Raw genomic sequence first — 57,671 nt, forward strand, 5'->3', positions numbered from 1 at the left:
ACTGGTATTGAGCAAACGTCGTACCGACAACACGCCGGTCTCTAACGAAGCTACACCAATAAACTGTTGGGCAGGACCATACAACTTAACAGCACCAGCAGATTCCATACCTAAATCCGCCAACTCAGACTCGCTTAACAACACCGTCTGACCATGCACTAAACGTTTTTGCTGTTCTTCCGTAAGCTTCAGCTCTGGCAAGCCTGTTAAGGCTAAATCCATCGGCAACAATAAAGCGTCTAAGCCAGCCCAGTCTTGCTTGTCGTTAAACGGCACCAGCTGTTCCTGCGTCAGCATTTGCGCAGCATCAAAAGGCCCCACATGAATACGACGTAAAGCGCTGACATAAGCACCAGAACCTAAAGCCTCACCTAAGTCATCGATTAAGGTGCGAATGTAAGTGCCTTTGCTGCAATGCACCAGGAAGCTGGCATATTCGCCGTCAAAGTGCTGCAATTCAAAACGGAAGATAGTGATAGGCCGCGCTTCACGTGGTACTTCAATACCCTGACGAGCATATTTGTACAGCGGCTGCCCCTGATACTTTAAGGCCGAAAACATAGTCGGAACTTGCATCTGGGGGCCACGGAACTGCTGCATCATCTGCTCAAGCAGGGCCTGATCAAAAGTCACTGGCTTACGGCTGATGATTTCACCTGCCGCATCGCTGGTGTCAGTACGTAAACCAAAATGCGCAGTCACCAAATAAGTTTTGTCGGTGTCTAATAAGAACTGACAAAACTTAGTGGCTTCACCAAAACAAATCGGCAATAAACCACTGGCCAGTGGATCTAAAGCGCCGGTATGACCGGCTTTTTCTGCCTGATACAACCAACGCACCCGCTGCAAAATACCATTGCTGGAAATTTCTAACGGCTTATCAAGTAACAGAATGCCGTGGACAGCACGACGCGCCATTACTCTTCCTCGTCCTTGTCGACCTTAGGTTTACGATCAGGTTCCTGACCTGCATCAATACGACGCTTGTCATCTTCACGGCGTACCTGTTCAACCAGGTTGGCCATATGAATACCCTGATCCAAAGACTGGTCAAAGTAAAAACGAATCGTTGGCACAATACGGGCCTGAATACGCTTGGCGATCAGACTGCGGACATAACCACAGGCGTCGTTTAAAATATCCAGGTTTGCTTTTACCTTTTCAGCTTCTAAGCCTAAAAAAGTAACAAAAATTTTGGCGTGTGATAAGTCACGCGACACGTCTACATCAGACACAGTAATCATGTTGTGTAAGCGTGGATCTTTGATTTCACGTTGTAAAATCACTGCGATTTCCTGCTGCATTTGCTGCGACAGACGGTCTACCCGGGTAAATTCTTTAGCCATAACTCTTTCCAACACATTTGAGCAGAAAGAAACAGGGGCCTAAGCCCCTGCCGATCTCTGTATCTTATAACCTACCAATGAGGTGCTTATAAAGTACGTTCTACTTGAACGACTTCGAACACTTCAATCTGGTCGCCTTCACGCACGTCGTTGTAGTTCTTCACGCCGATACCACACTCGAAGCCGTTGCGTACTTCGGATACGTCGTCTTTAACGCGACGCAAGGACTCCAGTTCACCTTCGTAAATAACTACGTTGTCACGCAGTACACGAATTGGTGCGTTACGTTTAATGATACCTTCGGTCACCATACAACCTGCGATAGCACCAAACTTCGGTGAGCGGAACACGGCACGAACCTGAGCCAGACCAATGATCTGTTGTTTAAACTCAGGAGCTAACATACCAGTCATCGCTGCACGTACTTCATCTAACAGTTCATAAATGATGCTGTAGTAACGTAAGTCCAGATTCTCGTCTTCGATGATCTTACGGGCAGTACCTTCGGCACGCACGTTGAAACCGATAACGATAGCCGATGATGCAGCTGCAAGCGTCGCGTCAGTTTCAGTAATACCACCCACGCCACTACCGATGATTTTGATTTTCACTTCATCAGTCGACAGTCGGCTCAGTGATTCACTGATCGCTTCCACAGAACCTTGTACGTCTGCTTTCAGAACTATGTTCAGTTCTGACACATCGCCTTCGGACAGGTTCGCAAACATGTTCTCCAGCTTAGATTTCTGCTGACGGGCCAATTTGACGTCACGGAATTTACCCTGACGATACAAAGCAACTTCACGGGCTTTACGCTCGTCTTTCACTACAGTCACTTCATCACCAGCCTGAGGCACACCGGACAGACCTAAGATCTCAACCGGAATGGATGGGCCAGCAACTTTGATTTCTTTACCGTTTTCATCGCGCATTGCACGAACACGGCCGTATTCGAAACCACAAAGCACGATTTCGCCTTGTTGCAGTGTACCTTCCTGTACCAGGATGGAAGCAACAGGACCACGACCTTTATCCAGGCGTGATTCAATCACCACACCACGGGCCAGACCTTTTCTCACTGCTTTTAATTCAAGCAGTTCAGCCTGGTTCAGGATGGCTTCCAGCAGGTCGTCAATACCCATACCGGTTTTTGCAGAGATAGGCACGAACTGAGTATCACCGCCCCACTCTTCAGAAATAACACCAAACTGAGATAATTCGTTACGAACACGATCCGGATCAGCATCCGGTTTATCCATCTTGTTGACAGCGACAACCAGAGGCACACCAGCAGCTTTCGCATGCTGAATAGCTTCTTTGGTTTGTGGCATCACGCCATCGTCTGCTGCAACCACCAGAATAACGATATCTGTGGCTTTAGCACCACGGGCACGCATTGAAGTAAAAGCAGCGTGACCTGGAGTATCAAGGAAAGTCACCATACCGCGTTCTGTTTCTACATGGTAAGCACCGATATGCTGAGTAATACCACCGGCTTCGCCAGCTGCTACTTTTGCTTTACGGATATAATCCAGTGTAGAGGTTTTACCATGGTCAACGTGACCCATAACGGTAACAACCGGAGCACGAGGCTCTAACTCGCCTTCACCCTGACGGTCAGACATTACAGCTTCTTCCAGCTCGTTTTCTTTGGTCAGAGTGAACTTGTGGCCCATCTCTTCACAAACGATAGCTGCTGTTTCCTGATCAATCACCTGGTTAATGGTTGCCATAGCACCCATTTTCATCATGACCTTGATCACTTCAGAAGCTTTAACGGCCATCTTCGAAGCTAATTCAGCCACTGTGATGGTTTCGCCAATTTTTACTTCACGTTCTACCGGCTGAGCTGGTTTGTTAAAACCATGCTGCATGCTGACAGGCGTTTTCTTTTTCTTGTGACGATTAGCGCGGTTAAACGCATCTTTATCATCAGCATCATCTTTTTTCTTGGCTTTGCCAGCAGGAGCTTTTTTCGTCGTACGACGGCCACCACGTTCTTCACGGGCGTCCACTTCGTCTTCAGCTTGCTTCGCATACACGTTGCTGGTTAAGTGATAATCAGCGTCTTCAGCTGCTGGTTTTGTTTCTTCTTTAGCCCAACGTTCCGCATTCTCTTCAGCTAAACGACGTGCAGCTTCAGCTTGTTGTAAAGCTTCGGCTTCCAGCTTACGTAACTGCTCAGCTTCCTGTTGTGCTTTGATGCGCTCAGCTTCAGCCTTAGCTTCTTCTTTCGCTGCACGACGAGCCGCTTCTTCCGGATCATCTTTCATTAACTGAGCGTGTTTTGCTTCGTCACGTTTTTTCTGTTCAGCAGCTTTGCGGTCAGCTTCTTCTTTCGCTTTACGGTTGGCTTCTTCTTTTACTTTTTGCTCAGCAGCTAAACGCTCATGTTCACGTTTTGCAGCTTCTGCTGCTTGTTCTGCGGCAATACGTTCTTCTTCAGCCAGCTTTGCAGCTTCTTCGCCAGAAGGACGTTTAACGAAAGTCTTTTGCTTGCGCACTTCAACCTGAATCTCACGGTTGCGACCAGCGCCACCGGCCACACTCAGGGTGGTTTTTTCTTTACGAACTAACGTCAGTTTGGACGGTTCAGCGGACTGACCGCCGTGGGCACGGCTTAAGTGATCCAGAAGAGTTTTTTTCTCTTCTTCATTGACCATTTGGCCGACTTGTTTTGTTATGCCTGCATCCGCAAACTGTTGGATTATACGATCAACAGTCGTATTGACGTCACTGGCCAGTTTTTCTATGGTTACATCTGCCATGTCAGTTTTTACCTCCGTTGACCCACTTATTTGTCTTCACTGAACCAAACAATATTACGGGCAGCCATAATCAGCTCTGCCGCTTTTTCTTCAGTCATTTTTTCGATTTCAATCAAATCATCTACCCCAAGCTCTGCCAGATCATCAAGAGTGATGATGCCTTTGCTGGCCAACACATAAGCTGTGTGGGTACCAACACCTGGCAGATTAACTAATGCTTCACTAGGCGCTGAGCCTTCCAGTGATTCTTCGCTGGCCAGAGCACGTGTGGTTAACACGGCTTTAGCACGTTTACGTAACTCTTCTACTGTATCTTCGTCTAAACCATCAACAGACAACAGTTCGCTGACCGGCACATAGGCGATTTCTTCTAAGGTAGAGAAACCTTCGTCTACTAACACACCAGCAAAATCTTCATCGATTTCCAGTGCAGTCATAAACAATTCCAACACCTTGGCATTTTCTTCCTGGTGTTTGGTTTTCATGGCAGAAACCGTCATCACGTTTAATTCCCAGCCAGTTAACTGGCTAGCTAAACGCACGTTCTGACCAGCGCGACCAATGGCCATGGCCAGGTTGCTGTCTTCTACTGCTATGTCCATAGAGTGCTTGTCTTCATCAACGATGATAGAAGCAACTTCTGCTGGTGACATAGCGTTAATCACAAATTGAGCCGGGTTGTCATCATATAAAACGATATCAACACGTTCGCCCGTTAATTCGCTGGATACGGCTTGTACACGTGAACCACGCATACCTACGCAAGCACCCACAGGGTCAATACGGCGGTCGTTGGTTTTCACTGCAATCTTAGCGCGTGAACCCGGATCGCGCGCAGCGCCACGGATTTCAATCATCTCTTCGCCGATTTCCGGCACTTCGATACGGAATAATTCGATCAGCATTTCAGGACGGGTACGGCTTAAAAACAGCTGAGCACCACGGGCTTCTGGTTTTACTTCAAACAACAAAGTACGGATACGATCGCCTGGACGGAAAGTCTCACGTGGCAACATTTCTTCTTTAGCTAACATGGCTTCTGCATTGTTACCTAAGTCGACAATGATGCTGTCGCGGTTTACTTTTTTCACCACGCCAGTGACTAACTCACCGACCTGATCCACATAAGCTTCAACCACTTGTGAACGTTCTGCTTCACGTACTTTTTGTACTATGACCTGCTTCGCCATTTGGGTGGTGATACGGTCAAAAGTAATAGAGTCGATTTGCTCTTCAACATAATCGCCCACTTGTAAGTGAGGTTCGTCGTATTGAGCCGCAGACAAGGTGATTTCGCGGTACGGATGTTCTTGTACCTGATCGTCTGGAATAACCATCCAGCGACGGAAAGTTTCATAAGAACCAGTTTTACGATCTATGGTCACACGGACTTCGATGTCGCCTTCGTTTTTCTTTTTAGTGGCGGCCGCTAACGCGTACTCTAACGCCTGGAAAATTTTCTCGCGCGGAACTGACTTTTCGTTCGAGACCGCGTCTACTACTAATAAAATTTCTTTAGCCATATTATTTTGCCTCGCTTCGACCCGTGTATCAGAACACAGGCACTACGTTCGCTTTATCTACGTTATCCATCAGCAAACGGTAGAGTTTGCCATCCACTTCCACTACTAACATATCGTCTTCGATTTGCGTCAGCAGGCCTTTAAATTTGCGGCGTCCATCCTGAGGAATAGCCAATTTTACTTCAATGATCTGGCCAACAACTTTGGCGAAATGAGCAGGAGTAAAAAGTGGGCGGTCTAAACCAGGAGAGGACACTTCAAGGTAATATTCATTCGGGATAGGGTCTTCAACATCAAGTAACGCACTCACTTCACGGCTTACAGTGGCGCAGTGGTCCACAGTAATACCATCCTGATGGTCAATATAAACCCGCAGAATAGAGTGACGTCCAGCACGAACTAACTCTATGCCGACCAGTTCAAAGCCTGCGGCTTCTACTGTTGGCGTTAACAGCTCAGTTAACTGCTGTTCTTGTTTAGTCAAAGAGACCTCCAGAAATAAAAAAAGGGCATAGAGCCCAGAATAGTAGTAAAACCTTGTCGCCAGATATAAAAACGCCCCGAAATTTCGGGGCGACTTTAGAGCTGACTGGACTCTGATATCGCCAATCAAAGTCCTGAATTCTGTAGGCTTCACAGTGAACTGCTTGACCTGGGCATAGCTTCTGCTTAACAAAAGCATCTTACGGTTACAATTTTGCTGTTTAATGAAACTTGAGAAGTTTTATTGATCAGTAAAAAATTGGTTGCGGGAGCCGGATTTGAACCGACGACCTTCGGGTTATGAGCCCGACGAGCTACCAGGCTGCTCCATCCCGCGTCCGTAAGCGACGCACATTATATAGTCCTGGTCTGACTATCGCAAGCATTGCTTGCTGTGCTTTTGTATATTGGTGCCGAGAGCGGGACTTGAACCCGCACGCCCGAAGGCACTACCACCTCAAGGTAGCGTGTATACCAATTTCACCATCTCGGCTAAAAAATCAGAGGTGCAATCAGTTTCCTACAGGAATATCTGATGCTGGCTTTTTCTCTTCTACTGCGTCAGCTGCTTTCGTTTCGACTGGCACAGATAAATCCTGCCATTCGTCTACAGCTTTCACACGGTCTGTACTCAGGTTACCCAGTAACAGACTCAAAGCGAAAAACAAAGTTGCCAGTACTGTCGTAGTACGAGTTAAGAAGTTACCTGTACCTGATGAGCCAAAAATAGTGGCTGAACCGCCAGCACCAAAAGAAGCGCCCATGTCAGCACCTTTACCATGCTGGATTAATACCAGAACGATCAGGGCTAATGCGACTAACAGATACAATACAATAAACAATTCGTACATTATGAATCCTTTGCCATTGTGCAAATCGCAGAAAAATCTGCCACTTTCAAACTGGCGCCACCAATAAGGGCACCGTCTATGTCAGCCTCTGCAAACAGGGCTTCACAATTAGCAGCAGTGACACTGCCACCATAAATAATTCTTAACACATCTGCTGCCTGCGCATCATATTGCGCCAAATGTTGGCGTATAAACTGATGCACTTGCTGAGCTTGCTGCGGTGTTGCTGTCTGACCTGTGCCTATGGCCCAAATCGGCTCGTAACTTACCACAGAATGCGCCAGTAAATGAGGCTGCGCAGCATACACCGCATCTAATTGCCGTGCAAGAACCTGCAAAGTTTTTTCTTCTTCTCTTTGCTGCAAAGTTTCACCGACACAAAGTATTGGAGTTAAACCAGCATCAACAGCCACTTTAACTTTCTGACTGATCACAGCATCCAGCTCACCGTACAAGGCACGACGTTCTGAATGGCCAAGAATGACATAAGCAGCACCAGCGGCCCGTAGCATATCCGCAGAGATTTCGCCGGTAAAGGCCCCCACCAGCTGTTCGCTCATATTCTGAGCACCCAATTTATAATTGGCATGTTTTGGAAAGTGGGATAGAAAAATTACCGGAGGGCAGATCAAAATATCAGGCAGAGGTTGGTTTAACACAGACAAGGCTTCTGACATCTGCTGAACCAGATCAGAGTTGCCATTCATTTTCCAGTTAGCGACCACTAACGGCTTACGTTGTCTCATGTTATTGCCTCTGAATTAAAACGGGCGAGATAGTAACTAACCTCACCCGTCCAGACAAGACTTGATGGCTAAATTAGCAGTTTTTAGCTGGCGATCTTCACCGCATCGGCTATTTTTTGTGCATATTGTTGTACTTCGTCTTGTATCCTTCCTTCTACCATTACACGAATTAATGGTTCAGTACCAGATTTTCGGATCAAAACACGACCCTGGCCGTTCAAATCCTGTTCAACCTGCTGTATGACTTTCTTGACGTGCAAGTTTTCTAAAGGTGCAGTACCTTTTTCAAATTTTACGTTCACCAGCACTTGTGGCATTTTCGTCATGCCCTGCGCCAAATCAGCCAGCGACAATTTTGCTTCCAGCATGGCAGTTAATACCTGAATTGAGGCAATAATGCCGTCACCTGTACCCGCATGATCCAGGTTCAGTACGTGACCAGAGTTTTCACCGCCAATACGCCAGTTTTTCTGTGCCAGCATTTCAACCACATAACGGTCACCGACGTTAGAGCGGGCAAAAGGAATATCTAACTCGGCCAAGGCCAACTCTAAACCCATATTGCTCATCAGAGTACCCACGACTCCGCCCTGCAGCTTATTCAGTTTTTGAGCATTACGGGCAATGATATAAACAATTTCATCGCCATCAATGACGCGGCCGGTATGATCCACCATCATCACACGGTCACCATCGCCGTCATAGGCAATACCTAAGTCCGCACCAGTTTCAACTACAGTTTTCTGTAACAGGTCAGTATGAGTGGCGCCACAATGGTCGTTAATATTTAAACCATTAGGACTAACACCTATAGCCTGAACCTCTGCACCTAATTCACGGAATACATTAGGAGCTATGTGGTAGGTGGCTCCGTGAGCACAATCCAGCACCACTTTTAAACCACTTAAGGATAAGTGGTTTGGCATATGGCTTTTACAGAATTCGATATAGCGGCCAGCAGCGTCATCAATACGCATAGCTTTACCTAATCGCTCTGACGATTCACAAACCATAGGCTGTTCCATCGCTTCTTCGATAGCCAGTTCTACATCATCCGGTAACTTAGTGCCGTCGGCTGAGAAAAACTTAATACCGTTATCATAATAAGGATTGTGCGATGCGCTGATGACAATACCGGCTTCAGCACGGAAAGTACGGGTCAGGTAAGACACAGCGGGAGTTGGCATTGGTCCTAATAAACGCACATCCACACCAGCGGCCACTAAACCAGCTTCCAATGCAGTTTCTAATAAATAACCCGAAATACGGGTGTCTTTGCCAATCAATACTTTTTTGGTACCACGCTGTGATAACACCCGACCAGCGGCCCAACCTAACTTCATCGCAAATTCAGGCGTAATTGGAAACTCGCCCACTTTGCCACGTACACCATCAGTGCCAAAATACTTCCTAGACATGCTCTACTCCAAATAAGGTGGCACAAGTTATAGCCACGGCTTGTACAGTTTCTTTAACATCATGCACGCGAATAATACGGGCACCTTTCATAACAGCTATTGTGGCACAGGCCAAACTACCTGCCAAACGTTCCTCAGGCGGAAGCTGTAATAACTGACCAATCATAGATTTACGCGACATTCCGACAAGCAAAGGGTAATTTAACCCCAGCAAGTCTGAAAGCTGACTTAACAGCTGATAGTTATGTTGCAAACTTTTACCAAAACCAAAGCCAGGGTCGAGAATAATCTGGCTTTTTGGGATACCTGCGGCGATACAAACTTCTGCTCTTTGCTGCAAAAAGTCATAGACCTCTTTAGCCACATCCTGATACAGAGGCGAGTGCTGCATGGTTCTGGGTTGCCCTTGCATATGCATTAAACACACAGGCACTTGCGCAGCTGCAGCCACTTCAACCGCACCAGGGTCTAACAAGGCTTTAATATCGTTAATGATATCAGCACCAGCAGACACAGCCTCTTTCATCACTTGTGCTTTGCAGGTATCGATAGAAATAATGCAGTCCAGCTCAGAGCGGATAGCTTCAATCACTGGCAAGACTCTATCAAGCTCTTGTTGTATTGAGACTTCTTCTGCACCTGGTCGGGTCGATTCGCCACCAATATCCAAAATAGCAGCGCCAGCAGCAAGCATAGCCCTAGCTTCGGCCAAAGCAGCGTCTTTGCCAATAAAGCGGCCACCATCAGAAAACGAATCCGGCGTGATATTTAAAATACCCATCACTTTAGGACGGGATAAATCCAACTGCCGATTACGGGGTAATTGCAATAACATAAAAAGACTCCTTCATCCTGCACATAGCAAAACCCCGGGGAATTCCCGGGGTTTGATTAGTCAGAACTAAAGTTTTACAGAGGATTTTCTGTGGATGGCTCTGACGGACTAACAGCATCAACAGGCTTGGTATCATCACTGTTGGAGCCTTTGTTTTTGTCCTTTGGTTCCCAGTTTTCCGGCTGACGCACAGTACGACGATTCATCAGATCATCAATTTGTCTGGAATCGATAGTTTCATACAACATCAGCGCTTCTTTCATCGCATGCAAAATATCCATGTTTTCTTCAATCAGGGTTTTTGCTCTGTTGTAGTTACGGTCGATAATGGCTTTGATCTCAGAATCGATAATACTGGCCGTTTCATCAGACATATTCTTCGCTTTGCCCATACTACGGCCCAGGAATACTTCGCCTTCTTCTTCGGCGTACAACAACGGACCTAATTTGTCCGAGAAGCCCCATTGAGTCACCATGTTACGCGCAATAGAAGTGGCGTATTTGATGTCCTGTGAAGCACCTGTTGATACGGAGTCAGTACCGTAGATCAATTCTTCAGCCAAACGGCCACCGTAAGCCACTGAAATTTTACTTTCCAGTTTACGACGGCTGATGCTGATCGCATCGGCTTCTGGTAAGAAGAAAGTGACACCTAAAGCACGGCCACGAGGAATAATAGTCACTTTGTGCACAGGGTCATGCTCTGGCACCAGACAACCAACAATAGCGTGTCCTGCTTCGTGATACGCAGTCATCTCTTTTTCAGCTTCCGACATCACCATAGAACGGCGCTCTGCACCCATCATGATTTTATCTTTCGCTTTTTCAAACTCTTCCATGCCAACCACACGGTTGTTACCACGGGCAGCAAACAATGCAGCTTCGTTTACCAGGTTTGCTAAATCGGCACCAGAGAATCCCGGAGTACCACGAGCGATCACACTGGCTTTGACATCGTCACCTAACGGCACTTTGCGCATATGCACTTTAAGAATCTGTTCACGACCGCGTACATCAGGTAAACCTACCACCACCTGACGGTCGAAACGGCCTGGTCTTAATAAAGCAGCATCTAATACGTCTGGTCTGTTGGTTGCGGCGATGATGATGATACCTTCGTTACCATCAAAACCATCCATTTCCACCAGCATCTGGTTTAAGGTTTGTTCACGTTCATCATGACCACCACCTAAACCTGCACCACGCTGACGGCCTACGGCGTCAATTTCGTCGATAAAGATGATACAAGGAGCAGCTTTTTTCGCTTGCTCAAACATGTCACGCACACGGCTGGCACCGACACCAACAAACATTTCAACAAAGTCAGAACCAGATATGGCAAAAAACGGTACTTTAGCTTCACCGGCAATCGCCTTGGCTAACAGGGTTTTACCTGTACCTGGTGGGCCGACCATTAAAATACCTTTTGGAATTTTACCGCCAAGCTTCTGGAAACGTGATGGATCTTTTAGATAATCCACCAGCTCCGTCACTTCTTCTTTTGCTTCGTCACAACCTGCAACGTCAGCAAAAGTAGTTTTGATTTGATCTTCACCCATTAAACGGGCACGGCTCTTACCAAAGGACATAGCGCCTTTGCCACCGCCGCCTTGCATCTGACGCATGAAGAAAATCCAGACACCGATGAGCAACAGCATTGGGAACCAGGAGATAAAAATCTGACCCAACATGCTTGGACTCTCAGGTGCAGTACCAGAGAAGGTGATGTCATTTTTGTACATGTCATCAATCAGCTTTGGATCGTAGCCAGTTGGGATCACAGTTTCAAAACGGTCGCCTGAACGTTTTACACCAGTAATGACGCCACTCTGTTCCTTCACCTCGCGGATCTGGCCCTGATTGGCTTCTTTCAGGAACTGGGTATAACTCATTTGCTTCTCTGTTTTGTCAGCAGGACCAAAACTATTAAATACCGACATCAATACAACGGCGATAACCAGCCATACGATGAGATTTTTTGCCATGTCACTCAAGGTGAGAACCTCTCAGTTACGAAAATAATTACGAAAACAAGGTTACGATAAAATGAACCTACCGCTACTTTACTAGACTTTAAAGCCTGTCGCTACGATATATGTCTCACTGGATCGCGCCCGGGACGAATCTGGTTTACGGATCCGTACTGTAGTGAATACACTGCGAACCTGCTGTACAAAGGGTTCGAAGCCTTCACCATGAAATACTTTGACAACAAAACTGCCATTTTTCTTCAATACGTTGTTACACATTTCCAGCGCCAGTTCGACCAGATACATACTTCTGGACTGATCCACTGTGCTGTTGCCACTCATATTAGGCGCCATGTCGGACAATACTACATCGACATTACGGCCCCCGATACGCTCTAACAAAGCGTTTAATACTGCTTCTTCGCGAAAGTCACCTTGTAAAAAGGCCACACCTGCTAAAGGGTCCATCGGCAGAATATCACAAGCCACCACACAACCTGCCTGACCTACTAATTCAGCAGCACGTGCCGACCAGCTGCCTGGTGCTGACCCTAGATCTACGACCGTCATGCCGGTTTTGATCAGTTTATCTTTGTCCTGAATTTCATCCAGCTTAAACGCGGCCCGGGATCTTAGCCCTAATTTTTGCGCTTTTTGCACAAAAGGGTCGCTTACGTGTTCCTGTAACCAGCGAGACGAGCTGCCGGAACGTTTTTTCTTTGTCATCTGAGTACTCTTAAATAGTCTTCATAGCAAGATGGCGGTACAATAGTGTAATTTCAAGCTTTCCAACACGGAAAATCTACACATATGAACCTTAGTAATAAACAAAAACAGTTTTTAAAAGCCAAAGCACACGAGTTAAAGCCAACCATTCTGTTGGGTGGCAACGGATTAACTGAAGGTGTGATGGCCGAAATTGATTTGGCGTTAGAGCACCATGAACTGATCAAAGTTAAAGTTCCAAGCATCGATCGCGAAGAAAAAGTCGCTATCATGGACGCTATAGTGCGCGAAGCCAAAGCACAAAAAGTGCAAGTGATTGGCCATATTCTGGTGATCTACCGCGCTGCCAAAGAGAAAAAGTTACATATTCCAAAAGGTTAATCAGCGCCTTTTAAGTAACCTGCGGCCTGCAAAAACAAGCGGGCCGACTCTTCATCCTCTGCAACATGTCTGGTCAAATAAGCTGGTTTATCCACTTCAGTCGCTTTTAAATACTGCCAGGTCAGCATTTCATCCGCTGGTAACAACAATTCCACGTGATGCAAATTGTGCGCAAAAGCCCAAACCGAGTTCTGCTTTAGCAAATCCAACGACTGCGCCGGACTGGCTTGCCACTGCCTGATATCCAAGACCACAGCCCAAGGCTCCGCCACTATTGGAGTCACCAAAGCCCGGAAATCTCTGACGTACTCTTCAGTACCCAGTAAGCTAGACACACCAAAAACCTGAACCCAAAGCACCTGGTCCATCAGTTGAAGCTGATAAGCTTTTGTCTGACCTCTTTGCATATCTGTGCTCTGCTACCTGCGTGCCCTGAGTGATTTAGAGTAAAAAGGCGGCCTAAGCCGCCTTTTTAGTACTGATCCAGCTTATAAATACTGCACCTGAGTGATCTCAAACTCAACCATACCAGATGGAGTATTGATGGTGACCACATCTTCTTCTGCTTTACCAATTAAACCCCGGGCTATAGGTGAATTCACCGAAATCCTGAAGTTTTTAATGTCCGCTTCATCATCACCGACAATACGGTAGGTTACTTCTTCTTCCGTATCCAGGTTCAGAATAGTCACAGTAGAACCAAAAATCACTTTGCCGTTATTTGGCAATTTAGTGATATCGATGATCTGCGCATTGGATAACTTGGCTTCGATATCCTGAATGCGGCCTTCACAAAAGCCCTGTTGTTCACGGGCTGCGTGGTATTCCGCATTCTCTTTTAAATCACCATGAGCTCGCGCTTCAGCAATAGCTATAACGATAGCCGGACGTTTTACGGTTTTCAGCTCTTGCAGTTCATCACGCAAGCGCTGAGCCCCTTCAACCGTCATAGGGATCTGACTCATCCGTATACTCTCTTATGTAGTTCCTGCACTGATGCAACTGTAGCGAAAGCGTTTGCTGCGTTAGCTTTACAGGTTGCAAAGGCTGCATTTAACGTTGTGGTGTAGTTGGCTTTATGTTGCAGCGCGCCACGTCGTAACACTTTAGAGTCTTCAATCGCCTGACGACCTTCAGTAGTGTTGACAATATAGCTGTATTCACCGTTTTTGATCCGGTCCAGAATATGCGGGCGGCCTTCAAATACTTTGCTGACAGTACGGCATTCAATGCCCGCTGCTTCTAAAGCTTTGGCAGTACCACCAGTAGCATCCAGCTCGAAACCCAGCTCAACCATAGTTCTGGCTAGTTCAACAACGCGCACTTTATCGCTGTCACGCACTGAAAGTAAAGCACGACCACCTGTTGGGATCACAGTGCCTGCACCTAACTCTGCTTTGGCAAAAGCTTCAGCGAAGGTATCACCCACACCCATCACTTCGCCTGTTGAGCGCATTTCAGGGCCGAGGATTGGATCCACACCAGGGAATTTGTTAAACGGGATCACCACTTCTTTCACTGAGAAATAAGGTGGAATAATTTCTTTAGTAATACCCTGGGATGCTAAAGACTGGCCAGCCATACAACGGGCGCCCACTTTAGCCACTGCCATACCTGTAGCTTTTGACACAAAAGGCACAGTACGGGCAGCGCGAGGGTTCACTTCAATCAGATAAATTTCATTATCTTTCACAGCAAACTGAGTGTTCATTAAACCGACCACACCCAGCTCCAGCGCCAGCTTTTTCACCTGCTCGCGCATTCTGTTCTGTACATCAACAGATAAGCTGTGTGGTGGTAAAGAACAGGCTGAGTCGCCTGAGTGCACACCGGCTTGTTCAATGTGTTCCATAATGCCGCCGATGATGACTTCTTTGCCGTCACAAATAGCGTCGATATCCACTTCGATGGCGTCATCAAGGAAACGGTCCAGCAGTACCGGAGAATCGTTCGACACGCTGACCGCTTCGGTCATATAACGACGTAAGTCGATATCGTCATACACGATTTCCATAGCACGGCCACCTAATACATAAGACGGACGCACCACCATTGGGTAACCAATGGCCGGAGCTTTAGCAATGGCTTCTTCCAGACTGGTGACTGTGGCGTTTTGTGGTTGTTTTAAACCTAAACGTTCTACCGCCTGCTGGAAACGTTCACGGTCTTCAGCGCGGTCAATAGCATCTGGTGAAGTACCAATAATTGGTACTCCGTTCGCTTCTAATGCACGGGCTAATTTTAATGGGGTCTGGCCACCGTACTGAACAATAACGCCTTTAGGCTGTTCTTTAAGCACGATTTCCAGTACGTCTTCCAGCGTAATAGATTCAAAGTACAGACGATCTGAAGTGTCGTAGTCAGTCGATACGGTTTCAGGGTTACAGTTGACCATAATAGTCTCGTAACCGTCTTCACGTAAGGCCAGAGCAGCGTGCACACAGCAGTAGTCAAACTCAATACCCTGACCGATGCGGTTTGGACCACCACCAATAATCATGATCTTGTCACGATTAGTTGGTGCTGCTTCACATTCTTCATCGTAGGTGCTGTACATGTAAGCCGTGTCTGATAAAAACTCAGCAGCACAGGTATCCACACGTTTATACACTGGGTGCAGGCCAAAGCTGTGACGCTTTTTACGCACTTCGCTTTCAGCTACACCTAATAAGTCAGCCAAACGTTGGTCGGCAAAACCTTTACGTTTTAATACTTTTAAGCGGCTTTCATCTAAACCGGCAAAACCAGCAGCTTGCACTGCAGTTTCTTCTTTCAGTAAATCTTCAATCTGAACCAGGAACCAGTGATCGATTTTGGTCAGCGCATAGATTTCATCCATGCTCATGCCCATACGGAAGGCATCTGCTATGTACCAAATGCGGTGTGAACCAGGTTCACGCAGTTCACGGATGATTTTTTCTTTGGCTTCAGGAGCGTGGATATCAATGATTGGGTCTAAACCACAAACACCAATTTCCAGACCACGTAAGGCTTTTTGCAGCGACTCTTGCTGGTTACGGCCAATCGCCATCACTTCACCGACAGACTTCATCTGAGTAGTTAAGCGGTCATTGGCACCAGCAAATTTTTCAAAGTTAAAACGTGGCACTTTGGTCACAACATAGTCGATGCTTGGCTCAAACGACGCCGGTGTTTTACCGCCGGTAATATCGTTTGCCAGTTCATCCAGCGTATAACCACAAGCCAGCTTGGCCGCCACTTTAGCAATAGGGAAACCCGTTGCTTTGGACGCTAAAGCTGAAGAACGTGATACACGTGGGTTCATCTCGATGATGACCATACGACCATCTTCAGGATTGATACCAAACTGGACGTTTGAACCACCGGTTTCCACACCAATTTCACGCAGTACAGCCAAAGAGGCGTTACGCATGATTTGATATTCTTTATCCGTTAAGGTCTGAGCCGGGGCTACAGTGATTGAGTCACCTGTGTGCACACCCATAGGGTCGAAGTTTTCGATAGAACAAACGATGATGCAGTTATCGTTTTTATCACGAACCACTTCCATCTCATATTCTTTCCAGCCGATCAGCGACTCATCAATCAGCAACTCTTTAGTTGGCGATAAATCCAGACCACGGGTACAGATTTCTTCAAATTCTTCGCGGTTGTAAGCAATACCGCCACCTGAACCACCCATAGTGAAAGATGGACGGATGATGCAAGGGAAACCAATAGTTTCCAATACGCCGTACGCTTCTTCCATAGAGTGCGCAAAACCAGCACGTGGGCAAGACAGACCGATAGAGCGCATGGCTTTATCGAAACGACCACGGTCTTCTGCTTTGTCGATGGCATCCGCTGTAGCGCCAATCATTTCGACATTGTATTTTGCCAGCACACCATGACGCTCTAAATCCAGCGCACAGTTTAACGCGGTCTGACCGCCCATGGTCGGTAACACCGCACATGGACGTTCTTTTTCAATGATTTTCTCAACCACTTGCCAGTGAATAGGTTCGATGTAGGTCGCATCGGCCATTTCCGGGTCTGTCATGATAGTGGCAGGGTTAGAGTTCACCAGAATGACGCGGTAACCCTCTTCTTTTAATGCTTTACAGGCTTGAGCACCTGAATAATCGAACTCACAAGCCTGACCAATCACAATAGGACCGGCGCCGAGGATAAGAATACTTTTAAGATCGGTACGTTTTGGCATAGCTATTCTCTGTCTCTCTGATTCTTACCAATTAAGCCTGACGCTGTTGCATCAATTCGATAAAGTGGTCAAACAATTCACTGGCTTCGTGTGGACCAGGGCTAGCTTCAGGGTGGCCCTGGAAGCTGAACGCTGGTTTATCGGTGCGGTGAATGCCCTGCAAAGTACCATCAAACAACGACTTGTGAGTCGCACGTAAATTGGCAGGTAATGTGGCTTCTTCCACAGCAAAACCGTGGTTCTGTGCTGTGATTAACACCTTGTTTGTATCCAGATTTTTCACCGGATGGTTACCACCATGGTGACCCACTGTCATTTTGATCGTTTTAGCACCGCTGGCTAACGCCAGTAATTGGTGACCTAAACAAATACCAAACACAGGAATATCAGTGGTCAGGAAAGTTTCGATGGCTTTAATGGCGTAATCGCAAGGAGCCGGATCACCAGGACCATTGGATAAGAAAATACCGTCAGGGTTCAGTGCTAATACTTCTTCAGCAGAAGTTTGAGCCGGAACTACAGTTAAACGACAACCGCGGTCGGCCAACATGCGTAAAATATTACGTTTCACACCAAAATCGTAGGCAACTACATGAAAGGCTGAATTATCTGGTTTGGCAAAGCCCTGACCTAAAGTCCAGCTGCCTTCTGTCCATTGATAAGACTCTTTCACTGAAACTTCTTTGGCTAAGTCCATACCGGACAAACCAGGGAAAGCACGCGCCAGTTCTAAAGCTTTGCTTTCGTCTAAGTTATCACCGGCCATCAAGCAGCCGTTTTGTGCGCCTTTTTCACGCAAAATACGGGTCAGCTTACGGGTATCTATGTCGGCGATACCTAAAATATTACGGGAGCTAAGATAGTGACTAAGAGAGGCTTGATTACGGAAATTGCTGGCTAACAAAGGAAGGTCACGGATAATCAGGCCCTTGGCCCAGATTTTATCAGATTCCTCATCTTCATCGTTTGTGCCGGTATTTCCAATATGAGGATATGTCAGAGTGACGATTTGTTCAGCATAGGAAGGATCCGTGAGGATTTCCTGATACCCGGTCATCGAGGTATTAAACACCACCTCTCCAACAGAAATACCTTCAGCGCCAATGGCTGTACCGCGAAATACGGTGCCGTCTTCCAGTACGAGCAGGGCGGACTTAGTCAAAATAACCTCCAAACAGCAGAAAACGGGGGAAAAACATTGTTGTTCACCACCCGTTTTGACCCAGAATTTTTGTATCCAAGTTTGCTTAGGCAAACCTGACTATTCTAGGCGATTTGAGCTATTTGGTCTAACTCTTTTTTGATATTTTATAAAAATGACGCTTTGATCGCATTTTTATAACATATTGCTCAAAAAGTTAAGCTAAGTCGGCCAAACCCAGCACTTGTTGCATAGAATAAAGTCCTGGCTGTTTATTTTGCAACCAAAGCGCTGCACGCCACGCGCCTTGAGCAAAAGTACTGCGACTGGAAGCTTTATGGGTAATTTCCAAGCGCTCTCCGAGGTCAGCAAAGAGTGCGGTATGGTCACCAATAATGTCACCGCCTCTGACCGTCGCAAAACCAATGGTCTTTTGATCACGCTCGCCAGTCATGCCTTCACGGCCATAAACAGCCACATCAGAGAGATTACGATCCAAAGCTTTGGCGATTTGATGGCCTATAGCCATAGCAGTGCCAGAAGGTGAATCTTTTTTAAATCTGTGGTGCGCTTCAATAATTTCAATGTCAGCTGTCTGCCCCATTACCTTTGCTGCAGTTTCTACCAAATGCAGTAATAAGTTAACTCCTACACTCATATTCGGCGCCCAGACGATGGGAATATGTTTAGCGGCCTGTTGCACTGCTGCATACTGGCTATCTGTTAGGCCAGTCACACCAATCACCAATGCTTTTTTGGCCTGCACCGACAATTCCAGATGCTGTAGCATGGCTTCTGGCATGGTGAAATCAATCCAGATGTCGGCACAAGCTAAAGCAGCTACAGAGGTTTCAATAAAAGGCAGATTCAATTTGCCACAACCTGCCAGTTCACCAGCGTCCATACCTGTTAAAGCAGACCCTGCACGTACAGTAGCAGCGCTCATCGGCAATTGATGCTCTTTAGCCACACTGACTAAAGCTCTGCCCATACGGCCGTTGGCACCTAAAATACCTACTGTACTCATCTGTTGTTCCTGTGTTTGGCTGCGTTGATACGGGCGCTATTAAACGGCAGTCCGGATGGATATGCAACCCCAAACTGCCACCCTCTATTAAACTGCAGCAGTAAAAATGGCACGGCTGGCGCTGTAGTTGATATCGCCATGCTCACCCAGCTTATCCATGCTCTGGCTCATCACTTTGGCCATTAACTCGTCTACAGAAGAAGCAGGTAAACCATACGCAGTTAAACGGGTAGGAACACCCATTTGTTCAAAGAAGGCACGGGTATGACTGATAGCCTCATCAATCTGACGATCTGGGTCTTGCTGCTGTAAACCCCAGACTCTGCTGGCGTATTGCAATAACTTGTCGCGTTTGGTCGCTCGTTGTTGTTGCATTAAAGCTGGCAGCACAATGGCCAAAGTTTGAGCATGGTCTAAGCCATACAAGGCGGTGAGCTGATGACCTAAACCGTGCGTGGCCCAATCCTGAGGTACACCAACACCAATCAAACCATTCAGTGCCATAGTAGCAGCCCACATCACATTGGCTCTGATATCGTAGTTTTCGGGTTCATTTAAAGCTTTTGGTCCTTCTTCAATCAACACCTGTAACAAGGATTCAGCAAATCTGTCTTGCACTGCAGCGTTGACCGGATAGGTCAGGTATTGTTCCATCACATGCACAAAAGCATCCACTACACCGTTGGAAATTTGTTTAGCTGGTAAGCTGTAAGTGACTTTTGGATCAAGAACGGCAAACTGTGGATAAACCGAAGGGTGCGAAAAGGCCAGCTTTTGCTGCGTACTTTGACGGGTAATAACAGCGTTCGCATTACTTTCAGTACCTGTAGCAGGTAAAGTCAGCACACAACCTAAAGGTAATGCCGCTTTAATACGTACCTTATTCTCTAAAATTGCCCAGCCGTCTTGCTCCATTAACGCAGCTGCTGCTATGTATTTGCTGCCATCAACAACAGAGCCGCCACCAACAGCCAGAATAAAATCGATTTTTTCTGCTTTTACCAGGGCCACAGCTTTACTTAGGGTTTCATAGCTTGGGTTGGGTTCGATACCAGAAAACTCCAGCACCTGATGGCCTTTTAATGCATCAATCACCTGCTGATACACACCATTTTGTTTAATAGAACCACCGCCATAGGTCAGCAATACTTTGCTTTCCTTAGGGACCAACTTGCTCAACTGACTGATTTGGCCATCACCAAACACAATACGGGTTGGATTATGGTAAGAAAAATTAAACATAGTAGCTCCGGTGTGTAAAACAAAAATTCAGTGGTTTATATGGGCCTGAACCGCTTTAAGTTCAAGCTGCTTTTGGTTTTTTCTTCTGTCATAGGCAAAATCACGGAATTCAGTTAGGCTGGTTTTAAGCGAATCAGGCGCACAGTTTGCTATAGCTTAGTCAGCTTTAATATTTGACAGGCCTTCTGGACGTCTCTATATTCCGAAAAATTTTAAAACCTTTCAGGTTTAGAGGAAAACTCATGACGTTATCGCAAAAACAGCAAGCCCGTTTGTCCTTGCTGCCGTTGTTGCTGTTTGTCGCTCTGTTTTTAGGCACAGGCTTGTATCTGCAATCCCAGGGCGTTGATTATGCTTTTTATCAGTTGCCGGGGCCTGTGGCTATTATCCCGGCTTTGGTGTTGGCGATTTGGCTTTATAGAGCGCCACTGACTGAATCTATTGAGGTGTTGGTGAAAGGCGCTGGTAATAGCAATATTATTACCATGTGTATTATTTATCTGTTAGCAGGAGCTTTTGCCACAGTCGCTCAGGCAACTGGCGGTGTAGATGCTGTGGTCAACGCAGGTTTGTCGATAGTTCCAGCGCAGTTTTTGTTGCCCGGCTTATTTGTGATCTCCGCCATAGTAGCTACGGCTATGGGCACCTCGATGGGGACTATTGGTGCTTTAGCGCCTATTGCCGTGGGTTTGAGTACACAGGCACAATTAGAGCCAGCTTTAGTGGCAGGTGTGCTGTTAAGCGGAGCGATTTTTGGCGATAACCTGTCAATTATTTCTGATACCACCATAGCGTCTACCCGTACTCAGGGGGCGGAGATGAAAGATAAATTCAGAGAGAACCTGAAAATTGCTCTGCCAGCTGCGCTGGTGACTTTAGCTTTGTTTGCTTTTTTAGCCCAAAGCCAGACCGACGTGGCTGTGAAAGATTTTAGCTGGACTGGTGTTTTGCCTTATGCAGCTATCCTGATCCTGGCTGTGGCAGGTATGAATGTATTTGCTGTTTTGCTGTTGGGTATAGTGTTAGCCGCATTACAGGGTGCTGTATTTGCCGATTATCAGTTGGCGAACCTGGGTAAAGATATTTACAAAGGTTTTGGCTCTATGCAGGAAATTTTCCTGTTATCGATGCTGGTTGGTGCTTTGGGTGAGTTTGTAAAGCAGCAAGGGGGCTTACAGTATTTATCCAGCCATGTCACAGCTTTGGCTTTAAAGTTAAAACTGGCAGGCAATAAAGCTCAGCAACTGGCGATTGCAGCTCTGGCTTTTGTCAGCAATCTTTGTATTGCTAATAACACTGTGGCCATAGTCGTCACAGGCGATGTCAGTAAAGATATTGCTCAGCACCACCAAATCACGCCTAAACGTAGCGCCAGCTTATTGGATGTGTTTGCCTGTATTGCACAAGGCTTAGTCCCTTATGGTGCCCAGGCTTTGTTATTAGGTGCCAGCTTCGGTTTATCGCCGTGGGATGTAGTGACTAACAGTTACTACTGTTTAATTCTCGCGGTTTTTGCTGTAGCTCGTATTCTTCTGGAAAAATCGTCTGGAGCGATTTTTAACGTCGAAGCGCAGCAACCATAGCCTGGACAGGCATTTGCAGGACCGCAAAATGTAAAAAATCGTCTGAAGCGATTTTTAACGTCGAAGCTCAGCGACGATGGCCTGGACAGGCATTTTACAGGACAGCAAAATGTAAAAGCGGGCCAGCATTAAGCTGGCCTTGTTATTTGAATTTTAAGCTTTATTACAATTCGGCAAAGCGCCCTGACTGCGGCGCTGCTGATAATAACTTTCTGCCACCGCCATATGTTTATTCAACTCTTTAATTCTATTGTCCGGCACTGGGTGACTGGATAACAGCTGAGGCGTTGAGCCACTACCTTTAGCCGCCATGTTCTGCCATAACTTCACAGATTCAGTCGGCACAAAACCAGATTTAGCCATCAGCTCAAGTCCCATAATATCTGCTTCAGTTTCGTGCGCTCGGCTAAACGGCAAAGCGATACCGACCTGAGCCCCCAAACCAAAGGCCGTTTTCATTTGCTCCTGATAAGGCGAACCTGCGACGGTCAAGGCACTGTCGGCGACGGTAAGGGCTGTAGATATAAACTGATCGCTGGATAAACGCTCGTTGCTATGTCCAGCCATTACGTGGGCAATTTCATGACCTATGACAGCCGCCAGTTGTGACTGGTTATCCGCCACTAACAGAAGTCCGGTATACACGCCCATTTTGCCACCTGGTAAAGCAAAAGCATTCACCTGATCATCTTCAAATACCACTATTTCCCAGGGAGTTTGTTGCCATTTGGCGTCGGTGTGTTTGAGCAGGTTATTCGCCACACACTGCACATACTGATTCACTTTTTTGTTTTTACTGATCGGGGTTTCTGCCTTCATCCCCTCAAAAGTCTGAATACCCATAGCACTGAGTTTTTTATCATCAAATAACATCAGCTGGCGACGGCCAGTAGGAGAATGAGTGCAGCTTGCAAGCAGCACTGTGGCGATTAACAATGGAAGCACTAACTTAGTACGCATTAAATGATCCTTCTTTTCTTTTCGTACTTGAAACGGCAGCTAATAGAACTATCAAAGCTCAAATAAGTTCAGTTATTGTGCGGTATCTGAAAAAAGAAAACCACCCGCAGGTGGTTTTCATTCTGATGGTTTAGAAAACTGGCTTAGCCAGTTAAATCATCGAAAAACTTCTTCACACCATCAAAGAAGCCTTTAGACTTAGGTCTGTGTTTGGCTTCACTGTCACCACCCCAGCTTTCATCAAGTTGGCGTAACAAGTCTTTTTGCTTGTCGCTTAAGTTAACAGGCGTTTCAACTACCACTTTACAGACCAAATCACCTACACCGCCACCACGGACAGACTGCACGCCTTTACCACGCAGACGGAACATTTTTTCGGTCTGGGTTTCAGCCGGGATCTTCAGCTTAACGCGACCATCTAAGGTCGGCACATCAATTTCACCACCTAAAGCGGCAGTGCTGAAGCTGATAGGCACATCGCAATAGAGGTTGTTGCCATCACGCACAAAGATAGGGTGATCTTTCACATGCACCTGCACATACAAGTCACCAGCCGGCGCACCAAACTGCCCTGCTTCGCCTTCACCTGCTAAACGGATACGGTCACCAGTATCCACACCAGCCGGGATCTTCACCGACAGCGTTTTGGTTTTTTCTACGCGGCCATCGCCATGACATTTAGTACATGGGTCTGGGATAATTTTGCCACGGCCACTACAGGTAGGACAGGTTTGCTGTACAGCAAAAAAGCCCTGCCGCATAGTCACCTGGCCAGCACCATGACAGGTTGGACAGGATTTGGCTTGAGTGCCTTTTTTCGCGCCTGAACCATCACAGACATCACAGGACACCCAGGTTGGTACTTTAATTTCTACCGACTTACCACGTACAGCGTCCTCGAGATTTAACTCCAGGTTGTAGCGTAAGTCTGAGCCACGTTGAGCACGGGATTGACCACCACGACGGCCACCACCAAAGATGTCACCAAAAACGTCACCGAAGATGTCGTTAAAGTCGGCACCACCGCCACCGCCGCCACGGTTTGGATCCACACCAGCGTGACCATAGTTATCATACGCAGCGCGCTTCTGGTCATCCGACAGGATCTCATAGGCTTCTTGCACTTCTTTAAACTTCTCTTCCATAGCTTTATCACCCTGAGTTCGATCCGGGTGATATTTCATGGCGAGCCGTTTATAGGCCTTTTTGATTTCTTTATCGTCAGCGCCTTTTTCGACGCCAAGCACTTCGTAATAATCACGCTTCGACATAACAACTCATCTTGATAGAGGAGCGACCGCACAAGGCGGCCGCTCACATTTACTCAGGTATGGGGCGCATCTTAAAGAGGCGACCCCACAGACACAATGATTATTTGTTGTCTTTAACTTCTTCGAACTCAGCGTCGACGACGTCATCACCAGCAGCATTGCGTGCTTGAGGTTCAGCGCCACCTTGTTGCGCTTTCGCCTGAGCCACTTCAGACAGTTTCTGAGATGCCTGGATCAGAGCCTGAGTTTTGGCTTCGATCTCAGCTTTATCGTTTGCTTTGATGGCAGTTTCCAGCGCAGCAACAGCAGCTTCAATCTCTTGTTTGTCGTTGGTCGCTAAGTCGTTACCAGCTTCTTCAATTTGCTTGCGGGTTGCATGCACTAAAGCGTCAGCCTGGTTACGGGTTTGCACCAATTCTTCAAACTTTTTATCTTCTTCAGCATTTAACTCAGCGTCACGTACCATACGTTCCACTTCTTCATCTGTTAAGCCTGAAGAAGCTTTGATAGTGATCTTCTGCTCTTTACCTGTGTCTTTGTCTTTAGCAGACACATGCAGAATACCGTCGGCGTCTAAGTCGAAGGTGACTTCGATTTGTGGTTCACCACGACGGCCCGGACGAATACCTTCTAAGTTAAACTGACCCAGTGACTTGTTGGCAGAAGCTTGCTTACGCTCACCTTGCAGCACATGGATAGTTACCGCAGCCTGGTTATCATCTGCAGTAGAGAAGGTTTGTGACTTCTTGGTTGGGATAGTGGTGTTCTTCTCAATCAAGGCAGTCATAACGCTACCCATAGTCTCAATACCTAAAGACAATGGAGTTACGTCTAATAACAAGACGTCCGTCACGTCACCAGACAATACAGCGCCCTGAATCGCAGCACCAACAGCTACAGCTTCGTCAGGGTTCACGTCTTTACGTGGCTCTTTACCGAAGAATGCTGTAACAGCTTCCTGAACTTTAGGCATACGAGTCTGACCACCCACCAGGATGATATCGTTGATATCACCTACAGACAGGTCAGCATCTTTTAATGCCTGTTTCAGCGGCTCGATAGTGCGCTGAATTAAATCGTCTACCAAAGATTCCAGCTTAGCGCGGGTGACTTTGATATTTAAGTGCTTAGGACCAGTAGCATCTGCTGTGATATATGGCAGATTCACTTCAGTCTGAGAAGCAGAAGACAATTCGATCTTGGCTTTTTCGCCCGCTTCTTTTAAGCGCTGCATCGCCAGTGGATCGTTACGCAGGTCAATGCCCTGCTCTTTTTTGAACTCGTCTACTAAGTAGTTGATCACACGAGAGTCAAAGTCTTCACCACCTAAGTGAGTGTCACCGTTGGTTGCTAATACTTCGAAGGTCTGTTCGCCATCTACATCGTCGATTTCAATGATAGAGATATCGAAAGTACCACCACCTAAGTCATAAACTGCAACTTTGGTGTCGCCTTTTTTCTTATCCATACCATAAGCCAGAGCTGCTGCTGTTGGCTCGTTGATGATACGTCTTACTTCTAAACCTGCGATACGGCCGGCATCTTTAGTAGCCTGACGTTGTGCATCGTTGAAGTAAGCAGGAACTGTGATAACAGCTTCAGTCACTGGCTCGCCCAGATAATCTTCAGCAGTTTTCTTCATTTTTTTCAGCACTTCAGCAGAAATCTGTGGTGCAGCTAATTTTTTGCCTTTAACTTCAACCCAGGCGTCACCATTATCAGCCTTAACAATCTGGTAAGGCATGATTTTGATGTCACGCTGAACTTCAGCGTCTTCAAAACGACGACCAATCAAACGCTTAATTGCGAACAAAGTATTTTTAGGGTTAGTCACAGCCTGACGTTTGGCTGGCTGGCCAACTAATACTTCGCCGTCTTCGGCATAAGCGATGATGGAAGGAGTGGTTCTGGTACCTTCAGCGTTTTCAAGAACGCGTGGCTGGTCGCCATCTAAAATAGCCACACAGCTGTTTGTTGTACCTAAGTCAATACCAATAATTCTACCCATAACTACTCTCCGCTTATTAATCTGTACAATTAAAATTGTGTTGACCAGTTAATGGGGTTTACCCCTATTCGATTCAAGGTTATTTTTTTAAAAAAATTTATCGTTTGTGCGATAAATGAGCAAAAATGCGGGTTCAGCCACTTGTTAGCGCCGAAACTAAGGCTATAGAACAGAAAAGCATTTAACCCAAAAAGCAATTGCGGCGTATAATCCTGCTTAATTACCGGACTATGAGCCTGAACAGAGAGAAAGATCATGCCTTTATTAGACAGCTTTACCGTTGACCACACCATTATGAAAGCGCCTGCTGTACGTGTGGCTAAAAAAATGAATACGCCAAAAGGTGATGACATCACTGTATTTGATTTACGTTTTTGCGTGCCTAACGAAGAAATCCTGTCAGAAAAAGGCATTCATACACTGGAGCATTTATTTGCTGGTTTTATGCGTGATCACTTGAATGGCGATGGCGTAGAAATCATCGACATTTCCCCTATGGGCTGTCGCACAGGTTTTTATATGAGCCTGATTGGTACACCGGACGAGCAGCGTGTTGCAGCAGCATGGAAAGCAGCGATGGCCGATGTGCTGACAGTACAAAACCAGTCTGAAATTCCTGAGCTGAATATTTATCAATGTGGCACAGCCCAAATGCATTCTTTAGCTGAAGCCAAAGAAATTGCTCAGAACATCATCAGCCGTGGCGTGGGTGTGAATTTAAATGACGAGTTAAAACTTTCTGCTGAATTTTTAAAGTAATAAGTTATTCATTATAAGAAGAAAAAGGCCACAGCTGCTCAACGCTGTGGCCTTTTTTGTTCTAGTGCTGTGTTAGTGCAGTTTAAATTGCCCCGTAATAGTTTTCAGTTGCTGGGCTGCCTGGTTCAGCACATTAGACTCCGTATTCAGCTCAGTGGTATGAGACGCCGTACTGTCCATTAACTGCGTGATACGATGAATATTCAAATTAATATCCTCTGCCACTACGCCTTGTTGCTGCGTTGCAACTGCAATAGCTGTACTTTGTTGCTGCACCACTTCAATGGCCTGCCCTATAGCATCCAATGCGCTTTGCATCGATGTGGCGCGCTCTGAGCTTAACTGAGTTTGCTCACGCCCTTGTTGCATCTTCGTCTCAGCCTCTTTGGCGATAGCCTGCAGCTTTTCAACCATAGTACGGATATGGCCGGTGCTTTCACTGGTTCTGCCCGCCAGAGATCGAACTTCATCAGCAACCACAGCAAAACCACGACCTTGCTCACCGGCTCTCGCCGCTTCAATAGCGGCATTAAGCGCCAGTAAATTAGTTTGATCCGCTATCGCCTTAATTACATCTACTACGGCACCGATATTTTCAGATTCTTTCGCTAATCCAATCACCACATCCACGGCTTCAGTCATGGTACCAGCCAACAGGCCCATATCCTTCACTGCAGCCTGTGATAGCACTGCACCCTCTATCCCACGTTGCTGAGCTCGCGACGCGGCAGAACTGGTTTGCTGCGCGTTATGACTGATTTCCTGCACTGTGGCTGACATTTCAGTCACTGCGGCAGAAACTGCGTCAATTTGCAGCTTGTTACTCTGAATTTCAGAGTCAGTCTGACCGGCCACTTTATTTAATTTTTGACTGGATTGATGCACCAAAGCGGACTGCTCTGAGGTACGTTGTAAGGAGTGCCTTAACTTACTGATAAAGGTATTAAAATGTTGAGCTAAAACCCCTACTTCATCAGAACTTTGAATAGCCAGAGTACGGGTTAAATAGCCTTCACCGCTGGCGATATCTTTCATTGCCTCGGTTAAATCTGATAGAGGGCGAATAATACGTTGTGTGGTAAGTATAACAACCAAGGTAATCACAGCCAACATCAACAAGGTGGCAAATAAAGCCCAACCAGTGGCCTTTTGCACGGGAGCTTCAATCAGCTCTGCAGGAATTAATAAGCCGACCAACCAGTTCATTTTCGGAAACTCCAGACTGACAGGCTGATACGACACATAATAACTTTTGCCTGACAAACTGACTTTAGTAAAACCGGATTTTTGCTCTTTGGCTGCTTGTGCCAATGCGCTGAAACCTGCTGTATTAGCGATATTTTTATCCAACAGGTCCAGCGGATCATTGGCTTTAATTTCAAGTCCTGCAGCTTTAGAGAAATGCACGACCTGCCCCAGGCTATCAAGCAAAAACGGCAAGCCTTCGCCTTGATAACGGATGCGTTCTACTTGTTCGCCAAGCTTGTCCAAATGCAGATCCAGGCCGCCTACCCCCAATAAAGTGCCATCGGGTAAATACACAGGCCCCTCTACCACTGCGGACACAATACCAGTGGTGAAATCGGCAGAAGGTGAGCCAACAAAAAACTTATTGTGCTCAAGGCTTAACTTGTACCAGGGACGTTGGGTTGCAAAATAACCTTTGCTAATATCCCCGGCATCCGGCCCTTCTTTGTCCACACCTGTTCTGGAACTTTCCCTGAAGTATTCAGCACTACGATCCAGTGCAAAAAAAGCCGACAGTATATTGGGATCCCGTTCACTGATCTTAATAAAACTGTTGTTGATGTCCTGATAACCAGGCACTGAGTTCAGTTCAGCATTGCGGCCTGGGTAAGCCTGGAACCAGGCCTGAAACTGCGGAGCCTCCAGAAAAGTGCGGGCAACCTGGGCGTACTCAGCAAAAAATTTGCCTATATTCACCGACTCCGTGGTGACTAATGAGTCAACTTCCGCCTGCACTTGCTGGCGTGTCAGCTGGCTTAAATGGTTTACCGTAAAAAGTGCAGAGAGCACTAAAAGTACAGCTACCGAGCCGCCTACCGCTATTAATAGTTTTTGTTTTATGGATAGATTTTTGATGTAAGACATAACAGCCCCCAAATGGATACAGCATTATAAAAACATAAAGCAGCTGGTTTTACCACTGAATTTACTTTGATAAATAAGTGAATTTAATCAATGATTTAGATGTATCAGATTGGTGCATATTAATGAGTTGTTTTGGTGCGATTGGGTAATTTTGGGGCGGGGTTAGTTTTTGTAGGGGCGTCCCTTGTGGGCGGCCGTGTTTGATAGTTAAGCAGATGTTGGTGGTGGTTTGAGCGGATCTGTTCTGAATTCGGGTGCGGTGAACTACATTATTCCGGGCATCCTGCCCTGCACCCTTCGGGCCGGCTGCGCCGTTCCAGTTCGTTCCAGTTCGTTCCAGACGAACTGGTCGCATGGGGAATGCCGTGCTCGAATGGTCCACCACTAAATTCGCATAAAGCAAAAAGGCCCAGTCTTTCGACTGGGCCTTCTGGCTTAATTGGGAGCCTGGCGGTGAACTACTCTCGCATGGCATCTGCCACACTACCATCGTCGCGGCTGCGTTTCACTTCTGAGTTCGGAATGGAGTCAGGTGGTTCCACAGCGCTATTGCCACCAGGCAAAAACTGTTTTTAGGTCTTTAACAAGCAAGCTAGATAGAATTCTTTTCACACCACACACAAACACCTTGGGCGTTGTATGGTTAAGCCTCTCGGGCAATTAGTATGAGTTAGCTTAACGTGTCACCACGCTTCCACACCTCACCTATCAACGTTGTGGTCTCCAACGACCCTTATGTGTACTCAAGGTACAAGGGATGACTCATCTCTTGGCCGGCTTCCCGCTTAGATGCTTTCAGCGGTTATCCGTTCCGAACGTAGCTACCGGGCAGTGCCATTGGCATGACAACCCGAACACCAGCGGTTCGTTCATTCCGGTCCTCTCGTACTAGGAACAACTCCAATCAATCATCCAACGCCCACGGCAGATAGGGACCGAACTGTCTCACGACGTTCTAAACCCAGCTCGCGTACCACTTTAAATGGCGAACAGCCATACCCTTGGGACCGACTTCAGCCCCAGGATGTGATGAGCCGACATCGAGGTGCCAAACACCGCCGTCGATATGAACTCTTGGGCGGTATCAGCCTGTTATCCCCGGAGTACCTTTTATCCGTTGAGCGATGGCCCTTCCATACAGAACCACCGGATCACTAAGACCTACTTTCGTACCTGCTCGACGTGTCTGTCTCGCAGTTAAGCTGGCTTCTGCCTTTGCACTAACCGTACGATGTCCGACCGTACTTAGCCAACCTTCGTGCTCCTCCGTTACTCTTTAGGAGGAGACCGCCCCAGTCAAACTACCCACCAGACACTGTCCGCAACCCCGATTAGGGGCCTACGTTAGAACATCAAACATACAAGGGTGGTATTTCAAGGACGACTCCATCACGACTGGCGTCGCAACTTCAATGTCTCCCACCTATCCTACACATGTAGGGTCAATGTTCAGTGCCAAGCTATAGTAAAGGTTCACGGGGTCTTTCCGTCTAGCCGCGGGTATACGGCATCTTCACCGCAATTTCAATTTCACTGAGTCTCTGGTGGAGACAGCCTGGCCATCATTACACCATTCGTGCAGGTCGGAACTTACCCGACAAGGAATTTCGCTACCTTAGGACCGTTATAGTTACGGCCGCCGTTTACCGGGGCTTCGATCAAGAGCTTCGCTTGCGCTAACCCCATCAATTAACCTTCCGGCACCGGGCAGGTGTCACACCCTATACGTCCTCTTACGAGTTTGCAGAGTGCTGTGTTTTTAATAAACAGTTGCAGCCAGCTGGTCACTGCGACTCTCACGTGCTTACGGAGCAAGTCCTTCACACACAAGAGCGTACCTTCTCCCGAAGTTACGGTACTATTTTGCCTAGTTCCTTCACCAGAGTTCTCTCAAGCGCCTTGGTATGCTCTACCTGACCACCTGTGTCGGTTTCGAGTACGGTCGACAATACCTGAAGCTTAGAGGCTTTTCCTGGAAGCGTAGCGTCAACAGCTTCACCACCGTAGTGGCTCGTCTCGTGTCTCAGAATATAGGGAACCGGATTTGCCTAATCCCCCTTCCTACGCACTTTCACATGGACTACCAACGCCATGCCTGCCTAGCTTTCTCCGTCCCCCCATCGCAGTATTGTCGGTACGGGAATATTAACCCGTTTCCCATCGACTACGCATTTCTGCCTCGCCTTAGGGGCCGACTTACCCTACCCTGATTAGCATGGGATAGGAACCCTTGGTCTTCCGGCGGGGAAGTTTTTCACTCCCCTTATCGTTACTTATGTCAGCATTCGCACTTCTGATACCTCCAGCACCCCTCACGAGATACCTTCAACGGCTTACAGAACGCTCCTCTACCACTTGCACATAGTGCAAGTCCACAGCTTCGGTGCATGGTTTAGCCCCGTTACATCTTCCGCGCAGACCGACTCGACTAGTGAGCTATTACGCTTTCTTTAAAGGGTGGCTGCTTCTAAGCCAACCTCCTAGCTGTCTATGCCTTTCCACATCGTTTTCCACTTAACCATGACTTTGGGACCTTAGCTGGTGGTCTGGGTTGTTTCCCTTTTCACGGCGGACGTTAGCACCCGTCGTGTGTCTCCCGAGTAGTACTCATTGGTATTCGGAGTTTGCAAAGGGTTGGTAAGTCGGGATGACCCCCTAGCCTTAACAGTGCTCTACCCCCAATGGTATTCGCTCGAGGCGCTACCTAAATAGCTTTCGAGGAGAACCAGATATCTCCGAGCTTGATTAGCCTTTCACTCCGATCCACAAGTCATCCCCAAATTTTTCAACATTTGTGGGTTCGGTCCTCCAGTTAGTGTTACCCAACCTTCAACCTGCTCATGGATAGATCGCCCGGTTTCGGGTCTACACCCTGCAACTATTCGCCCAGTTAAGACTCGGTTTCCCTACGGCTCCCCTATTCGGTTAACCTCGCTACAGAATGTAAGTCGCTGACCCATTATACAAAAGGTACGCAGTCACCCCACGAAGGGGCTCCCACTGCTTGTACGTACACGGTTTCAGGTTCTATTTCACTCCCCTAACAGGGGTTCTTTTCGCCTTTCCCTCACGGTACTGGTTCACTATCGGTCAGTCAGGAGTATTTAGCCTTGGAGGATGGTCCCCCCATGTTCAAACAGGATACCACGTGTCCCGTCCTACTCGTTTTCATTGATAAAGCCTTTTCGTGTACGGGGCTATCACCCTGTATCGCCGCACTTTCCAGAGCGTTCCACTAACTCTTTATCAACTTAAGGGCTAGCCCCCGTTCGCTCGCCGCTACTAAGGGGATCTCGGTTGATTTCTTTTCCTCGGGGTACTTAGATGTTTCAGTTCTCCCGGTTCGCCTCGTATGACTATGTATTCATCATACGATACCTGATAAATCAGGTGGGTTTCCCCATTCGGACATCTGTGAGTCTAACGTCTCTTACCGACTTCTCACAGCTTTTCGCAGGTTAGCACGTCCTTCATCGCCTCTGACTGCCAAGGCATCCACCGTGTACGCTTAGTCACTTAACCATACAACCCCAAAATGTCTGGAATTGAAGGTGTGATAAGGTTCACAAATAAATATTGTTACCTTGTTTTCTTTCTATCAGCTTGCCAATTTGTTAAAGAGCACTTCGAGCATAAAGCTCAAAGAGAAATACTTCATACCGAAGAACTTGTCTTTGAGTTTTCAAACAGTAATTTTACTTTCAGAATATTCTTAAGTAATGGTGGAGTTAAGCGGGATCGAACCGCTGACCTCCTGCGTGCAAGGCAGGCGCTCTCCCAGCTGAGCTATAACCCCATTTGGGATATTCGGTCATTCGTTTTACATTCGCCGTAACGAAGCATAAAGCGAATTGGTTGGTCTGAGTAGACTCGAACTACCGACCTCACCCTTATCAGGGGTGCGCTCTAACCACCTGAGCTACAGACCAGCCGTAACCGCAATGGTTCTTACTGTTTGCTCTACGTATCAATCAATCATCTGTGTGGACACTACACGAACTAAATCTGCTTTAGGTAAGGAGGTGATCCAACCCCAGGTTCCCCTAGGGTTACCTTGTTACGACTTCACCCCAGTCATGAATCACAAAGTGGTAAGCGCCCTCCCGAAGGTTAAGCTACCTACTTCTTTTGCAACCCACTCCCATGGTGTGACGGGCGGTGTGTACAAGGCCCGGGAACGTATTCACCGCAACATTCTGATTTGCGATTACTAGCGATTCCGACTTCACGCAGTCGAGTTGCAGACTGCGATCCGGACTACGATACGCTTTAAGAGATCCGCTCACTGTCGCCAGCTTGCCTCCCTCTGTACGTACCATTGTAGCACGTGTGTAGCCCTACTCGTAAGGGCCATGATGACTTGACGTCGTCCCCACCTTCCTCCGGTTTATCACCGGCAGTCTCCCTAGAGTTCCCGACTTAACTCGCTGGCAACTAAGGATAGGGGTTGCGCTCGTTGCGGGACTTAACCCAACATTTCACAACACGAGCTGACGACAGCCATGCAGCACCTGTCTTACGGTTCCCGAAGGCACAACCGCATCTCTGCAGTCTTCCGTAGATGTCAAGAGTAGGTAAGGTTCTTCGCGTTGCGTCGAATTAAACCACATGCTCCACCGCTTGTGCGGGCCCCCGTCAATTCATTTGAGTTTTAATCTTGCGACCGTACTCCCCAGGCGGTCTACTTAGTGCGTTAGCTGCGCTACTCACAGTACAAGACCACGAACAGCTAGTAGACATCGTTTACGGCGTGGACTACCAGGGTATCTAATCCTGTTTGCTCCCCACGCTTTCGCACCTCAGCGTCAGTATTGTGCCAGGGGGCCGCCTTCGCCACTGGTATTCCTCCAAATCTCTACGCATTTCACCGCTACACTTGGAATTCTACCCCCCTCTCACATACTCTAGTTAGCCAGTTTTGAATGCAATTCCCAGGTTGAGCCCGGGGCTTTCACATCCAACTTAACTAACCGCCTACGTGCGCTTTACGCCCAGTAATTCCGATTAACGCTTGCACCCTCTGTATTACCGCGGCTGCTGGCACAGAGTTAGCCGGTGCTTCTTCTGCGAGTAACGTCAAAAATTGCAGCTATTAACTACAATCCCTTCCTCCTCGCTGAAAGTGCTTTACAACCCGAAGGCCTTCTTCACACACGCGGCATGGCTGGATCAGGCTTGCGCCCATTGTCCAATATTCCCCACTGCTGCCTCCCGTAGGAGTCTGGACCGTGTCTCAGTTCCAGTGTGGCTGATCATCCTCTCAAACCAGCTAGAGATCGTCGCCTTGGTGAGCCATTACCTCACCAACTAGCTAATCCCACGTAGGCGCATCCGATAGCATGTGGCCCGAAGGTCCCACACTTTGGTCCGTAGACATTATGCGGTATTAACAGTCGTTTCCAACTGGTATCCCCCTCTATCGGGCAGCTTCCTACGCATTACTCACCCGTCCGCCGCTAGGTCCGAAAACCCCGCTCGACTTGCATGTGTTAGGCCTGCCGCCAGCGTTCAATCTGAGCCATGATCAAACTCTTCAATTAAAGTTTAATTTGCCACCGAAGTAGCATGCTCAGTATCACTGACTTAAAACATCCATCCTTTCGGACAGAGTATCTGTAAGTCACTTCACTGATATATATTCTTTGTGCGATTGCTCGCTGCAGAATCTAAACCGTGAGTGCCCACACAGATGATTGATTGCTTATTGTTAAAGAGCAGTGCTGAACCGGTTAAGACCTTGCTCAGCGGGAGGCGTATCTTACACTTCCCAGAATTTGTGTCAAGCCAGCGATTTGAAATTATTTATCAAACCCACCTACTTAACTCACTTTGCTTCACTTTTGAGCCTTTCGACTCCACCGCGTTGCGAGGCGGCCATTTTAGTGATTTTCATCGTCGTGTCAAGCGATGTTTTCCATCATTTTTCACTTCATTTCAAAACCACCCCAGAGCTGCTTTCGCATCACCCCGTTGGCATGGCGCGCATTATAGGGAGTTTTTAATCCTGCACAACCCCTAAAATGACAATTTGATGATATCTGTGATCGTTCGCTCAGAAAAAAAGCAAAACGGGCAAAAAAGAGACTTTTTTGCCCGTTTTATTAACAGAAATAAGGCTTACCAAAGAAAAAGCTGTTATTGCACCTTAAATTGCTTCACCAGATCTTTTAAATCCTGGCTTAGTTGAGTTAAACGCTGAGTAGACTGATCGCTGCCTTTAATAGCTCCGGCAGTCTGATGCACCAACTGACTAATGGTATGCACGTTCTGATCGACTTCACCTGCCACAGCACTTTGTTGCTCTGCTGCAGTAGCGATGTGAGCATTCATATCGGAGATTTGTGCTATTGAATTGGCGATGTCCGTAAACGCTTGCTGAACCTGAGCCGCCAGATTGATATTTAGTTCTGCTGCAGTTTTACTTTCCTGCACAGCAGCAGTCATTTGCTGAGTGCCTTGTTGCAACTCAGCAATAATACCGGAGATTTCCTGAGTCGATTTTTGTGTTTGATGCGCCAGGGTGCGAACCTCATCTGCAACTACTGAGAAACCCCGGCCATGTTCACCAGCCCGGGCAGCTTCTATAGCGGCATTCAGTGCAAGTAAGTTAGTTTGATCAGCTAGCTTATTAATGATGTTCAGTACATGACTGATATTTTGCGACGAGCTATATAAAGAGGAAGCGACTACCGAACTTTGTTCTATGGTTTGACTTTGGGTATGAATACTCTCTACTGAGGCTTTCATCAGCTTCATGCCCTGTTGAACCAAAGTTTCAACCTGACCAGTTTCATGATTGGCTTGTTCAGCGCTTTGCGCCACTTCAGCTATAGCAGAACTCATCTGTGTAATAGCAGTAGCGACCATATCGGTTTCTTGTTGTTGCTGTACACTCTCTTTAGAAATTTGCTGAGAAATACGAGCTACATCCAACGCGCTTTCGCTAACCTCCACAGAAGTGACACCTACAGAAGTAATTAACTGACGGATTTTGCCAACAAAAAGATTAAAGGCTGTCGCCAGTGCTGCTAATTCATCTTTGCCGTCATAACTCAGTTTGACCGTCAGATCGCCATCGCCCGAAGCGATATCCTGCATAGCAGCTACAACATCTGTCATAGGTTTTACGACGGAACGTGTCACATACCAGCTTAACGCCAACATCAAGCCGACAACCAGAAAGACTAAAATAGCGAGTTGCATCACTACCTCATAAAAAGAGGCTTCGACATCATCTATATAGATACCAGTCCCAACTATCCAACCCCAGGGTTTGAATAATTCAACATGGGTGATTTTAGGCACTTCTTCGGTAGCACCAGGTTTGGGCCAGTTGTAGAACACCGAATGTGAACCGTCATCGGCTACACCATCGGCCATATTCTGGAACAAAGGTTCGCCTTGTTTGTCTTTGAAACTGGCGACATCTTTTCCGTCCAGGTCAGGCCTGAACGGATGCATCAGCATAGTGACCTGCTGATCGATAACAAAGTAATAGTCGTTCTCTTTGTAGCGAAGGGATTTCAGTTCGGCTAACGCCAGTTGTTTAGCTTTGGCTTCGTCTAGCTCCCCAGAGCCGACTTTACTGTGATAGCTATTGACTAAAGCAACAGCAACCTGGGACAGATAAAGAGTGGAGAGGCGTTTTTCTTCCAGAATACTTTGCTTTAAACCAGAAAGGACTAACCAGCACACCAGAATTTGACCAAGAACGGCAACGCCAACTATGGCAAAAAGACGGGTTTTAATACTCAAATTCTTTAACATGGCCCAACCTGTACAAGACGTATCTGTTTGTTTTGTAAAGAATAGGCTTAAGATGGGAAATAGCAAGCAGGGTGAAAACTAACAATAATATTTAGTTAGCAGCTTAACAATAAAGAGAATGTAATTTGTCGGAATAATATGGAGGTAAAACAGAAGAACAAGATGAAGAAAGAGAGTTGGTGCCGGGGGGGGACTCGAACCCCCACGCCGTGAAGCGCTAACACCTGAAGCTAGTGTGTCTACCAATTCCACCACCGCGGCAACTCAATTTGTCTCTGTCAACGAAGTTTTGGTGCCGGGGGGGGACTCGAACCCCCACGCCGTGAAGCGCTAACACCTGAAGCTAGTGTGTCTACCAATTCCACCACCGCGGCGCAAAGCGTCGTTGACGGCGTGCATGTTATGCGTCAAGTCGACAATCGTCAACTGTCTGATGCAAATTTTCAGTTGTTTTTACCAACACTGCTGAAATATTCGACAAACTGTTGGCTTTTGCATCAAAGACCTGACTTCTGTCTAACAAAAAAACAAAAGGCGAACCTAAGTTCGCCTTTTGTCAGGAAGTAAGCCGCGCGCTATCAGTACTTGGCTTTTTTAATTAAACCAATTTCTTCCAAGCGTTGCATCAGGTAGTCGTTTGAATTGATTGGTTCAGGGTAACGGTTTGGCTGCTCGGCGTTGATACAACTATCCAGAGTTTTAATCACATAATCCGGATTCGGATGCATAAAAAACGGAATAGAATAACGCGGCTGGCCTGCGGCTGCTCCGGCCGGATTCACCACACGGTGAGTGGTCGACGGCAACAAGTGATTCGTCAGGCGTTGCAACATATCACCGATATTGACCACTATAGTGCCTTCAATGGTAGTTACCGGTAACCAGCTACCATCACGACGCAGAATTTCCAGACCTGACTCGTGTGAGCCAACCAACAAAGTGATCAGGTTGATATCTTCATGCTGACCAGCACGAATAGACTGAGTCGACGTATCCTTAATAGGTGGATAATGAATTGGGCGTAAAATCGAATTGCCGTAATCCACTTTGTCCGCAAAATACGCCTGATCCTGTTTTAAGAATAAAGCCAAAGCTTCCAGTACCGTATTACCTAAGTTTTCCAGCGCAGAGTACAAACCGTAAGTTGCGTCCTTAAATTCCGCGACTTCAGACGGCCACAAGTTTGGATACAAACTTGGGTGTGGCGCAGGGCCTGATAATTCACGTCCAACGTGGAAAAATTCTTTTAAATCCGGATGATTACTGTCTTTGGCTTTTTCAACACCAAATCCCGTATAACCACGTGCGCCGCCCTGACCAGGCACATGGTACTTTTGTTTTACTTCAGTCGGTAAAGCAAAAAACTGCTTAATTGCTTTGTAGGTATTGTCTACAACTTCATCCGGGATACCGTGGCCGCTAATGCCACAGAATCCAAACTCAGTGTAGGCTTTGCCAATTTCGGCAACAAAGGTGTCTTTGTCGGTGGCAAACCGTCTGATGTCCAACGTAGGGACTTGTTGTTGAGTCATAGTTGTAACCTATTTAACTTAACGAAAAGAAAAAGCCTGCTATTGCCGCACTCATCAGGTTAGCCAGAGTGGCAGCTAATAGAGCTTTTAAACCCAGCTCTGCAATATCTGACCGACGATTCGGAGCCATCACTCCTAAGCCACCTAACAGAATGGCAATCGATGAGAAGTTTGCAAAACCACATAAAGCGATAGTGACGATAATCTGTGTGTGCTCACTCAGCTGTCCGGCTTTGACATACTGAATAAAGTCCAGGTAAGCCACAAACTCGTTGATAACTAATTTCTGGCCGATGAAGCTACCCGCCAAACGAGCTTCTTCCCACGACACACCTAAGATGAATGCCAGTGGTTGGAAAATATAGCCAAAGATCAGTTGCAGAGTTAAACCTTCAAAACCTACTAAAGTCCCCACCCAGCCGATTAAACCGTTTACTAATGCAATTAAACCGACAAAAGCCAACAACATAGCACCGACGTTTAATGCCAGTTGTAAACCGCTGGCAGCACCTGAAGCTGCAGCATCAATCACGTTGGTATTTTTCTCAACCATACCAATATCAGCTAAGTCATTTTTTGGTGTTTCAGTTTCCGGCAGTAACAGTTTTGCCATCAACAAGCCACCTGGAGCGGCCATAAAGCTGGCTGCGATCAGGTATTTCAGTTCAATCCCCATACCGGCATAACCTGCCAACACAGAACCAGCCACTGAAGACAAGCCCCCTACCATTACCGCAAATAATTCTGAGCGGGTCATAGTTGGAATAAAAGGCCGAACAACCAGTGGAGCTTCTGTCTGTCCCACAAAGATATTAGCCGCAGCACTCATAGACTCAGGGCGACTGGTGCCAAGCAGCTTTTGCAAACCACCACCTAACACAGTGATGATGATGCGCATCACACCAATGTGGTACAGCACGGCTATCAAAGAGGAGAAGAAGATAATGACCGTCAGCACATGAATGGCAAAGACGAAGCCATATTTCTGTGCGCCCGCATCACCAAATAAGAAGATGATACCAGCCTGGGCGTAAGAGATAATATTGCCGACAAAGGCAGAAATGCTTAATAGCACGTCTTTACCAAAAGGCACATAAAGCACAAAAGCGCCTATTGCCAACTGAATCGCAAAAGCACCTACAACGGTGCGCCATTTAATGCGACTTCTGTTAGCAGAAGCTAAATACGCAGTTACTAAGATGGCAAGAATGCCAACCAAACTCATCATAGTTATTCCTTGGATATAGGGTCTGGCCATGCAAGGCGCAGATTTTTGTTCTTGTGATGCCAAATCCTAGAATAGCATCAAAAGATCAAGTAGTTACAGTTTCCGAGCGGGAGTGTTAACCACCGTAGCCGGCTTCAAACACTTGTAGTTGCTGTTCAGGGGTTGTCTAAACTTGACGTTTTGCCGCGCGATTATAACAGAATTGAAAAGCTTGCAAAGCAAATGTTGCATGAAGGATCCTGAAGAATAAGGAGGAAAGCGACAACCAAAAGCGCAGTTTGGTTGTCGTTAAAGCTTTTAATAAGGAAGACTATTCCTGTAACAATTGACGAATTTTGGTTTTGATAATATCGATGGCAATTTCGTTTTTACCACCACGAGTCACCACCAAATCAGCGTACTGCTTGGACGGATTAATAAACTCAAAAAAAGCGGGGCGCACGTAGTTTTCGTATTGTTCTGTAATAGAACCTAAACTACGACCTCTGTCTTCCATATCACGTTTAATACGACGTAATAAACAGACATCCAAAGGCGTATCCATAAAAACGGTAATATTAAACTGCTGGCGTAACTTATCGTCGGTCAGTAATAAAATCCCTTCTACCAGCACCACTTTGGCCGGATGCACAGTAATGGTTTCAGCTTTACGGGTATGAGTTTTATAACAGTACTGCGGCATAGACACAGCTTTACCATCTTTTAACTGCTGTAAATGCGACGCCAATAACTCGTGCTCAAAAGCGGCAGGATGATCATAATTAGTCAGAGTACGCTGATCAAAAGACAAATGCGCCTGATCGCGATAGTACGCGTCTTCAGCCAACACAGCGATACGCTCACCACCTAATTCCGCTACCAGCTCCTGGTAAACAGTGGATGCAAACAAACTTTTGCCAGAGGCCGAGGCGCCGGCAATAGCAATAATGGTACTTTTAGCCACAGGATCACTTCTAGTTCAAAACTTAACTTAGCGCATTATCGCGGATTTTAGCTTTTGGATAAATAAAAAATGCCGGTATTACACCGGCATTTTATTTATCTTACGTCAGCTTAGATTAGAAGCTGTATTTAACGCCGATTTTCAAGCGCCATGCAGATTGTTCATCTTCCCATGTATCCCAGTTCTTTTTATCGTATGGAGTACGTGGGCTTTCATAAATGTAACGGCCTTCGCTATCTAAACCACCAAAATCAACGATGGTTTTATTTGTGAAGTTCTGGCGTAACACTTGTCCCTGACTGCTATCAATAAGGTTCAGCAGGTTCTCTATGTTGAAATACACAGTGCCCTTATGCTCAGCATAGAAACCAGGTATTTCTTGCTGATACTGGAAGTCCATGGTGTTGACCCAAGGTGAGTTACCAGCACCTTTAGGAGCGAAACCACCAGCGTAACCTTCAAGACCTGCGTGGCGGATATTCTCCATCAGGTCATCATAGCTGATGGTGCTTTCCGGACTGTAGTTTGGATCATCAGCGCCAGTTGGGATATATGGTAAATAAGCACTACCGCTACTGAACGTAGACTGGTCACCAAAATCAGTATCACGGGACATACCCATTACATAGCTGAAGTGACTAGATGAACGACGTTGGAAAAACAGGTTAAACTTAGAGGCATAACCAGCGAAAAACTCATGAGAATAGCCTAAAGCAATCTTAAAGCTATGTTCAATTTCGTAGTCAGCAGTACCCATTTCAGCCATATTTCTATCACGTACAATATTGTACTGATAGTTTGAAGTGGCCGTTGTTGACGTACCTGGGTTACCTTCTTCAATATCCTGATGAGTATAGCTAGTCTGCATGCTAATACCGTTATCCCAGGCTTTGTCCAAGGCTAAGGTGTAGATCCAGGCTTTACCGTCTACATCTTCATTGGTCAACATGATGTCATAGTGACCAGAAGGAGCTGTCGGATCACATGGCTCATACACATTGATGCCTGCAGCTGTTTGGCCTGAAACACAACGGGAGATGTCTATCCATTGGCTGTTGTCAGTCATCCATTTACGCATAACCTCTGCACTTAAGAAGAAGTTTTCGCCAAGCACCGGGACATCAAAACTGTAATCAACACCTACGCGTGCAATCCAATCTGAAGCGATCTTGTAATTTGGATCGATAGAGTTGGTGTTACCGTCGCCCGGGAACATTGCACCCAATACTGCGTCAGGTACATTTTTCACGTCTACGTTTTCAAGGTATTGCTCTTCAGTCAGAGAACGACTGTCGAATTGAACAAGTGTGTAACCATCGTTTGAGAAGGAGTTAGAAATCCATACGTTTGGCTTACCACCAGAGAAACGGCCAAGGCCAGCACGAAGACTTACATCTTCAGTCGCAGTCCATTTGATGTCAACACGAGGTAACAAAATGTCTAAACCGTCCAGGTTTTCCTGATTGGAATAACCATAACGATCAACAAAGTTTTCGTTTAATGTTGGTTCATCGCTCACAATGTAGCGTTCATAACGCAAACCGTAGGCAAGTTCGACAGTATCACTGATATACCAGTTGTCCTGAATATAAAGATTTGCCATACCCAAGCTGAAATCTGCTGCTGCATCGTTTGGTACGTTGGTATAGGCATTTTCATAGAAGAATTGAGTAGCAACCTGATTCTCAAAATCTTCGATGTTTTCAAATTTCCAAGTACCCAATGAGTTACGCACAAAGATGTTAAACACATCTAATTTGTCGTATTCACCACCAAACTTAATTTGGTGATCATCCAGCAGGTAGTTAAACTTTGCGCCGATCTTTAAGTCTGTATTGCTCAGTTGATTGGCATGACGGTTTGAGTCAGGACCAAAGTTCAGAGTACCAGTAGCGGTTTTAACATCGATGTCGCCGTACTCTTTAGTCAACAAACCTGAAATACTGTCTACAGTTTTGCGGCTAACATAAATTTCGCTGGATAAATCATCATTCCAGTCAGAAAACAGCGAAAAGCGATACAGATCCATATTTTGCTGATAGTCATACCAGTTAGTATCTAACTGCAGCGTAGCTGTACCATTACTCTGGTTACTGATTGAGTTACCTTCAGTTTTGTTGTAGGTAACAGCAACACGTTGAGTATCATTAATGTTCCAATCCAGCTTAATCAGGATATTTTCATCTTCGATATCAGGAGATGAACTCCAGCCGCCGATATCAATACCATAAACGTCCTGAGCTATCGCAGCAATTTGATTGTATTCTTCTAAAGTGACGTTGCTGTTATTCGCAGCACCTGCACCAGCAGGACCCCATTTAGCCTGAGTCGGCTCTTTAGAGCTTTCATAAGATGCGAAAAAGAACAGCTCGTCCTGAATAATTGCGCCACCTAAAGTGCCGGCGATAGTATCGCGTTCAAAATCCAGTTTTGTTTTTTCACCGTTGTATGGGCTTTTTGGTTTACCAGCCCATGAGTCGCTCATTTTTTCATAAGCCAGGGTGCCGTGTAATTCATTGGTACCAGACTTAGTTACTGTATTAATGCGACCACCAGAGAATCCACCCTGACTGGCATCAAAAGGAGCAACATCAACAGAAATTTGTTCTATGGCGTCAATCGAAATAGGTGAACGCTGAGTTGGGTAGCCACTACCATTCAAACCGAAATCATCGTTTACACCAACACCATCGATTGAAACGCTGTTAAATTTTGGGTTAGCACCAGCGATACTTAATGGAGCAGCAGTACCAGGTAACATTGTCGCGTATGGATTCATACGCGCAATTTCTTTAATATCGCGGTTAAAAGTTGGAGAGTTAGCAATATCTTCAGCACTGAAGTAGCTGCTGCTACCTGTGTTGCCACCACCTGCGATGACCGCACCAGTTACAGCTATACGTTCAACTTGTTCAGCTTCCAGCTTTGCACTCAGACGGTAAGCATCACCTAAAGACAGAAAAATACCATCATAGGTTTTAGAGCCTTCGCTGCTGGTAATAGTGATCTTATATGGACCACCAACACGCAAACCTGAGCTGGCAAAAGCACCTGAGTCATTAGTTGTTGTTGTGGAGGTTGTACCGCTTGGTACGTGCAGAATTTCAACTTTCGCATTAGGTATTTGTTGACCTGAGGCACTAGTGAGACTGCCGCGAATAGCTGAAGAGGTATCGTTCGCAAAAGCTGCATTGCTGACGCCTAAGGCCAGGGTAACAGCAATAGCTAGATGTTTTAGTTTCATATGGTTTTTCACCTGGTAGTTGTAAATTTTTATGTTTCAGCCAAGCTGAAAACTTCCTGCTTCCAATTTGGGCGACAACTATATCGAACTTTTATTACGTTTTTCTTACATCAGACCAGATTACCGTTGAACTAAGATCAACTTTGGTTGTCAGGTCCGATTTGTCACGCAAGTGTAACATATGAACTGTAAAAATCGTACATTTGCTGTGCTTAATCAACATCATTTTCAATTCAATACCGAACAACTTGTCTTTAAGTAAAATCACCGCTGAAACTGGGTTTTAACAAGGTTTCAGGATATGCTTACCACACTATTTAACTGGCTTAGCACTTATGAATTACATTTTTTCATCTATTTTAGTGACTTCTTTTTTTCTTTCAGCGGGATTGTTATGGCTAAAGAGCAAACTCTGACTGTTGCCACTTTTAACGTCAGCATGGAATCTGAAAACTATCTGGCAAAAGGTGTTGCCGGAGGCCCGCAGGTTTTGGGTACCCTGCTCGCTCAGGGAAATCATCCGCAAATTAAAAATATCGCCGCTATAGTGCAACAAACCCAACCCGACATTCTGTTGCTGAACGAATTTGATTACATCGAAGACCCGGCAGCAGGAGTGCAGCTGTTTATCAGAAATTACTTAAACAAAGCACAAAATGCTGATGGTAAAACCATCGATTACCCCTACTTTTATTTCAGCACGGTCAACACAGGCCAACCCAGCGGTTTTGATTTAGACAACGACGGCCAACTAACCAATAAAGGTTCAGATGCCTGGGGCTTTGGTCAGTATCCGGGTCAATACGGCATGATGTTGTTATCGAAGTACCCAATTAATACCAGCAAGGTCAGAACCTTCCAGCATTTTAAATGGAAAGATATGCCAGGCGCTTTGCAAACGACTAAAGCCGATGGTTCGCCCTGGTACAGTCCAGACGCCTGGCAGCTAATGCCCTTATCATCAAAAGCACATTGGGATGTGCCTGTACTGGTCAACAAAAAGCCTGTGCACATATTGATCAGCCACCCTACGCCACCAGTATTTGATGGAGAGGAAGACAGAAACGGTAAACGTAACCATGATGAAGTTCGATTCTGGACTGATTACTTAAACCCGGAAAAAGCCAGTTATATCTATGATGACAGGGGCCAAAAAGGCGGTCTGGCAGAAGATAAAACCTTTGTGATCCTTGGTGATTTAAATTCATCGCCAGTGGAAGGTAATGCCTACAAAGAAGGTATAGGTAATTTATTAATGCACCCAAGGGTGGATAGCAGCTTTACACCACAAAGTGCTGGTGGCAAAGCTCATAGTCCAGACAGCCCTTACGCAGCAACTCATACAGCAGGCTGGCGGATGAGAGCAGATTATGTTCTGCCATCTAAATCTGGTTTTAAAGTACTGTCCAGTGGTGTGTTCTGGCCAGCAGCAGGTCAGCCTTTTTATGAACTGGTGGCTGATCGTGCAGCAAGCTCCGATCACCGTCTGGTCTGGGTAAAACTGAAACTGACAGCTCAATAGGCGGTCAATAAAAAAACGGAGCTAATCAGCTCCGTTTTTTACTCTTAAGAGCAAGATTATTACTTTTGCTCTACCAAAGGCGCACTGTAAGCCAGTTCCATATCCCATGGCAGCTGGATCCAGGTGTCCTGCTCTATGTCAGTCACATAATGATCCACCAGCGGTTTACCCTGAGGCTTAGCATAGACTGTGACAAAACAAGCAGTAGGAAAATGCTCACGCAGCGCTTTGGCTGTTTCACCTGTGTCCACCAAATCGTCCACTATCAATAAACGTGGACTATCCGCTAAGGCGGCATCTTTCAGCACTTTTAATTCACGTTGCTGATCATGGTCGTAGCTGGAGACACAAATGCTGTCCACCACACGAATATCCAGCTCACGCGCCAGAATAGCAGCAGGCACTAAACCACCACGGCTGACCGCAACTATGCTGTCAAAATCGCGGTTCAATAAACCCTTAGCTAACTCTTTAGTTGCTCTGTGAAAGGCTTCCCATGACACATAAAACATTTTGTTGGTGGTCAGTGACATAACAGTTCCTTAAACCAGAGCTAAAGCGATTTCGACCATCTCGTTAAAGGAGGTCTGACGTAATTCCGCGCTTAAGGCTTCGCCGGTACGGATATGGTCGCTGACAGTCATAATAGCCAGCGCTTTAATGCCAAACTCTGCAGCTACACCATATAAACCAGCGGCTTCCATTTCAACACCCAAAACACCGTATTTTTCCAGACGGTCAAACAGAGTTGGATCCGGGTTGTAGAATAAATCAGAGGTAAATAAGTTACCTACTTTGACATCAATGTTTTTGGCGCGCGCTGCAGCTACTGCACGTTCCAGCAGACCATAATCCGCTAAAGCAGCAAAATCAAGATTGCCACCCAAGCGATTACGGTTCACATTTGAATCCGTGCTTGCGCCCATGGCGATCACCACATCACGTACTTTCACATCCAGTGGTAAACCGCCACAGGAGCCAATACGGATAATGTTTTTTACACCATAAAACTTCACCAGTTCAGTGGCATAAATCGACATGGACGGAATCCCCATGCCTGAGCCTAATACGCTGACTTTTTTACCCTGATAGGTACCGGTATAACCAAACATATTACGTACTGTGTTGACGCACTCAACATCCTGTAAAAAGGTGTCGGCAATATGTTTAGCGCGCAGCGGGTCGCCTGGCATTAATACGGTTTCTGCAAAAGCGCCTTCTGGCGCATTAATATGAGGAGTTGCCATGAGTTACTCTGAATTAAGAAGCTAAAAAGGATTGGCCATAAGGCATGGCCGCTAAATCAAAATAGTCGGCCAGAGTCTGGCCCATATCAGCGAAACTTGCTCTTTCGCCTAAATCTTTGGCAGCGCGGTTTTTACCATAAAACAGCACTGGTACATATTCACGGGTGTGTTCAGTTCCTACCCAGGTAGGGTCACAACCATGGTCCGCTGTTAACAGCAGCACGGCATCTCCATCCAGCGCAGCCATAATCTCCGGTAATCGGGTATCGAAATACTCCAGCGCTTCACCATAACCAATAGGGTCACGGCGATGGCCATAGTTCTGATCAAAGTCGACCAGATTGGTAAATACCAAACTACGTTCTGGCGCTATCGCCATTTCCGCCAGAGTTTTATCCACCAAAGCAGCTAAACCATTGGCTTTGACTTCTTTGCTGATACCCTGATGTGCATAAATATCAGCAATTTTACCAATGCTGATGACAGTGCCACCCGACTGGGTCAAGTTATCCAGCACTGTCGGCGCAGGAGGTAATACCGAATAATCTTTTCTGTTTCCAGTACGCGCATAGTTGCTTGCGTCAGTGCCAAGGAAAGGACGGGCAATAACACGGCCAATATTATAACTGTCTAACAGCTCACGGGCGATTTCACAAAACTGTAAAAGCTTTTCTAAACCAAAATGTTCTTCATGAGCTGCCACCTGAAACACGCTGTCAGCAGAGGTGTAGCAAATTGGTTTGCCGGTTTTGATGTGTTCATCACCCAGCTTTACCAGAATATCAGTGCCTGAGGCGTGGCAATTACCCAAAATACCCGGCACACCGGTGCGGCGTACTAATTCGTCAATCAGTTCAGCAGGAAAGCTGTTTTGTTTGTCGTGAAAATAGCCCCAGTCAAACAATACAGGCACACCGGCAATTTCCCAATGGCCACTTGGCGTATCTTTACCACTGGATAATTCACGGGCATGACCATAACTCCCAAGCAGTGTTGTACTGTCTTCGACTAATGCCATTTCACCACTGGCAGCAAAACCTGCTTTGACTAAACCTAAACTGGCCAGGTTAGGCAACTGCAATTGGCGGCCTTTGGCCTGAAAAAATGCTTTGCTGATGCTGGCAAAGGTATTGGCACCTACGTCACCGAACTTATCTGCATCGGGCGCACTGCCAATCCCAAAGCTATCCATTACTAAAATTACTGCCTTTGACATACTTACCTACCTATTACATCAACTCTCAGGATCTATAAAATGATCATGAGGTTCGGTAAAGCCAGCCACAAGTGGCAAAAATTAAAAAGGGCACGCAGCTTATGCAAAAACGTACCCTTTGGCAATCCCAACTTTTTACATTCTGCTAACTGATTTTGAATTTCCCTACTAAGCCAAACAAAGTATCAGACAACAAGCGGATTTCATTCGACAGACGATCATTATCTTTAGCTATGTCTCCGGCTGCACTGGCCTGATCATGCAGCGCATACAGATTTTTGGTTATTTCCTCAGACACCACAGCCTGCTCTTCGGTCGCAGCCGCAGTTTGTGTCGCCATATCATTCACTTTTATTGAAGATTGCTGCAATTCACGGAACACTTGTTCGGCTTGGGAAAAGCTACTGACGGTTAAATCCGCATTAGTTTTGCCGCTGCTGATGGCGGTTGCTGCTTCATTTACTCTGCTTTGCAGAGCCTGGATCATTTCCTGAATATGGTTAGTGCTTTGCTGGGTTCTGGAAGCTAAAGTACGAACTTCATCTGCTACTACGGCAAAACCACGGCCTTGTTCACCTGCTCTGGCAGCTTCAATAGCTGCATTTAATGCCAATAAATTAGTTTGTTCAGCTATGCCACGTATAACATCCAGCACTGAGGCGATGTTTTCGGAGCTGTTTTCCAACTCGCCGGAGCAGGCCAAAGCTTTATCTACATCTTTGGTTAAACTTGCCATACTTTGAGTCACACTGGTCACCACCACTAAACCACGCTCTGCACTCATTTTGGCTTCATCCGCCTCATGCGCCGAATCTGTCGCCACCTGCGCCATTTCTTTATTCGCTAAAGTCATTTCATGCACAGCACTGACAATAGAATCGGAAGCCACATTCAGTGAACGGGTAATGTCATTGGTTTTAATAGCAGATTCAGACAACACCTGAGTCAGCTTACTGAGCTGCGCAGCCTGCTGCAGCACGGATGCAATCAGTTGGCATAAGTTGGCAACAAAACCATTAAACTGCCCGGCTAAAGCCGCAAACTCGTCCTGTGAATTGGTATCCAGCCGTGCAGTTAAATCACCATCGCCTGAGGCAATCTCAGATAAGCGAGCTGTCAGCGCATTAATTTGAGTGGTCAGTGACTTAGGCACGCTGTAGCTAAACCAGCCTGCGATCAGCAGAATAATAGCTGTGATGCTGTAGGTGGTATTCTGGAAAAAACTGATTTCAGAAGTCAGCACTTGTTGCTCACTAACCGATTTATTCAGCGCCGCTTCACCGGCTTTATCCAATACATCACGAAGCGCCGCGAACTGAGTCTGCTCTTCGGCTATAACATCAGCCCCTGCAGTGCCGGCTTTACTGGCTTCAAGTAGTGTCTTCACACTTTGATACCACAACTGATAATCCTGCTCAAACCCGGAAAACTGCTGTTGCACATCAGGATAACTTTTTAAAAATTTCAGATAATCAGCAAAACGCTGTTTTACCTGCTGAGCATTGTCTTCGACTTCAGCTTCAAGCGCAGCGCTGTCACCTTGTTTACTCAGGTGCATGGTAGAAGCTAACTTCGCCTGATATAAATCACGGTCAGCATTTAAAACAACGGAGATAGCTTGCAGAAAATTGTCCGCCTGCACCGCCAAAGCGCTTTTTTGTAAGCCAGATAAATAGCTGAACATGGAGACAACAATCAATAAGGTGAAAGCCAGAATAAGCATAGGCAAACTGCTTTTAACTCTGATACTGTGCAAATTCATAATGAGTCCTTGGAAGGGTGTAATACTTTCCTAAGTATTGATAACAGAATGACTTTCCGCCAAATTTTAGAGAAAAATAGTTCAGAGTTACTGTAAAACTGCGACATGGTCCGGCGACTGAACTAAAACGACTACACAGCGTATATGCCAGCAGATAAATTGATGGAGTTTGGCAATGAAAACAGCAGTAATAACAGGAACAAGCCGACGTTTAGGTGCTTATCTGGCGGAAAAACTAAGTGCTGAAGGTTATCAGGTCTTTGGTCTCACCCGACAAATCAACCCAGAGCAGCACTATCTGACGCAAATAGCAGTAGATTATCAATCAGCAGATTCAGTGATGTCGGCTATTCGTCAGTTGCAGCAACAAAGCACCAACATAGACCTTTTGATCCACAACGCGTCTTTGTTTGAAAAAGATGAGTTACATACCGAAGATACTGTGGCTTTTTATCAGGCATTATTTGCTGTGCATATGCAGTTGCCTGCACTTTTAAACCAACAGCTTGCACCGCAAATCGCAAAAACTCAGGGCGGTGGTTTGATCGTACATATCACTGATATTTACAGTGAAAACCCAAACCCGGCATTTTCACTCTACTGCAGCACCAAAGCAGGGCTTGAGAATTTAATGAAGTCTGCAGCCAAAGCCTATGCTCCACTAATTCGGGTCAACAGCATTCAGCCAGGTCCTATTATGTTTTTACCGGAACATAGCGACAGCGAAAAGCAGCAGGTAATGCAACAAACCTTAATTGCGCAAGAAGCTGGTTTCGAGCCAATTTATCAGGGCGTCCGGTTTTTGATCGACAATAAATTTGTCACTGGCTTGAGCCTGAAAATAGATGGCGGCAGGTCGCTCGGAAAATAGCTGACAACCTAATTGAATTGGCGCTTGTTTACTGGCAGGGTCGAACACTTGTTGAACGTAAGATTCAGTCAGATCAGTTTTCCACGACTCTGACCACAACTCCAGATGGCAGATAATATCCAAATCACAGCTGCGATCTTTGATACTACGTTTTGGATCGCTTCTGTCACGTCCAAGCGACTCTTCAATATGGCAAAGCTGTGCTTTTAATTCAGTGGCAGTCAAGGTCGAGCTCAGCACCAGCACTGAATTAATAAACACACGATTAGACTCTACCAGTTGCGCCTGGGTATATACCCGCTGATATAGATACAAGGAACCAAAGTCTTGCACCAGCAAGCTTATCGCAGCCGCCACATGCTGTTCAGGCTGAATATTTGAGCCTATCGAAATCACATAATACATAAAACTCCTTGTGATTCAGCCTGCTGCTGTATCCGTCCGATGTGCTTTGCTTAACTGCACGCGCTGTCCTTGCCGGGCAAAACCAGCAAAATGCTGTTCTACCATCTGCTGATAATCTGGCCAGTGATCTTCATAACTCATTAAATAGGTTTTTTTACACAGCTCTGCCGGATACAAACTCAGCAGCGAGTGCACAGAGGCATGCACAGGGTTATATTCGGTTAACGTCACATCGTGGAAAATCAGCTCTGGGTTTAACTGCATCAGCAGTTGTGGTATGGCCACTGTATCGCCGGAGTAAAAAATGCTCTGGTTAATCATCAAACCGAAACAGACTTTACCAGGCGTGTGCGACACCCGATGCAACTGGTAATAGTTGCCAAACAGCTCAAACTCATCGTTTTGTAACAACACTAAATCAAAATAATCAGAAAGCTCATTTTCGCCTTCGCCATTTTTCGCCAGCACACCTTTTAAACACTGATGCCATAACTCGTCGTATAACTCATGGTGCAAAATCAGCTTGGCTTTTTTATGGTATTTGTAACGACCTTCGTTCGCCAGCCGCTCCAGACCAAACATATGATCGGCATGCACATGGGTAATAAACACAGCATCTATATCCTGCAGCTTTAAAGCTTGTGCCTGTAAAGCTGGTTTGATGGTGTAACCGCAGTCAATCAGCAAAGTACCTTCAGAGTTTGTCACCAATGCATTGTTATTAAACAAGGTATCGGATCCGGAATGACCACAACCGAGAATTAATAGTTCATTGGTATTGGACAACATCATTTATTTCTACCCAAAACAAAGTGCTTATATAGTACGGCTTTTGCTGCAGATTGTATCACCGCTTTAGCAGATCTTTTTACTGAAGCGGCTCTGACAACTTACTGTACCTTAGTGCTATAGCCTCATCAGGTTAAAGGGATCAAAATGGAAGCACTATAGCTTTGGCTTTTAAAGGACAATTCAGATGAAAACCTTGCCTTTTGTTTTATCTTCTTTCGCTTTCGCTCTGAGCAGCACGGCTTATGCGGCTTTGCCTGCATTAAAACTGAATTTAGACCAGACCACAGTATCGGGTTTATCCAGCGGTGGTTATATGGCTGCGCAGTTTCAGCTCTCTCATGCCGACTGGGTGAAAGGTGCAGCCATAGTGGCAGCTGGGCCAGTGTATTGTGCGCAGAATAATTTAATGACAGCTCTGGATCACTGTATTAATAAAGTGGGCAGCCCTATCCCTGTGGCTGACATCAACAAGCAGCTAAAAGACTGGTCGACGCAAGGGTTGCTGGCGTCTGAAGCAGAGATTAAACAAAGTAAAATCTGGTTATTGCACGGCACTGCCGATCAAAAGATCAGCAAAGAAGTGGCGGACGCGCTCCATCAGCAGTACCAAGAGTGGTTACCACCAGCACAACTGAGTTATGTGCAGGACAAAAACTTCGCTCACCATATGCCGACACTCAACGAAGGCAGCGCGTGCGCTAGCTCCGAAGCGCCGTTTTTAGGCAAATGTAGTTATGATGCGGCAGGTGAAGCGCTGAAGTTTATTCAAGCAAGTTTAAAGACCCCCGCCGATCACAGCAGCGGTACTGTTTATCCAATTGAGCAGCAAAAAATAGCAGGAGATCTGGCAGCCACTATGGCAGAACAAGGTTATGTGTATGTGCCCAAAAGTTGTGAGCAAGGCCAAAGCTGTACTTTGCATATCAGCTTTCATGGCTGTAACCAACATGCCGATGCGGTAGGCATGGCTTATGTCGAAAAAGCGGGCTTTAACCGTTATGCCGACAGCAACAACATAGTGGTGCTTTATCCGCAAACCCGCGCCTCAAATCTAATGCCAATGAACCCACAAGCCTGTTGGGACTGGTGGGGTTATACAGATGCCAATTATGCCAACCGTAAAGGTCAGCAAATTCAGGCGGTTGTAAAACTAGCTCAGTCTCTGGGCGCCAGGTAACTGCAGATGAAGCCCAGCTAAGGCTGGGCTTTTAACCACAAAGCCCGTTTTGCTAACTGTTCAGCACTCGCCTCTTTGTTTTCAGTCAAGGCCCAGCTCGGATCAGCAGTAAAAGTGACTTGAGTACTATAGGTTTTACCACGGCTGCTAAAACTCAGCTCTGCTGTATCCCCTACTTTGTAACAGGCCAGTGCTTTGTCCCACTGGGCTTTGGAACCAAGTTTATAACGCCCCAGTTTTAACAGCACATCGCCTTTCTCCACACCGGCCTGATACAAAGGCGTGCCAATCAGGGGATTGCTGTCTACTTTGAGTTGCTTGTCCTGCTCCAGCAAAGTCGCTGCAGTTAAAAATGCCTGTGTTGGCTTAGCTACTGCTAACTTCAGCCCCATAGCAGCAAATAAAGCTTCGAACTCTGGTAATTGCTGACCCTGGATATAACGGCTAAAGAAATTTTTGGCAAAATCCGGATTGGCTGTAAGCTCCGCCAACGCCTGCAGCAGATCTTGTTCCGCATAAGGACGCCCCACTTTACCAAACTCCTGCCACAGCTTTCGCATTAGCAGATCCAGACTTAAGCCTTCAAATTCAGTACGTAAGGTTAAATCCAGCGCCAGCCCCAGTACTTCACCATAGGTGTAATAAGAGATATAGCTATTGGCATAGTTGGTTGGGTCGACCGATACGGCAGCATCAACAAAAGGTGCCATCTCGCTCATACCTGTGGCAGGGAAAAACTGCCGGCCCGGTGAAAGTTTCACTTTGTTTACTGCAGCTACGGTTTTATCCAGATAAGTGGCTAAATCAAAATGGCCAGTCCGGCTTAACACCAGTTTGCCGTAGTAGTTGGTCACCCCTTCGGCAAACCATAAATTGCGGCTCATATTGGCGCGCTGAAAATCAAAAGGCTCTAAATCAGCCGGGCGCAGCCGTTCAACATTCCAGGCATGAAAAAACTCGTGTGATAAAGTTTCTATCTGGGCGTAATTTGCCTCTTTGAGTGAACGCTCATCGGTCAGGATCGTAGAGTTGCGATGCTCCATACCGTCACCATCCACATAAGGCAGATAGTCGGCAATAAACACATACTGGCCATAATCAAATTGAGGGTATTCGCCAAATATTTTCTGCTGCTCAGCCACTACAGCTTTGGCTTTTTCAGTGAAGGTATCCAGTTGTTGTTCAGTGCCCTGATGATGCAAAACCAAATGAATAGTGGCTTCAGAGTATTGATCAGCCACTTTCCAACTGCGGTTGCTATAAGCACTTAATTCAACCGGACTGTCCATCAGATACTGCAGATCGGGCGCTATGTAACTGCCATCCGTTTGTAACTGCAACTGAGTCGCAACTTTCCAGCGCGCATCGGGTAACTCAAAACGTAAAGAGGCGCTTTGCTGTGCATAATCATCAGCAAACAGCAAAGTAGCAGGCATATTTAAATGGGCGTGAGTACGGTCTATCTGGCTATAGGTGCCGTCCCCCCAATCGCCGTACAAACGGTAATTGATGATCACAGTGCCATCGTGCTGCCCTACCGACCACTGGCTTGGGTTAATACGCTGCACAGATAAAACTTTGCCTGTGCTATCTGTGGCTTTTAAATCGTAGATATTTTTAGCAAAGGCATGAGGCGCGTAACGGCCAGGGGAAGCGCTACTCATACTCAGCAATAAATTAGCTGAACTGACGCCTTCAAACCGCGCCTGAATAGCGGCTTCATGGTGCGCTGCGTTGTTAAACGACAACTGATAACTGACCGCTGGTTTAACCGGAGTTTCTGCCGCCAACAGGCTGAAACTAAACAAAGTGAATGAAGACAAGGCAAAAAGCAGGCGCACTACAACATCCTTTCTTAAAGTGTGAAGCTCTACCATAGAGCAATTGACGACGTACTCCAATCTGCATTAGTGCACTTCATCGCAAAAACAAAGCCATGCACAGAATTTCGCCTGCAAAGGCTGATAAAGCTGTGGTGCAGAGCTTGTGGCTGTTGAATAATAAAGCCTGATACAGCACAGAAGGAGCAATCAGGTGGTTCAGGCAGTTATTTTTGATATGGATGGGGTATTAATTGATTCTGAACCTTATTGGGCTGAAGCCGAGCAGCATGTGTTTCGCCAATTAGGCGTAAAGCTGGATCCGGCCATTACCTCACAAACCAGCGGCATGACGACCAGAGCTGTGACCGAACTCTGGTTTAAGCATTCGCCATGGCAGGATTTAACCATTGAACAAACCGAACAGGCCGTCATCGATTACGTTGCTTTGGCCGTGCTGGAACGTGGTGTGGTGAAAAAAGGTGCACTGGAGTTGTTGCAACAACTGCAAAGCTGGCAAATTCCGGTCGCACTAGCCACCAACTCACCAGGTTCTCTGATGAACACTGTGCTGGATAAACTACAAATTCGCCCGTACTTTCAGGCGCTTTGCTCTATCGAGCTAGTCACACAAGGTAAACCTAAACCAGAAATTTACCATTTAGCTGCCAGCAAGTTAGGTGTGGCTTCAGAACATTGTCTGGTATTTGAAGACTCAGTCACAGGTTTAACAGCAGCCAAAGCAGCAGGTATGAAAGTAGTAGCCCTGCCGGCTGAACATCACTGGCACAGGGCAGAATACGATCAGGCCGAAAGCCGCTTAAAGTGTTTTAGCGAAATTCATTCAGAGCATTTTCGGGCTTGGGGATTTGAGCTGAGGTAATTGGATTCAGGCTCCATCCTGCTGAATGACAGAAAACAAAAAGCCCGTCACAAGGACGGGCTGTTTGTTTTTTATGGTGCCCAGAGGCGGAATCGAACCACCGACACGCGGATTTTCAATCCGCTGCATAAATCAGATTAACCAGTTGATTTTATACGAATCTTACTGAAATCCCTTCCAAATAAATCTCCGATTAACTGCGCTGTAATACGCGCCAGTTCTGGAATCGCATCTGCGTTTTTGGAGCTGATAACAGGAGATTTGCCTATCGAATAAACCCATCAATCCGGGTCAGAAACGACAAAGCCGAGCGGCAAACTCGGCTTTGTTTGTGAACAGTCAATGAGCAGCGACTATCCAAAATCAGTTTGATATTAACTGAGGGGCACCCCTTTGTCTATCAAAAGTCTACTGCTCTTTGACCAGTTTCTACCCTAGCCACCCAACCCGTTGATTCACCGGATTGGGCAATGCTGTGGGTGGTAGGAGTTAGTGACGCCTGCGCAGCATTGAATTGTGCCTACAGGGGTAACCAGCAACAGGCATACGGAGATTTGTCGGATCGTCGGGAGCGCATATTGGTCTTTTTAGAGATCTTGCGTTGTTAAATTCGATCTGGCGCGAAATCTGGCTGGGTGGTAACGACAGAACGGCATGGCAACCGTTTACCAATAATTCGCGCAGTTTATAGACCCGTCGTTGGGGCTATTACCTGGATTAAAACCGTAGCGGCTCCGTGGGCATCAAATCCAGCACAGACAGCCATAGGATTAGTTTCCTAGGGTTTGTCTTTAGCTGAATTTTCCTTCGCTCACCTTTGAACATCTCACTTATAAGCAATAGTAAACAGCATTAACTAAAGGATCTGAAACAATGACCCAGCGAATACTGAAAAACACCGGAATAATAGCGCTGCATCTAAGCGAAATAGAGTTGATTTCGATAGACCGAGTTGCTCGATGTAATCGAGTATCAAGATCCGCTGCAGTACAGAATGCGATTCAAAACAGTCCATTACGAGCAATATTTTCAAAACATTTGGAAAAGCAGCTTAAAACAAAACTACAAGCACTCAGAGACGCTGCATGCCAACAAGATCTATTGAAATTACAGCAACTTTGCGATGATCTTATTGTTGTACCGCAAGAGATACTAATCAGGTTTAAAAACTACCAACAACCAGCACCCATGAAATTTATACCGCGAAAACATGATGGTATAACCAAAACAACAAGCGCTCGCTTAACACCAGAAGCGGTCGAAAGCCTTCAAGATATCTGCTGGCTCTCAGGGCTAACAATTACTGACGCTGTCATCAGGCTTGTTAAACACCGACATATACCCGATAGGCAAGTAACAAAAATACGATTGCTGTTACAGCATGCCATAAAAACACTCAGACAAATTAGTTCAGAAAGCTCGACTATCCATGAAATCGCAAAAGCTTGCGCCATTGAATTTGAACGCACTTATGGGAGGTTAAACAATGATTGTTAAACTTGTTGCAGCACCGTTTAAACGTGCTAAAGAAGCTCGCCGAATCGAACTTTTGATTCCTTATATTACAAATCCGGAGAAGTCGAACAGTCCGGACGACCACTCTTCGCCTAGCGTTGAGGAAACATGTAACTACTTCAGCGCAGTGAACTACTTTTGTAACCCAACTGACATTAACGCACTTTGCCAAGAAACCATTGATCTGGCAGAGCAAAAACATTCAAATGCAGTGGACGTAATCAATCACTTAATCCTAACATGTGACGAACTTCGGAACGCTACTAATCAAGACATCGATTTTGTAGTCAACGCCCTGATAACAAAACTCAATTTACTTGATTGCCAATATTTGTATGGACGTCACGATGACTCAGAATCTACACACATTCATCTTATGATCAACAGAGTAAATCCAGCGACTTACCAAACTCA

42 protein-coding genes, 6 tRNA genes and 3 rRNA genes (2 of these 51 running past the window's edge) are annotated in these 57,671 nt (G+C 46.4%); 9 read left to right on the forward strand and 42 right to left on the reverse strand.

Annotated features, from left to right (window positions below; genetic code table 11):
• From truB to rlmE, 13 genes are all read right to left on the reverse strand, one after another.
• Positions 1–918, reverse strand: partial view of a tRNA pseudouridine(55) synthase TruB gene (truB, locus tag OM978_RS15810; RefSeq protein ID WP_264343239.1) — the 5' portion only. Its footprint begins 24 nt before the window's first position; the window shows 918 of its 942 coding nt (coding positions 1–918); its start codon is at positions 916–918; its stop codon lies off the left edge, out of view.
• A complete protein-coding gene (gene rbfA, locus OM978_RS15815) occupies positions 918–1,346 on the reverse strand; it encodes a 30S ribosome-binding factor RbfA (RefSeq protein WP_233011132.1) in 429 nt (142 codons plus the stop codon). Before rbfA ends, truB begins: the two co-directional genes overlap by 1 nt.
• An 86-nt stretch (positions 1,347–1,432) precedes the next feature.
• Positions 1,433–4,114, reverse strand: coding sequence for a translation initiation factor IF-2 (gene infB, locus OM978_RS15820; protein ID WP_264343242.1), 2,682 nt, complete (start codon positions 4,112–4,114; stop codon positions 1,433–1,435).
• Positions 4,115–4,140: 26 nt separating this feature from the next.
• Entirely contained in the window at positions 4,141–5,637 is a 1,497-nt protein-coding gene (nusA, locus tag OM978_RS15825) for a transcription termination factor NusA (protein WP_233011134.1), read from the reverse strand.
• Between the two features lie 28 nt (positions 5,638–5,665).
• Positions 5,666–6,121, reverse strand: a complete 456-nt coding sequence (rimP, locus tag OM978_RS15830) for a ribosome maturation factor RimP (RefSeq protein ID WP_264343244.1) — start codon at positions 6,119–6,121, stop codon at positions 5,666–5,668.
• 259 nt (positions 6,122–6,380) lie between these two features.
• Positions 6,381–6,457 (reverse strand) — tRNA-Met (locus OM978_RS15835).
• Positions 6,458–6,528: 71 nt separating this feature from the next.
• A tRNA-Leu gene (locus OM978_RS15840) sits at positions 6,529–6,613 on the reverse strand.
• A gap of 19 nt (positions 6,614–6,632) precedes the next feature.
• Positions 6,633–6,971 (reverse strand): preprotein translocase subunit SecG, encoded by a 339-nt coding sequence (gene secG / locus OM978_RS15845; protein WP_233011136.1) that lies wholly within the window; start codon positions 6,969–6,971, stop codon positions 6,633–6,635.
• The gene (gene tpiA, locus OM978_RS15850; protein WP_264343246.1) at positions 6,971–7,717 is read right to left on the reverse strand and encodes a triose-phosphate isomerase; all 747 of its coding nucleotides are present in this window, start codon (positions 7,715–7,717) and stop codon (positions 6,971–6,973) included. Before tpiA ends, secG begins: the two co-directional genes overlap by 1 nt.
• A gap of 83 nt (positions 7,718–7,800) precedes the next feature.
• Entirely contained in the window at positions 7,801–9,135 is a 1,335-nt protein-coding gene (gene glmM, locus OM978_RS15855; RefSeq protein WP_264343247.1) for a phosphoglucosamine mutase, read from the reverse strand.
• On the reverse strand, positions 9,128–9,970 hold the full coding sequence (gene folP / locus OM978_RS15860; protein ID WP_264343248.1) for a dihydropteroate synthase: 843 nt from the start codon (positions 9,968–9,970) through the stop codon (positions 9,128–9,130). The genes glmM and folP overlap by 8 nt, the downstream gene beginning before the upstream one ends.
• Before the next feature lie 74 nt (positions 9,971–10,044).
• Positions 10,045–11,955, reverse strand: coding sequence for an ATP-dependent zinc metalloprotease FtsH (ftsH, locus tag OM978_RS15865; protein WP_264343249.1), 1,911 nt, complete (start codon positions 11,953–11,955; stop codon positions 10,045–10,047).
• 81 nt (positions 11,956–12,036) lie between these two features.
• Positions 12,037–12,666, reverse strand: a complete 630-nt coding sequence (gene rlmE / locus OM978_RS15870; RefSeq protein ID WP_008900388.1) for a 23S rRNA (uridine(2552)-2'-O)-methyltransferase RlmE — start codon at positions 12,664–12,666, stop codon at positions 12,037–12,039.
• Positions 12,667–12,750: 84 nt separating this feature from the next.
• Here rlmE and yhbY point away from each other — a divergent pair, with 84 nt between their 5' ends.
• Positions 12,751–13,047, forward strand: a complete 297-nt coding sequence (gene yhbY / locus OM978_RS15875; protein ID WP_008900389.1) for a ribosome assembly RNA-binding protein YhbY — start codon at positions 12,751–12,753, stop codon at positions 13,045–13,047.
• Here the strand turns inward: yhbY and OM978_RS15880 are convergent.
• The 6 genes from OM978_RS15880 to OM978_RS15905 form a co-directional block, all read right to left on the reverse strand.
• Positions 13,044–13,454, reverse strand: coding sequence for a hypothetical protein (locus OM978_RS15880; RefSeq protein WP_264343250.1), 411 nt, complete (start codon positions 13,452–13,454; stop codon positions 13,044–13,046). The genes yhbY and OM978_RS15880 overlap by 4 nt on opposite strands.
• Positions 13,455–13,535: 81 nt before the next feature.
• Positions 13,536–14,012 carry a transcription elongation factor GreA gene (greA, locus tag OM978_RS15885; RefSeq protein WP_264343252.1) on the reverse strand — a complete coding sequence of 159 codons (477 nt, stop codon included), beginning with the start codon at positions 14,010–14,012 and terminating at the stop codon, positions 13,536–13,538.
• Positions 14,009–17,230 carry a carbamoyl-phosphate synthase large subunit gene (gene carB, locus OM978_RS15890; protein WP_264343254.1) on the reverse strand — a complete coding sequence of 1,074 codons (3,222 nt, stop codon included), beginning with the start codon at positions 17,228–17,230 and terminating at the stop codon, positions 14,009–14,011. The genes greA and carB overlap by 4 nt, the downstream gene beginning before the upstream one ends.
• A 31-nt stretch (positions 17,231–17,261) precedes the next feature.
• Positions 17,262–18,392, reverse strand: coding sequence for a glutamine-hydrolyzing carbamoyl-phosphate synthase small subunit (carA, locus tag OM978_RS15895; protein ID WP_264343255.1), 1,131 nt, complete (start codon positions 18,390–18,392; stop codon positions 17,262–17,264).
• Between the two features lie 196 nt (positions 18,393–18,588).
• On the reverse strand, positions 18,589–19,398 hold the full coding sequence (gene dapB / locus OM978_RS15900) for a 4-hydroxy-tetrahydrodipicolinate reductase (protein ID WP_264343256.1): 810 nt from the start codon (positions 19,396–19,398) through the stop codon (positions 18,589–18,591).
• A gap of 87 nt (positions 19,399–19,485) precedes the next feature.
• Positions 19,486–20,640: an iron-containing alcohol dehydrogenase gene (locus OM978_RS15905; protein ID WP_264343258.1), complete on the reverse strand. Its 1,155-nt coding sequence runs from the start codon at positions 20,638–20,640 to the stop codon at positions 19,486–19,488.
• Positions 20,641–20,882: 242 nt separating this feature from the next.
• On the opposite strand from OM978_RS15905, the gene OM978_RS15910 reads away from it, so the two are divergent.
• Positions 20,883–22,223: a Na+/H+ antiporter NhaC family protein gene (locus tag OM978_RS15910; RefSeq protein WP_264343259.1), complete on the forward strand. Its 1,341-nt coding sequence runs from the start codon at positions 20,883–20,885 to the stop codon at positions 22,221–22,223.
• 153 nt (positions 22,224–22,376) lie between these two features.
• Here OM978_RS15910 and OM978_RS15915 read toward each other — a convergent pair whose 3' ends face one another.
• From OM978_RS15915 to dnaK, 3 genes are all read right to left on the reverse strand, one after another.
• Entirely contained in the window at positions 22,377–23,183 is an 807-nt protein-coding gene (locus OM978_RS15915) for a M48 family metallopeptidase (protein WP_264343260.1), read from the reverse strand.
• Between the two features lie 143 nt (positions 23,184–23,326).
• Positions 23,327–24,454: a molecular chaperone DnaJ gene (gene dnaJ, locus OM978_RS15920; protein ID WP_233011150.1), complete on the reverse strand. Its 1,128-nt coding sequence runs from the start codon at positions 24,452–24,454 to the stop codon at positions 23,327–23,329.
• Positions 24,455–24,554: 100 nt separating this feature from the next.
• Entirely contained in the window at positions 24,555–26,462 is a 1,908-nt protein-coding gene (dnaK, locus tag OM978_RS15925) for a molecular chaperone DnaK (protein WP_264343262.1), read from the reverse strand.
• A 255-nt stretch (positions 26,463–26,717) separates the two neighbouring features.
• Between dnaK and luxS the strand changes: the two genes are divergently transcribed.
• On the forward strand, positions 26,718–27,221 hold the full coding sequence (luxS, locus tag OM978_RS15930) for an S-ribosylhomocysteine lyase (RefSeq protein ID WP_264343263.1): 504 nt from the start codon (positions 26,718–26,720) through the stop codon (positions 27,219–27,221).
• A gap of 72 nt (positions 27,222–27,293) precedes the next feature.
• On the opposite strand, the gene OM978_RS15935 is transcribed toward luxS, so the two are convergent.
• The 13 genes from OM978_RS15935 to OM978_RS15995 all read right to left on the reverse strand — a co-directional run bounded on the left by OM978_RS15935 (position 27,294) and on the right by OM978_RS15995 (position 44,047).
• Positions 27,294–29,333: a methyl-accepting chemotaxis protein gene (locus OM978_RS15935; protein WP_264343264.1), complete on the reverse strand. Its 2,040-nt coding sequence runs from the start codon at positions 29,331–29,333 to the stop codon at positions 27,294–27,296.
• Between the two features lie 445 nt (positions 29,334–29,778).
• Positions 29,779–29,893: ribosomal RNA gene (gene rrf, locus OM978_RS15940) — 5S ribosomal RNA — on the reverse strand.
• A 79-nt stretch (positions 29,894–29,972) separates the two neighbouring features.
• Positions 29,973–32,855: ribosomal RNA gene (locus OM978_RS15945) — 23S ribosomal RNA — on the reverse strand.
• Between the two features lie 198 nt (positions 32,856–33,053).
• Positions 33,054–33,129 (reverse strand) — tRNA-Ala (locus OM978_RS15950).
• 56 nt (positions 33,130–33,185) lie between these two features.
• Positions 33,186–33,262: transfer RNA gene (locus tag OM978_RS15955), tRNA-Ile, on the reverse strand.
• An 86-nt stretch (positions 33,263–33,348) separates the two neighbouring features.
• Positions 33,349–34,873: ribosomal RNA gene (locus OM978_RS15960) — 16S ribosomal RNA — on the reverse strand.
• The 16S, 23S and 5S rRNA genes sit together here with 2 tRNA genes alongside, the layout of an rRNA operon.
• 595 nt (positions 34,874–35,468) lie before the next feature.
• On the reverse strand, positions 35,469–37,100 hold the full coding sequence (locus tag OM978_RS15965) for a methyl-accepting chemotaxis protein (RefSeq protein WP_264343265.1): 1,632 nt from the start codon (positions 37,098–37,100) through the stop codon (positions 35,469–35,471).
• Between the two features lie 177 nt (positions 37,101–37,277).
• Positions 37,278–37,361, reverse strand: a tRNA-Leu gene (locus OM978_RS15970).
• 29 nt (positions 37,362–37,390) lie between these two features.
• Positions 37,391–37,474, reverse strand: a tRNA-Leu gene (locus OM978_RS15975).
• 204 nt (positions 37,475–37,678) lie between these two features.
• Positions 37,679–38,632, reverse strand: a complete 954-nt coding sequence (locus tag OM978_RS15980; RefSeq protein WP_264343266.1) for an isopenicillin N synthase family dioxygenase — start codon at positions 38,630–38,632, stop codon at positions 37,679–37,681.
• 13 nt (positions 38,633–38,645) lie between these two features.
• Entirely contained in the window at positions 38,646–39,860 is a 1,215-nt protein-coding gene (locus OM978_RS15985) for a NupC/NupG family nucleoside CNT transporter (RefSeq protein WP_264343267.1), read from the reverse strand.
• 310 nt (positions 39,861–40,170) lie between these two features.
• Positions 40,171–40,803 (reverse strand): uridine kinase, encoded by a 633-nt coding sequence (gene udk, locus OM978_RS15990; RefSeq protein WP_233010799.1) that lies wholly within the window; start codon positions 40,801–40,803, stop codon positions 40,171–40,173.
• Between the two features lie 115 nt (positions 40,804–40,918).
• Positions 40,919–44,047: a TonB-dependent receptor domain-containing protein gene (locus OM978_RS15995; protein ID WP_264343268.1), complete on the reverse strand. Its 3,129-nt coding sequence runs from the start codon at positions 44,045–44,047 to the stop codon at positions 40,919–40,921.
• 394 nt (positions 44,048–44,441) lie between these two features.
• Here OM978_RS15995 and OM978_RS16000 point away from each other — a divergent pair, with 394 nt between their 5' ends.
• Positions 44,442–45,569 (forward strand): endonuclease/exonuclease/phosphatase family protein, encoded by a 1,128-nt coding sequence (locus OM978_RS16000; RefSeq protein ID WP_264343269.1) that lies wholly within the window; start codon positions 44,442–44,444, stop codon positions 45,567–45,569.
• Positions 45,570–45,628: 59 nt separating this feature from the next.
• Here the strand turns inward: OM978_RS16000 and gpt are convergent, their stop codons facing one another.
• From gpt to OM978_RS16020, 4 genes are all read right to left on the reverse strand, one after another.
• Positions 45,629–46,102, reverse strand: a complete 474-nt coding sequence (gene gpt / locus OM978_RS16005; protein ID WP_319633879.1) for a xanthine phosphoribosyltransferase — start codon at positions 46,100–46,102, stop codon at positions 45,629–45,631.
• A 9-nt stretch (positions 46,103–46,111) separates the two neighbouring features.
• Positions 46,112–46,816 (reverse strand): purine-nucleoside phosphorylase, encoded by a 705-nt coding sequence (deoD, locus tag OM978_RS16010; RefSeq protein WP_233010793.1) that lies wholly within the window; start codon positions 46,814–46,816, stop codon positions 46,112–46,114.
• A 13-nt stretch (positions 46,817–46,829) separates the two neighbouring features.
• Positions 46,830–48,032, reverse strand: coding sequence for a phosphopentomutase (locus tag OM978_RS16015; RefSeq protein WP_264343270.1), 1,203 nt, complete (start codon positions 48,030–48,032; stop codon positions 46,830–46,832).
• Between the two features lie 145 nt (positions 48,033–48,177).
• A complete protein-coding gene (locus OM978_RS16020; protein WP_264343271.1) occupies positions 48,178–49,794 on the reverse strand; it encodes a methyl-accepting chemotaxis protein in 1,617 nt (538 codons plus the stop codon).
• A 175-nt stretch (positions 49,795–49,969) separates the two neighbouring features.
• On the opposite strand from OM978_RS16020, the gene OM978_RS16025 reads away from it, so the two are divergent.
• On the forward strand, positions 49,970–50,665 hold the full coding sequence (locus tag OM978_RS16025; RefSeq protein WP_264343272.1) for an SDR family NAD(P)-dependent oxidoreductase: 696 nt from the start codon (positions 49,970–49,972) through the stop codon (positions 50,663–50,665).
• On the opposite strand, the gene OM978_RS16030 is transcribed toward OM978_RS16025, so the two are convergent.
• A complete protein-coding gene (locus OM978_RS16030) occupies positions 50,546–51,070 on the reverse strand; it encodes a 2-amino-4-hydroxy-6-hydroxymethyldihydropteridine diphosphokinase (protein WP_264343274.1) in 525 nt (174 codons plus the stop codon). The genes OM978_RS16025 and OM978_RS16030 overlap by 120 nt on opposite strands.
• 15 nt (positions 51,071–51,085) lie before the next feature.
• The gene (locus OM978_RS16035) at positions 51,086–51,862 is read right to left on the reverse strand and encodes an MBL fold metallo-hydrolase (protein ID WP_264343276.1); all 777 of its coding nucleotides are present in this window, start codon (positions 51,860–51,862) and stop codon (positions 51,086–51,088) included.
• Between the two features lie 184 nt (positions 51,863–52,046).
• Between OM978_RS16035 and OM978_RS16040 the strand changes: the two genes are divergently transcribed.
• Entirely contained in the window at positions 52,047–53,039 is a 993-nt protein-coding gene (locus OM978_RS16040; RefSeq protein WP_264343278.1) for a PHB depolymerase family esterase, read from the forward strand.
• Between the two features lie 17 nt (positions 53,040–53,056).
• Here the strand turns inward: OM978_RS16040 and OM978_RS16045 are convergent, their stop codons facing one another.
• Entirely contained in the window at positions 53,057–54,880 is a 1,824-nt protein-coding gene (locus OM978_RS16045) for a M61 family metallopeptidase (RefSeq protein ID WP_264343279.1), read from the reverse strand.
• 193 nt (positions 54,881–55,073) lie between these two features.
• Between OM978_RS16045 and hxpB the strand changes: the two genes are divergently transcribed.
• From hxpB to OM978_RS16060, 3 genes are all read left to right on the forward strand, one after another.
• Entirely contained in the window at positions 55,074–55,742 is a 669-nt protein-coding gene (gene hxpB / locus OM978_RS16050) for a hexitol phosphatase HxpB (protein WP_264343280.1), read from the forward strand.
• A gap of 873 nt (positions 55,743–56,615) precedes the next feature.
• Positions 56,616–57,239 carry a hypothetical protein gene (locus tag OM978_RS16055; protein ID WP_264343281.1) on the forward strand — a complete coding sequence of 208 codons (624 nt, stop codon included), beginning with the start codon at positions 56,616–56,618 and terminating at the stop codon, positions 57,237–57,239.
• Positions 57,229–57,671, forward strand: the 5' portion of a protein-coding gene (locus OM978_RS16060) for a relaxase/mobilization nuclease domain-containing protein (protein ID WP_264343282.1). Its footprint extends 913 nt past the window's final position; only the first 443 of its 1,356 coding nucleotides appear in the window; the start codon lies at positions 57,229–57,231; the stop codon falls past the right edge of the window. The genes OM978_RS16055 and OM978_RS16060 overlap by 11 nt, the downstream gene beginning before the upstream one ends.

Source organism: Rheinheimera sp. MM224, assembly GCF_947090785.1.
In the GTDB taxonomy this organism is placed as follows: domain Bacteria; phylum Pseudomonadota; class Gammaproteobacteria; order Enterobacterales; family Alteromonadaceae; genus Pararheinheimera.

What these genes read in the sequence shown, in the direction of transcription:
- rbfA (WP_233011132.1), bottom strand. Translation starts at nt 1,346, where the DNA reads ATGGCTAAAGAATTTACCCGGGTAGACCGTCTGTCGCAGCAAATGCAG.
- infB (WP_264343242.1), bottom strand. Translation starts at nt 4,114, where the DNA reads ATGGCAGATGTAACCATAGAAAAACTGGCCAGTGACGTCAATACGACT.
- nusA (WP_233011134.1), bottom strand. Translation starts at nt 5,637, where the DNA reads ATGGCTAAAGAAATTTTATTAGTAGTAGACGCGGTCTCGAACGAAAAG.
- secG (WP_233011136.1), bottom strand. Translation starts at nt 6,971, where the DNA reads ATGTACGAATTGTTTATTGTATTGTATCTGTTAGTCGCATTAGCCCTG.
- tpiA (WP_264343246.1), bottom strand. Translation starts at nt 7,717, where the DNA reads ATGAGACAACGTAAGCCGTTAGTGGTCGCTAACTGGAAAATGAATGGC.
- glmM (WP_264343247.1), bottom strand. Translation starts at nt 9,135, where the DNA reads ATGTCTAGGAAGTATTTTGGCACTGATGGTGTACGTGGCAAAGTGGGC.
- folP (WP_264343248.1), bottom strand. Translation starts at nt 9,970, where the DNA reads ATGTTATTGCAATTACCCCGTAATCGGCAGTTGGATTTATCCCGTCCT.
- ftsH (WP_264343249.1), bottom strand. Translation starts at nt 11,955, where the DNA reads ATGGCAAAAAATCTCATCGTATGGCTGGTTATCGCCGTTGTATTGATG.
- rlmE (WP_008900388.1), bottom strand. Translation starts at nt 12,666, where the DNA reads ATGACAAAGAAAAAACGTTCCGGCAGCTCGTCTCGCTGGTTACAGGAA.
- yhbY (WP_008900389.1), top strand. Translation starts at nt 12,751, where the DNA reads ATGAACCTTAGTAATAAACAAAAACAGTTTTTAAAAGCCAAAGCACAC.
- OM978_RS15880 (WP_264343250.1), bottom strand. Translation starts at nt 13,454, where the DNA reads ATGCAAAGAGGTCAGACAAAAGCTTATCAGCTTCAACTGATGGACCAG.
- greA (WP_264343252.1), bottom strand. Translation starts at nt 14,012, where the DNA reads ATGAGTCAGATCCCTATGACGGTTGAAGGGGCTCAGCGCTTGCGTGAT.
- carB (WP_264343254.1), bottom strand. Translation starts at nt 17,230, where the DNA reads ATGCCAAAACGTACCGATCTTAAAAGTATTCTTATCCTCGGCGCCGGT.
- dapB (WP_264343256.1), bottom strand. Translation starts at nt 19,398, where the DNA reads ATGAGTACAGTAGGTATTTTAGGTGCCAACGGCCGTATGGGCAGAGCT.
- OM978_RS15905 (WP_264343258.1), bottom strand. Translation starts at nt 20,640, where the DNA reads ATGTTTAATTTTTCTTACCATAATCCAACCCGTATTGTGTTTGGTGAT.
- OM978_RS15910 (WP_264343259.1), top strand. Translation starts at nt 20,883, where the DNA reads ATGACGTTATCGCAAAAACAGCAAGCCCGTTTGTCCTTGCTGCCGTTG.
- OM978_RS15915 (WP_264343260.1), bottom strand. Translation starts at nt 23,183, where the DNA reads ATGCGTACTAAGTTAGTGCTTCCATTGTTAATCGCCACAGTGCTGCTT.
- dnaJ (WP_233011150.1), bottom strand. Translation starts at nt 24,454, where the DNA reads ATGTCGAAGCGTGATTATTACGAAGTGCTTGGCGTCGAAAAAGGCGCT.
- dnaK (WP_264343262.1), bottom strand. Translation starts at nt 26,462, where the DNA reads ATGGGTAGAATTATTGGTATTGACTTAGGTACAACAAACAGCTGTGTG.
- luxS (WP_264343263.1), top strand. Translation starts at nt 26,718, where the DNA reads ATGCCTTTATTAGACAGCTTTACCGTTGACCACACCATTATGAAAGCG.
- OM978_RS15935 (WP_264343264.1), bottom strand. Translation starts at nt 29,333, where the DNA reads ATGTCTTACATCAAAAATCTATCCATAAAACAAAAACTATTAATAGCG.
- OM978_RS15965 (WP_264343265.1), bottom strand. Translation starts at nt 37,100, where the DNA reads ATGTTAAAGAATTTGAGTATTAAAACCCGTCTTTTTGCCATAGTTGGC.
- OM978_RS15980 (WP_264343266.1), bottom strand. Translation starts at nt 38,632, where the DNA reads ATGACTCAACAACAAGTCCCTACGTTGGACATCAGACGGTTTGCCACC.
- OM978_RS15985 (WP_264343267.1), bottom strand. Translation starts at nt 39,860, where the DNA reads ATGATGAGTTTGGTTGGCATTCTTGCCATCTTAGTAACTGCGTATTTA.
- OM978_RS15995 (WP_264343268.1), bottom strand. Translation starts at nt 44,047, where the DNA reads ATGAAACTAAAACATCTAGCTATTGCTGTTACCCTGGCCTTAGGCGTC.
- OM978_RS16000 (WP_264343269.1), top strand. Translation starts at nt 44,442, where the DNA reads ATGGCTAAAGAGCAAACTCTGACTGTTGCCACTTTTAACGTCAGCATG.
- gpt (WP_319633879.1), bottom strand. Translation starts at nt 46,102, where the DNA reads ATGTCACTGACCACCAACAAAATGTTTTATGTGTCATGGGAAGCCTTT.
- deoD (WP_233010793.1), bottom strand. Translation starts at nt 46,816, where the DNA reads ATGGCAACTCCTCATATTAATGCGCCAGAAGGCGCTTTTGCAGAAACC.
- OM978_RS16015 (WP_264343270.1), bottom strand. Translation starts at nt 48,032, where the DNA reads ATGTCAAAGGCAGTAATTTTAGTAATGGATAGCTTTGGGATTGGCAGT.
- OM978_RS16020 (WP_264343271.1), bottom strand. Translation starts at nt 49,794, where the DNA reads ATGAATTTGCACAGTATCAGAGTTAAAAGCAGTTTGCCTATGCTTATT.
- OM978_RS16025 (WP_264343272.1), top strand. Translation starts at nt 49,970, where the DNA reads ATGAAAACAGCAGTAATAACAGGAACAAGCCGACGTTTAGGTGCTTAT.
- OM978_RS16030 (WP_264343274.1), bottom strand. Translation starts at nt 51,070, where the DNA reads ATGTATTATGTGATTTCGATAGGCTCAAATATTCAGCCTGAACAGCAT.
- OM978_RS16035 (WP_264343276.1), bottom strand. Translation starts at nt 51,862, where the DNA reads ATGATGTTGTCCAATACCAATGAACTATTAATTCTCGGTTGTGGTCAT.
- OM978_RS16040 (WP_264343278.1), top strand. Translation starts at nt 52,047, where the DNA reads ATGAAAACCTTGCCTTTTGTTTTATCTTCTTTCGCTTTCGCTCTGAGC.
- OM978_RS16055 (WP_264343281.1), top strand. Translation starts at nt 56,616, where the DNA reads ATGACCCAGCGAATACTGAAAAACACCGGAATAATAGCGCTGCATCTA.